52 protein-coding genes (2 of these 52 only partly in view) are annotated in these 56942 nt (G+C 63.4%); 25 read left to right on the plus strand and 27 right to left on the minus strand.

Annotated elements, in window-relative coordinates; all coding sequences use genetic code 11:
• The 6 genes from kdpB to JKL46_RS01100 all read right to left on the minus strand — a co-directional run.
• A protein-coding gene (kdpB, locus tag JKL46_RS01080) for a potassium-transporting ATPase subunit KdpB (protein WP_201829395.1) crosses the window boundary here: on the minus strand, nt 1-2062 show its 5' portion. It extends 50 nt beyond the left edge of the window; only the first 2062 of its 2112 coding nucleotides appear in the window; it begins with the start codon at nt 2060-2062; the stop codon falls past the left edge of the window.
• A 38-nt stretch (nt 2063-2100) separates the two neighbouring features.
• Complete coding sequence (locus JKL46_RS36220; RefSeq protein ID WP_281399818.1) at nt 2101-2235, minus strand: hypothetical protein; 135 nt, start codon at nt 2233-2235, stop codon at nt 2101-2103.
• A 1-nt stretch (nt 2236) separates the two neighbouring features.
• Nucleotides 2237-3952 carry a potassium-transporting ATPase subunit KdpA gene (kdpA, locus tag JKL46_RS01085; protein WP_201829397.1) on the minus strand — a complete coding sequence of 572 codons (1716 nt, stop codon included), beginning with the start codon at nt 3950-3952 and terminating at the stop codon, nt 2237-2239.
• A gap of 14 nt (nt 3953-3966) precedes the next feature.
• Entirely contained in the window at nt 3967-4056 is a 90-nt protein-coding gene (locus JKL46_RS01090; RefSeq protein WP_201829399.1) for a K(+)-transporting ATPase subunit F, read from the minus strand.
• Between the two features lie 431 nt (nt 4057-4487).
• A complete protein-coding gene (locus JKL46_RS01095; protein WP_201829402.1) occupies nt 4488-6917 on the minus strand; it encodes a penicillin acylase family protein in 2430 nt (809 codons plus the stop codon).
• 223 nt (nt 6918-7140) lie between these two features.
• A complete protein-coding gene (locus JKL46_RS01100) occupies nt 7141-7998 on the minus strand; it encodes a LysR family transcriptional regulator (RefSeq protein ID WP_201829404.1) in 858 nt (285 codons plus the stop codon).
• 330 nt (nt 7999-8328) lie between these two features.
• Between JKL46_RS01100 and JKL46_RS01105 the strand changes: the two genes are divergently transcribed.
• Nucleotides 8329-9642 carry an amidohydrolase family protein gene (locus tag JKL46_RS01105; protein WP_246529079.1) on the plus strand — a complete coding sequence of 438 codons (1314 nt, stop codon included), beginning with the start codon at nt 8329-8331 and terminating at the stop codon, nt 9640-9642.
• A gap of 99 nt (nt 9643-9741) precedes the next feature.
• Nucleotides 9742-10419, plus strand: a complete 678-nt coding sequence (locus JKL46_RS01110; RefSeq protein WP_201829409.1) for an ankyrin repeat domain-containing protein — start codon at nt 9742-9744, stop codon at nt 10417-10419.
• A 70-nt stretch (nt 10420-10489) separates the two neighbouring features.
• Here the strand turns inward: JKL46_RS01110 and JKL46_RS01115 are convergent, their stop codons facing one another.
• Nucleotides 10490-11743: a peptidoglycan-binding protein gene (locus tag JKL46_RS01115; RefSeq protein ID WP_201829411.1), complete on the minus strand. Its 1254-nt coding sequence runs from the start codon at nt 11741-11743 to the stop codon at nt 10490-10492.
• 174 nt (nt 11744-11917) lie between these two features.
• On the opposite strand from JKL46_RS01115, the gene JKL46_RS01120 reads away from it, so the two are divergent.
• The 3 genes from JKL46_RS01120 to JKL46_RS01130 all read left to right on the plus strand — a co-directional run bounded on the left by JKL46_RS01120 (nt 11918) and on the right by JKL46_RS01130 (nt 15331).
• Nucleotides 11918-12790 carry a c-type heme family protein gene (locus JKL46_RS01120; protein ID WP_201829414.1) on the plus strand — a complete coding sequence of 291 codons (873 nt, stop codon included), beginning with the start codon at nt 11918-11920 and terminating at the stop codon, nt 12788-12790.
• Between the two features lie 119 nt (nt 12791-12909).
• Entirely contained in the window at nt 12910-14280 is a 1371-nt protein-coding gene (locus JKL46_RS01125) for a serine/threonine-protein kinase (RefSeq protein ID WP_201829416.1), read from the plus strand.
• Nucleotides 14281-14305: 25 nt separating this feature from the next.
• Entirely contained in the window at nt 14306-15331 is a 1026-nt protein-coding gene (locus JKL46_RS01130; RefSeq protein WP_201829418.1) for an adenylate/guanylate cyclase domain-containing protein, read from the plus strand.
• Between the two features lie 4 nt (nt 15332-15335).
• Here the strand turns inward: JKL46_RS01130 and JKL46_RS01135 are convergent, their stop codons facing one another.
• Nucleotides 15336-16061: a Crp/Fnr family transcriptional regulator gene (locus JKL46_RS01135; protein ID WP_201829420.1), complete on the minus strand. Its 726-nt coding sequence runs from the start codon at nt 16059-16061 to the stop codon at nt 15336-15338.
• A 231-nt stretch (nt 16062-16292) separates the two neighbouring features.
• Here JKL46_RS01135 and JKL46_RS01140 point away from each other — a divergent pair, with 231 nt between their 5' ends.
• The 6 genes from JKL46_RS01140 (at nt 16293) to JKL46_RS01165 (ending at nt 23220) form a co-directional block, all read left to right on the plus strand.
• Nucleotides 16293-16790, plus strand: coding sequence for a hypothetical protein (locus tag JKL46_RS01140; protein WP_201829422.1), 498 nt, complete (start codon nt 16293-16295; stop codon nt 16788-16790).
• 262 nt (nt 16791-17052) lie between these two features.
• Nucleotides 17053-17364 carry a hypothetical protein gene (locus JKL46_RS01145; RefSeq protein ID WP_201829424.1) on the plus strand — a complete coding sequence of 104 codons (312 nt, stop codon included), beginning with the start codon at nt 17053-17055 and terminating at the stop codon, nt 17362-17364.
• A 310-nt stretch (nt 17365-17674) separates the two neighbouring features.
• Entirely contained in the window at nt 17675-19564 is a 1890-nt protein-coding gene (locus tag JKL46_RS01150; RefSeq protein WP_201829426.1) for a type I secretion system permease/ATPase, read from the plus strand.
• A 151-nt stretch (nt 19565-19715) separates the two neighbouring features.
• A complete protein-coding gene (locus JKL46_RS01155; protein ID WP_201829428.1) occupies nt 19716-21032 on the plus strand; it encodes an HlyD family type I secretion periplasmic adaptor subunit in 1317 nt (438 codons plus the stop codon).
• Nucleotides 21033-21331: 299 nt separating this feature from the next.
• On the plus strand, nt 21332-22396 hold the full coding sequence (locus JKL46_RS01160; protein ID WP_201829430.1) for a patatin-like phospholipase family protein: 1065 nt from the start codon (nt 21332-21334) through the stop codon (nt 22394-22396).
• Nucleotides 22397-22623: 227 nt separating this feature from the next.
• Nucleotides 22624-23220, plus strand: a complete 597-nt coding sequence (locus JKL46_RS01165) for a transglutaminase-like cysteine peptidase (RefSeq protein WP_343073996.1) — start codon at nt 22624-22626, stop codon at nt 23218-23220.
• Between the two features lie 85 nt (nt 23221-23305).
• On the opposite strand, the gene JKL46_RS01170 is transcribed toward JKL46_RS01165, so the two are convergent.
• The 3 genes from JKL46_RS01170 to JKL46_RS01175 form a co-directional block, all read right to left on the minus strand.
• On the minus strand, nt 23306-24016 hold the full coding sequence (locus tag JKL46_RS01170; RefSeq protein ID WP_201829432.1) for a Crp/Fnr family transcriptional regulator: 711 nt from the start codon (nt 24014-24016) through the stop codon (nt 23306-23308).
• A gap of 342 nt (nt 24017-24358) precedes the next feature.
• The gene (locus tag JKL46_RS36225) at nt 24359-24487 is read right to left on the minus strand and encodes a hypothetical protein (RefSeq protein WP_281399820.1); all 129 of its coding nucleotides are present in this window, start codon (nt 24485-24487) and stop codon (nt 24359-24361) included.
• A 79-nt stretch (nt 24488-24566) separates the two neighbouring features.
• On the minus strand, nt 24567-24719 hold the full coding sequence (locus JKL46_RS01175) for a hypothetical protein (RefSeq protein WP_157934255.1): 153 nt from the start codon (nt 24717-24719) through the stop codon (nt 24567-24569).
• Between the two features lie 116 nt (nt 24720-24835).
• Between JKL46_RS01175 and JKL46_RS01180 the strand changes: the two genes are divergently transcribed.
• Together JKL46_RS01180 and JKL46_RS01185 are read left to right on the plus strand one after the other, a co-directional pair.
• Nucleotides 24836-25072 (plus strand): DUF6894 family protein, encoded by a 237-nt coding sequence (locus tag JKL46_RS01180; protein ID WP_201829434.1) that lies wholly within the window; start codon nt 24836-24838, stop codon nt 25070-25072.
• 884 nt (nt 25073-25956) lie between these two features.
• The gene (locus JKL46_RS01185; protein ID WP_201829436.1) at nt 25957-26214 is read left to right on the plus strand and encodes a hypothetical protein; all 258 of its coding nucleotides are present in this window, start codon (nt 25957-25959) and stop codon (nt 26212-26214) included.
• A 701-nt stretch (nt 26215-26915) separates the two neighbouring features.
• On the opposite strand, the gene JKL46_RS01190 is transcribed toward JKL46_RS01185, so the two are convergent.
• Together JKL46_RS01190 and JKL46_RS01195 are read right to left on the minus strand one after the other, a co-directional pair.
• A complete protein-coding gene (locus JKL46_RS01190) occupies nt 26916-27089 on the minus strand; it encodes a hypothetical protein (RefSeq protein ID WP_201829438.1) in 174 nt (57 codons plus the stop codon).
• 265 nt (nt 27090-27354) lie between these two features.
• Nucleotides 27355-27510, minus strand: a complete 156-nt coding sequence (locus JKL46_RS01195; protein ID WP_201829440.1) for a hypothetical protein — start codon at nt 27508-27510, stop codon at nt 27355-27357.
• Nucleotides 27511-27713: 203 nt separating this feature from the next.
• Between JKL46_RS01195 and JKL46_RS01200 the strand changes: the two genes are divergently transcribed.
• Nucleotides 27714-28067: a RidA family protein gene (locus JKL46_RS01200; RefSeq protein ID WP_425493228.1), complete on the plus strand. Its 354-nt coding sequence runs from the start codon at nt 27714-27716 to the stop codon at nt 28065-28067.
• Nucleotides 28068-28070: 3 nt separating this feature from the next.
• On the opposite strand, the gene JKL46_RS01205 is transcribed toward JKL46_RS01200, so the two are convergent.
• From JKL46_RS01205 to JKL46_RS01215, 3 genes are all read right to left on the minus strand, one after another.
• A complete protein-coding gene (locus JKL46_RS01205; protein ID WP_201829444.1) occupies nt 28071-28886 on the minus strand; it encodes a glycosyltransferase family 2 protein in 816 nt (271 codons plus the stop codon).
• 164 nt (nt 28887-29050) lie between these two features.
• Nucleotides 29051-29665, minus strand: a complete 615-nt coding sequence (gene gstA / locus JKL46_RS01210) for a glutathione transferase GstA (RefSeq protein WP_201829747.1) — start codon at nt 29663-29665, stop codon at nt 29051-29053.
• Nucleotides 29666-29800: 135 nt separating this feature from the next.
• A complete protein-coding gene (locus JKL46_RS01215; RefSeq protein WP_201829446.1) occupies nt 29801-30610 on the minus strand; it encodes an endonuclease/exonuclease/phosphatase family protein in 810 nt (269 codons plus the stop codon).
• 1233 nt (nt 30611-31843) lie between these two features.
• Between JKL46_RS01215 and JKL46_RS01220 the strand changes: the two genes are divergently transcribed.
• Together JKL46_RS01220 and cueR are read left to right on the plus strand one after the other, a co-directional pair.
• Nucleotides 31844-34342: a heavy metal translocating P-type ATPase gene (locus tag JKL46_RS01220; protein WP_201829448.1), complete on the plus strand. Its 2499-nt coding sequence runs from the start codon at nt 31844-31846 to the stop codon at nt 34340-34342.
• Nucleotides 34339-34785 carry a Cu(I)-responsive transcriptional regulator gene (gene cueR / locus JKL46_RS01225; protein ID WP_201829450.1) on the plus strand — a complete coding sequence of 149 codons (447 nt, stop codon included), beginning with the start codon at nt 34339-34341 and terminating at the stop codon, nt 34783-34785. Before JKL46_RS01220 ends, cueR begins: the two co-directional genes overlap by 4 nt.
• A gap of 279 nt (nt 34786-35064) precedes the next feature.
• Here the strand turns inward: cueR and JKL46_RS01230 are convergent, their stop codons facing one another.
• Nucleotides 35065-35637 carry a tyrosine phosphatase family protein gene (locus tag JKL46_RS01230; protein WP_201829452.1) on the minus strand — a complete coding sequence of 191 codons (573 nt, stop codon included), beginning with the start codon at nt 35635-35637 and terminating at the stop codon, nt 35065-35067.
• A 257-nt stretch (nt 35638-35894) separates the two neighbouring features.
• Here JKL46_RS01230 and JKL46_RS01235 point away from each other — a divergent pair, with 257 nt between their 5' ends.
• Together JKL46_RS01235 and JKL46_RS01240 are read left to right on the plus strand one after the other, a co-directional pair.
• Nucleotides 35895-36626 (plus strand): L,D-transpeptidase, encoded by a 732-nt coding sequence (locus tag JKL46_RS01235; protein ID WP_201829454.1) that lies wholly within the window; start codon nt 35895-35897, stop codon nt 36624-36626.
• Between the two features lie 130 nt (nt 36627-36756).
• Complete coding sequence (locus JKL46_RS01240) at nt 36757-37143, plus strand: DUF1622 domain-containing protein (protein WP_201829456.1); 387 nt, start codon at nt 36757-36759, stop codon at nt 37141-37143.
• On the opposite strand, the gene JKL46_RS01245 is transcribed toward JKL46_RS01240, so the two are convergent.
• The 6 genes from JKL46_RS01245 to galE form a co-directional block, all read right to left on the minus strand.
• Nucleotides 37126-38085, minus strand: a complete 960-nt coding sequence (locus JKL46_RS01245; RefSeq protein ID WP_201829458.1) for a homocysteine S-methyltransferase family protein — start codon at nt 38083-38085, stop codon at nt 37126-37128. The two genes, JKL46_RS01240 and JKL46_RS01245, sit on opposite strands and share 18 nt — an antisense overlap.
• Nucleotides 38086-38395: 310 nt before the next feature.
• Nucleotides 38396-39655 (minus strand): tyrosine--tRNA ligase, encoded by a 1260-nt coding sequence (gene tyrS / locus JKL46_RS01250; protein WP_201829460.1) that lies wholly within the window; start codon nt 39653-39655, stop codon nt 38396-38398.
• A 462-nt stretch (nt 39656-40117) separates the two neighbouring features.
• Nucleotides 40118-41092, minus strand: a complete 975-nt coding sequence (locus JKL46_RS01255; protein WP_201829462.1) for a phosphoribosylaminoimidazolesuccinocarboxamide synthase — start codon at nt 41090-41092, stop codon at nt 40118-40120.
• Nucleotides 41093-41340: 248 nt separating this feature from the next.
• The gene (locus JKL46_RS01260) at nt 41341-42438 is read right to left on the minus strand and encodes a LolA family protein (protein WP_201829464.1); all 1098 of its coding nucleotides are present in this window, start codon (nt 42436-42438) and stop codon (nt 41341-41343) included.
• Nucleotides 42439-42548: 110 nt separating this feature from the next.
• A complete protein-coding gene (locus tag JKL46_RS01265) occupies nt 42549-43097 on the minus strand; it encodes a DoxX family protein (protein ID WP_201829466.1) in 549 nt (182 codons plus the stop codon).
• Nucleotides 43098-43210: 113 nt separating this feature from the next.
• Complete coding sequence (gene galE / locus JKL46_RS01270; RefSeq protein WP_201829468.1) at nt 43211-44203, minus strand: UDP-glucose 4-epimerase GalE; 993 nt, start codon at nt 44201-44203, stop codon at nt 43211-43213.
• A 121-nt stretch (nt 44204-44324) separates the two neighbouring features.
• On the opposite strand from galE, the gene JKL46_RS01275 reads away from it, so the two are divergent.
• Nucleotides 44325-44633: a hypothetical protein gene (locus JKL46_RS01275; protein WP_201829470.1), complete on the plus strand. Its 309-nt coding sequence runs from the start codon at nt 44325-44327 to the stop codon at nt 44631-44633.
• Between the two features lie 257 nt (nt 44634-44890).
• Here the strand turns inward: JKL46_RS01275 and JKL46_RS01280 are convergent, their stop codons facing one another.
• Both JKL46_RS01280 and msuE read right to left on the minus strand, forming a co-directional pair.
• Nucleotides 44891-46303: an LLM class flavin-dependent oxidoreductase gene (locus JKL46_RS01280; RefSeq protein WP_201829472.1), complete on the minus strand. Its 1413-nt coding sequence runs from the start codon at nt 46301-46303 to the stop codon at nt 44891-44893.
• Between the two features lie 38 nt (nt 46304-46341).
• Nucleotides 46342-46926 (minus strand): FMN reductase, encoded by a 585-nt coding sequence (msuE, locus tag JKL46_RS01285; RefSeq protein ID WP_201829474.1) that lies wholly within the window; start codon nt 46924-46926, stop codon nt 46342-46344.
• Between the two features lie 431 nt (nt 46927-47357).
• Between msuE and JKL46_RS01290 the strand changes: the two genes are divergently transcribed.
• Both JKL46_RS01290 and JKL46_RS01295 read left to right on the plus strand, forming a co-directional pair.
• Complete coding sequence (locus JKL46_RS01290) at nt 47358-48734, plus strand: pyridoxal-phosphate dependent enzyme (protein WP_201829476.1); 1377 nt, start codon at nt 47358-47360, stop codon at nt 48732-48734.
• Nucleotides 48731-49891 carry a cystathionine gamma-synthase gene (locus JKL46_RS01295; protein ID WP_201829478.1) on the plus strand — a complete coding sequence of 387 codons (1161 nt, stop codon included), beginning with the start codon at nt 48731-48733 and terminating at the stop codon, nt 49889-49891. The genes JKL46_RS01290 and JKL46_RS01295 overlap by 4 nt, the downstream gene beginning before the upstream one ends.
• 280 nt (nt 49892-50171) lie before the next feature.
• On the opposite strand, the gene hutC is transcribed toward JKL46_RS01295, so the two are convergent.
• On the minus strand, nt 50172-50876 hold the full coding sequence (gene hutC, locus JKL46_RS01300; protein ID WP_201829480.1) for a histidine utilization transcriptional repressor HutC: 705 nt from the start codon (nt 50874-50876) through the stop codon (nt 50172-50174).
• A gap of 14 nt (nt 50877-50890) precedes the next feature.
• Nucleotides 50891-52249, minus strand: coding sequence for a formimidoylglutamate deiminase (locus tag JKL46_RS01305; protein WP_201829482.1), 1359 nt, complete (start codon nt 52247-52249; stop codon nt 50891-50893).
• Between the two features lie 154 nt (nt 52250-52403).
• On the opposite strand from JKL46_RS01305, the gene hutI reads away from it, so the two are divergent.
• The 4 genes in view from hutI to hutU are tightly spaced (at most 11 nt apart) and all read left to right on the plus strand, a layout consistent with a single transcriptional unit that may run on beyond the window.
• On the plus strand, nt 52404-53606 hold the full coding sequence (gene hutI, locus JKL46_RS01310) for an imidazolonepropionase (protein ID WP_201829484.1): 1203 nt from the start codon (nt 52404-52406) through the stop codon (nt 53604-53606).
• Nucleotides 53603-55153 (plus strand): histidine ammonia-lyase, encoded by a 1551-nt coding sequence (gene hutH, locus JKL46_RS01315; protein ID WP_201829486.1) that lies wholly within the window; start codon nt 53603-53605, stop codon nt 55151-55153. The genes hutI and hutH overlap by 4 nt, the downstream gene beginning before the upstream one ends.
• A complete protein-coding gene (gene hutG, locus JKL46_RS01320) occupies nt 55150-55983 on the plus strand; it encodes an N-formylglutamate deformylase (protein WP_201829488.1) in 834 nt (277 codons plus the stop codon). The genes hutH and hutG overlap by 4 nt, the downstream gene beginning before the upstream one ends.
• 11 nt (nt 55984-55994) lie before the next feature.
• On the plus strand, nt 55995-56942 hold the 5' portion of the coding sequence (hutU, locus tag JKL46_RS01325; protein ID WP_201829490.1) for a urocanate hydratase. Its footprint extends 717 nt past the window's final position; only the first 948 of its 1665 coding nucleotides appear in the window; it begins with the start codon at nt 55995-55997; the stop codon falls past the right edge of the window.

Raw genomic sequence — 56942 nt, forward strand, 5'->3', positions numbered from 1 at the left:
TGAACGGGATGACGATGCCGCCGAGGCCGTAGACGAGTAGGTTGCGGCGCAGGAGCGGCCCTGCGCCGACGGCGCGGTATTTGACGCCCTTCAATGCGAGCGGGATCAACGCGATGATGATGAGCGCGTTGAAGATGATGGCCGACAGGATCGCGCTTTCAGGCGTCGCGAGGCCCATGATGTTGAGCGCGCCGAGCTGCGGATAGATGCCGGCGAAGATGGCCGGAATGATCGCGAAATACTTGGCGACGTCGTTGGCGATTGAGAACGTCGTCAGCGAGCCGCGCGTCATCAGGAGCTGCTTGCCGATCTCGACGATCTCGATGAGCTTGGTGGGATCGCTGTCGAGATCGACCATGTTGCCGGCCTCTCGGGCTGCCACGGTGCCGGTGTTCATGGCGACACCGACATCGGCCTGCGCGAGGGCCGGCGCGTCGTTGGTGCCGTCGCCGCACATGGCCACGAGCTTGCCCTGCGCCTGTTCGGAGCGGATGAGCTCGAGCTTGTCCTCCGGTGTCGCCTGGGCGAGGAAGTCGTCGACGCCGGCCTCCGCCGCGATGGCTGCCGCCGTCATGGGATTGTCGCCGGTGATCATCACGGTGCGGATGCCCATGCGCCGCAACTCGGCGAAGCGTTCGCGGATGCCGCCTTTGACGATGTCCTTGAGCTGGACCACGCCGAGCAGACGCCCGTCCCGTGACACGGCGAGCGGCGTTCCACCGGCCTTCGCGATCTCGTCGGCGATGGCCTGGATCTCGCGCATGGGCTCCGAACTCACTGCGGGCCTGAGTGCCTGAACCGCCCCGCCGCGAGTAACTGGGGCCACGGCATTCACGGAAGCGAGGATCGAGTCGACAGCGCCCTTGCGGATCGCGCTGCCGCCGATATCGACGCCGCTCATGCGAGTCTGCGCCGTAAACGGCACGAAGGTGGCATGGAGCTCGCTCATGTCCCGGGCACGGATGCCGTACTTTTCCTTGGCGAGCACCACGATCGAACGGCCCTCGGGTGTCTCGTCCGCAAGAGATGCCAGTTGCGCCGCATCGGCCAGTTCCTGCTCGCTCACGCCGCGGACCGGCCGGAAGGCCGTCGCCTGACGGTTGCCGAGGGTGATCGTGCCGGTCTTGTCGAGGAGCAGCGTATCGACGTCGCCGGCAGCCTCGACGGCGCGTCCGGACATGGCGAGCACGTTGAAGCGCACGAGACGATCCATGCCGGCGATGCCGATCGCCGACAGAAGCGCACCGATCGTGGTTGGAATGAGCGTCACGAAGAGCGCCACCAGCGCGATGATCGGGATGGCGCCGCCCGCGTAAGCCGCGAAGCTCGGGATCGTCGCGACCGCGATGACGAAGATGAGCGTCAGGCCGGCGAGCAGGATGTTGAGGGCGATCTCGTTCGGCGTCTTCTGGCGCGAGGCTCCCTCCACCAGCGCGATCATGCGGTCGATGAAGGTCGAGCCCGGCGCTGCCGTGATGCGCACGCGGATCCAGTCGGACAGCACCTGCGTGCCGCCCGTCACCGCCGAGCGGTCGCCGCCCGACTCGCGGATGACCGGCGCGGACTCGCCTGTGATGGCGGCCTCGTTCACCGATGCCACGCCCTCGATCACCTCGCCGTCGCTCGGGATGATGTCGCCCGCTTCGACGAAGACGAGATCACCGACCTTGAGCTGCGCGCCGGGAATGAGCTTGTAGTCGCGCCCGGATGCACCTGAGAGCAGCTTGGCCTGCGTTTCCGTCCGTGTCTTACGCAAGGACGCGGCCTGTGCCTTACCCCGGCCCTCGGCCACCGCCTCGGCGAAGTTGGCGAAGAGCAGGGTGAACCAGAGCCAGAGGATGATCTGGAACGAAAAGCCGAGGCTCGCCCCACCCGTTGCAAGATCCTTGAGGAACAGCGCGGTCGTCAGCGCCGCGACTGTCTCGACGACGAACATGACCGGATTGCGGATCATGATCCGCGGATCGAGCTTGGTGAAGGCCGCCCCCAAGGCAGGAACGACGATCTTTGAGTCCACGAGCGAAGCTTGCGAGGCTCCGCCACGGGATTGAGCGGTGTTCATGGATGAACTCCTGATAGAACGATGAGCCGGCCGGCCTGTCAGGCGGTGGCGACGCGGATGATGAAGTGGAAAAGGCCAACCAGGGCCATCATCCCGACGGTCATCGTCAGGACGACGGCAATCGGACTCCAGGCTTTGGTCTGCGGGCGGAAGCGAAGAGCCGGCTTGGCCATGCTAGCCTCCGACCGAAAAGGTCTGCCCGGCGATCAGCGAGAGGTGCTCGACGATGGGGCCGAGAGCGAGCGCGGGGAAGAATGTCAGTCCGCCGACGATCAGGATGACGCCGACGAGCAAGCCGACGAACAGGCCGCCATGGGTGGGGAAAGTACCAGCCGAGACCGGAACGGTCTTCTTGGCCGCCATGGATCCGGCGATCGCCATGGCCGGGACGATGACGAAGAAGCGTCCCATGAGCATCGCAGCGCCGATGGTCAGGTTGTACCACAGGGTGTTGCCCGAGAGGCTGCCGAAGGCGGAACCGTTGTTCGCGGCTCCCGAGACATAGGCATAGAGCACCTCCGAGAAACCGTGCGGGCCGGGATTGCCGATCGAGGCAAGGCCGGTGGGCAGAACGACAGCCAGAGCCGTGAAGCCCAGCATGGCCAGCGGCAGGCACAGGATGGCGAGGATGGCCATCTTGACTTCCTTGGCCTCGATCTTCTTGCCGAGATATTCGGGAGTGCGTCCGACCATCAGGCCCGCGACGAACATGGTCAGCACGACGAAGAGCAGCATGCCGTAGAGACCGGCGCCGACGCCGCCGACGACGATCTCGCCGAGCTCCATGTTGATGAGCGGGATCAGGCCGCCGAGCGGCATGAAGCTCGAATGCATGGCATTGACCGCGCCGCAGCTCGCTGCCGTTGTGATCACGGCGAACAACGCCGACATAGCCGTGCCGAAGCGGACCTCCTTGCCTTCCATGTTGCCGCCCTCGACGCCGAGCGCGTGCACCAGCGGGTTGCCTGCGGCCTCCGCCCAGTATGCGACGGCGACGCCGACGATGAAGATCACTCCCATGGCGCCGAGGATGGCCCAGCCCTGGCGCTGGTCGCCGACCATGCGGCCGAAGACGTTGGTCAGTGCCGCGCCGATGGCAAAGATCGACACCATCTGGATCAGGTTGACGAAGGCGTCCGGATTCTCGAAGGGATGCGCGGAATTGGCGTTGAAGAATCCGCCGCCGTTGGTGCCGAGCATCTTGATCGCGAGCTGCGAAGCGACAGGTCCGACGGAGATCGTCTGCCTGGCGCCTTCCAGCGTCGTCGCATCGATATAGGCGGACAGGGTCTGGGGCACGCCCCGTGCGACGTAGACAAGCGTCAGCATCACGCAGAGCGGGAGCAGCACGTAGAGCGTCGCGCGCGTCATGTCGGCCCAGAAGTTACCGATACTCTTCGCCGATGCCCGCGAGAAGCCGCGGATCAGGGCCACCGCCAGCGCGATACCGGTCGCCGCCGACACGAAATTCTGAACGGTCAGGCCTGCCATCTGAACCAGATACGACATCGTGCTCTCGCCGCCGTAGTTCTGCCAGTTCGTGTTGGTCATGAAGCTGGCGGCGGTGTTGAACGCGAGATCGAGCGCGACCGCGCCCATGCCCATCGGGTTGTAGGGCAGCACGGCCTGGATGCGCTGGAGCGCGTAGAGAGCAAGAAATCCGAGCAGGTTGAAGGTCAGCATGGCGAGCGTGTAGGTCAGCCAGTGCTGCTCCTCGCGCTCGCTTGTGCCTGAAAGCTTGTAGAGCACAGTCTCGACAGGGTGCAGGACAGGGGAAAGGAATGTGCGCTCACCGTTGAACACGCGCGCCATGTACCAGCCCAAGGGCTTCACGAGCGCGACGACGATGGCGCAGAAAACGAGGATCTGGATCCAGCCGTTGATGGTCATAACTGCCGCCTTGGTCAGAACCGCTCAGGCCGAACGAGAGCGTAGGTGAGGTAGACGAGAAGGCCGACGGTCACGAGGCCGGCCAATGTGTAGTCGAGGGTCATGACAGGATCCTCAGAGCCGGTCGCAGGCGGCGGTATAGGCGACGGTGAGGCCGAAGAAGCCAAGCCCGAGCGCGAGCATCAGGATGTCCATGGGTGCATGCTCCATGCATGAGGCGCGCCGCCGAAGCGCGGCACGCCGGTGCTGAAGACATGTCGAAAGCCGTATAAAGATTCGAGAGAGCTGCCCGACGGCCGGTATAAAATTGTTATAAAGATCAGGCCGTGCGAAGGCTCGGGCGGAGCCGGCATTCATTGGACCGGCAGGGCTCCGGCGAGCGTGAGATGACCGGGGAACGACGCCGGCGTGTATTCCTATCGGATCAGGCGCGTGATGGATGCCTTGATCGCGGCCTGTCATTCAGGTCGAATGCGTCTGCGCAAACGAAAAGGATCGGCCTGCGGCCGATCCTTCCTCGCACGATAGAGCCTGCTCAGCTCTTGGGCGACAGCTGGAAGCGCTCGCTCGCAGCTCGCTCCACGGCTTCGCGGGAATAGAGCAGCGGAACGTAGTCTCCGGTCGCCCAAAGTGGCGCCAGATCGCGATAGTGCGGGCTATAAGGATTGCCGGATTGACCGGGCGTGTTGATCGCGCGGCTGTTATCCCAGCTGCCGACATCCAGCACCATCCGGAACGACGCTCCTGACGTCACCTTGAAGGTGGACGTGCTGTAGCCCGCGGCATGAGGCACGTTGTTGCCGCCGCCCATCACGAGCGGGCCTACGGTCATCTGCGCCTGCGTGGCCTTGTCGGCGAGAGGCTTCAGGGCATGGCTGAACTCGGCCTGATGGAGATTGCCCCACTTCCATTGCGCCATGTCGTCGCCCAAAAGCTTGCCGACTTCATCGGCGGCGGCGGCAAGGCTCTGAAGCAGGATCTTGTCCCGCGCGGCGGCCTGATCGGGGCCGAGAGCCTGATCGGGCTTTTCGAGATAATCGACAACAGCGGAGAGACTGCCATTGCCGACGATGGCGCGCGCAGCCTCCGGCGCCGTTGCGGCGACGGTGGCACGCCCGAGATGCTTGCTCGTCCACACTTCGAAGAGCGCCGCCCCGGCACTGTCGGCCGTCTCGCGCGCATCCCAGCTCTGCATCAGCTCGAGCGCCGCCCCTTGCCGCGGGTCCTCCGAACGCAGGGGCTTGAGCAGGGCAAGGAGCCTTCGCCCGAGCATGCTCGTGTCGTCATTCTGCAGATCCATCGCATCGGCCAGGGTGAATTTCGGCTTTGCCCGAAGAACCTCCTCGATGCGCTGGAATCTTGCAGGATCGGCCCATTGATCGAACCCGATCCTGCGTTCGTTGATCGGATAACCGGGAGGAAGATTGTTCTGGTTCGCGGTTGCGAAGAAGCCCTGCGAGGGATTGTATGCTTCCGGCAGGTCGGACATGGGGATGAACCCCTCCCATTCGTAGCGCCCGTCGCCGGGTACGGGCATCAGGCCGTCGTAGCTGACGCGCTTGGGCGTGAGACCGCCGGGAATCCAGCCTATATTGCCGTCGGTATCGGCATAGACCTGATTTTCGGACGGCGCTCCCCAGCGATTCATCGCCTCCAGAAAGCCGCTCCAGTTCTGGGCGGTCATGTAGTCCGACGAGCCGAAATAGGCGGACGTGCCGGGATCGAACCAGACGGAGCGCATGGCGAAGGCCCGCTGCTTGGCATCGTCCTTCGCCAGCACCGGCCCATGGCGGGTGAAGAGCAGATCGACGGTGCGGGGCTGCCCGCCTTTGACCTCGATCGTCTCACGCACGACCTTCATGTCCTCCCAGCCGTCGCGGAACTTGTACTGGCTGGAATTGGCAGGGTTCAGCTCGTAGGCATAGAGGTCCTCCTGATCGATCGCAAAGATCGTCAGGCCGAACGCGATCTTCCCATTGTGCCCGATGGAGATGCCCGGCAGGGCCGGCTCGCCGGCTCCGATCACCGACATGCCGGGCGCGTTCAGATGCACGATGTAGCGCAGAGACGGAACGCCGTGAGCGCGGTGCGGATCGTTTGCCAGGATCGGCCTCCCCGTCGCGGTCCGTGAGCCCGAGACAACCCAGTTGTTCGAGCCGATCCGGTCGACGTTGGCCATCGTCTCATTGAGAAACTCCTCGTGCGCATCCAACGAGGCCTTTTTCTGTGGCGCCGAGAAAGTGACATCCTTGGTGCCGAGTTCGTAGTCCTTCAGGACATCCTTCGGGATCGAGCACGGGTCGAGGCCCGCAGGGACGGAGGTCTGCCAGTCGGGCTCGAATTTCGTGCGCAGGCGATCGGCATCGAGGCCGGCGGCGCAGGCAACCTGCGCCCGCCTGACCTCAGATACGACGTTGCGCGTCAGGCCATGGCTGCGGATGCGGACGACATCCTCCGGCTTCCACAGATCGGGCTGCGTCCCGGCGATTCTGAATTCCACCGGAGCGGGCTGAGTTCCGTCGCGAACCTCCTGCGCGAAAGCGTTGACGCCTTCGACGAAAGCTTCGGTGTAGGTCTTGGCATTCGGCCCGTAGGCAGCCCATTCCTTGGCCATGTCCCCGCGATAGAGGAACAGGCGCGCGGCACGATCCTGCTCGACGTAATCGGGCCCGAAATCCTTTGCCAGCAGCCCGAGACCGCGCTTGCGCCAGAGATCGATCTGCCAGAGCCGGTCGCGTGCCGCGTTATATCCCTGCATGAAGAACGCATCGTGCTGGTTCGCAGTGTAGATGTGCGGGATGCCCCAATGGTCGACGATGATTTCAGCCGGAGCCTGCAGCCCCTTCACCTGCTGCGATGCAGATCGCACCGCGCTCGACATGTCGGCATAAGCGGGAATGGCCGTGCTTGCGAGAAGTGCGCCCACATAGGGCATCAGGCATGCGGTTCTGGTCAAAGCTCTCATCGAGTTTTCCTCCCTGAGCGAAATCGATCGTCCCCTTTTTCTCCAGGGCTGGAGCGGCGTTTAGGGAATCAATCACATCCGATGCTCGGTCCAATGTCGGGCAACAGACAATTGCAATCCGAGAAGGTCTGGTATCGGATCGATGACGCTTTCCGTCGGAGACATCTGCACTAGGTCTGCGCACTCGCGACGCAAGCACGTGATCGGTCCGCGGCAGGTATGATCACACCGTGCTGGAACCGCCGCTGCGTTCGGACAGCGCGGCGCCGATCTGCGCGACCAGTTCCGCGATGAGCCCCGTGCTCTCCCAGGCGTAGATGGAAACCATGATCGCGGCTTCGTCGCTGAACGGCATGTAAGGCCTCACGTGGCGCCCGAGGGTTGCGGCGACCGGGAGCAGCGTTATGCCGAGACCGCCCTCGACCGCGACGAGCACATTGTTGAGGCTGCTGCCTGAAAAGGCGATGTACCAATGGCGGCGCTCGCGCTCGATGCGCTCGAACATGGTCTCGCGGTAAAGGCCGCCGGGAGGGAAGGTCACGAGGGGCATGGGGTCGGGCCAGGCATCCGGAGCGTCCCTGCTCTCGAACCAGCCCGTGGACTCGCTGAAGCTTGCCCGGCAATCGTTGCTGGGTGCCGGCTCCTTGACGACGACGATGTCGAACTCGCCGCCTCGGTAGCGCCGGGTCAGGTCGCGGCTCAGCCCGGCGCTGACATCCAGACGGATCTCCTGGTGGCGCTTGGAGAACTCGCCGAAAAGCCGGGCCATGGGGCGGCTGAAGACATCTTCCGGCAACCCGATGTGAATGGGCGTCGTGCCGGCCGGATTGCTCAGGGCCGCCGTCGCCTCCTGTTGAAGCGTCACGATCCTGCGGGCATATCCGAGAAGGCGCTCTCCCGCGGCGGAGGGCCGGATGGGACGGGCGTCCCGGTCCACCAGAATCTGCCCGACCGCCTCCTCGAGCCGGGCCAGCTGCTGGCTCAGGGTCGATTGCGTCATATGCAGACGCTCAGCCGCCCTGGTGAAGCCACCGGCTTCAACGATTGCAATGAAGGCTCGCAATAGGCGTGGATCCAGCATCTGCCCCTCGTCGGCACGCGGCACTTGTCATTCAATAAATCAATAATTGCGATCTGAACATTTAATTTCCAGATGATGCAGGGAGGCGCTATCGTCCTGACATTGCAGCAAAGAATTTTGGCGGCCTGAGCGAGCTCCTGGAGTGGGAGCGCCGATCGGCAGTCTTGTAACGGCCAAGCCGGGACTGGGCAGCTGACGCCGGCTCGAATGCCGCCGACCATCTCGACGACAAGCAGAGAGGAACGCCCCGTGCAAAGTGCAAACCACCAAAGCCGCAGAGCCTTTCTTCGCCATTCCGGTGGATTGGCAGCCGCGTCCACGATATTGGGCTTGAGCGGCGCGCAGACCGGAGCCGCCGAGGCCATCGCCAACACGGACAAGTCCCGTCAGCAGATCATGACCCTTACCGACAGCCATTACTATCTGACTGATGTGCGTCTCGAGGAAGGCTTCGAGTATGACGGCGAAGTGGTCGTCGGCACCCGGACCGGGATCCGCACCCTGGAAATTCAGAACGGTCGCATCAAGGCGGTGCACGGCGCGGATGCCGCATTGAATGCAGCCCTGCCGCGCTACAAGGCGCAGAGCAACCTGCTTCTGCCCGCGTTCCGGGACATGCATATCCACCTGGACAAGACATTCTATGGCGGCCCTTGGCAGGCTCCCCTGCCCCGTCAGGGCAAGACCATCATGGACATGATCGCGCGGGAGGAGGTGCTGCTTCCAAAACTCCTGCCGACCTCTCAGGCGCGTGCGGAAAAGCTGATCGACCTCCTCCTCTCACAGGGCAGCACGGTGGCGCGCAGCCACTGCAACATCGATCCGGTAAGCGGATTGAAAAGCCTGGAGCATCTGCAGCTTGCACTGGCCAACTATCGCGACAGCTTCGAATGCGAGATCGTCGCCTTCCCGCAGCACGGGCTGCTGCATTCCAAGGTCGACGGGCTGATGCGCGAGGCCATGAAGATGGGCGCTCATTATGTCGGCGGTCTGGATCCCACCAACGTCGACGGCGCCATGGAAGCATCGCTGGATGCCATGTTCAAGATCGCGCTCGACCACGACAAGGGCGTGGACATCCATATCCATGAAACCAACCCCGCCGGCGTCGCCGCTCTCAAGTACATGGTCGAGACCGTCGAGAAGACGCCGGCTCTGCGCAACCGGCTCACGCTCAGCCACGCTTTCGCCCTTTCCACCCTGCGCCCCGAGGAGCTCAACGAAATGGCCGAGCGCATGGCCGCGCAGGGCGTGACCGTGGTGTCGACGGTGCCGATCGGACAGCGGGTGATGCCGCTGCCGCAGCTGCGGGCGAAGGGCGTCAAGATCATGACCGGCACCGACAGCGTGATCGATCACTGGTCCCCGTTCGGTAGCGGCGACATGCTGGAGAAGGCCAATCTGTGCGCGCAGCTTTACGGCGGCAGCGACGAGTTCCGCCTCTCGCGCGCTCTCGCGATTGCCACCGGCGACGTGCTGCCGCTGAGCGACGACGGAGCGGTGGCGTGGCCGAAGCCCGGCGACGCGGCCGAATTCGTTCTGGTCGATGCGAGCTGCTCGGCAGAGGCTGTTGCGCGACGCTCGCCAAGGCGTGCAACCTTCCATAAGGGGCGGTTGGTCTATGGCGCTGTAGAAAGTGTCTGAGGCATCGATTGTCGGCCGAGACGTTTGGAGCGTCGGATCCACTTTTGGGTCCGACGCTCCACGCATTGAAGAGCGCATCGTTCCCGCAGAGGGTTGATCATGCATGGACGTCTCGCCATCTCGCTATTCGTTGCACTCGGAATGATGGGCCATTCGATGACAGCTGTTGGACAATCGACCGGCGGAAAGGACCTGTTGAACGCCGTCACGAGCAAGGACGTCGATGCAGCGCAGGTTCAACGCCTTCTGGCGCGGGGTGTCGACATCGATGCCCGGGACGAGTCCGGGCGTACCGCCCTGCTCATCGCGACCCACGGCAACAGGATCGAGATCGCGCGGGCCCTGATCGAGGCTGGGGCCGATGTCAATGCGAAGGATCGGATCGACGACAGCCCCTATCTGTATGCCGGCGCACGTGGCCATCTCGAAATCCTGAAGATGACGCTCGCGCACGGTGCGGACCTCAAGAGCACCAACCGCTATGGCGGCACGGCCCTCATCCCGGCATCGGAGCGAGGCCATGTGGACACCGTCCGGACCCTGATCGACGCAGGAGTGAACGTCGACCACGTCAACAATCTCGGTTGGACCGCTTTGCTGGAGGCGATCATCCTCGGGGATGGAGGCGAACGCCACCGGCAGATCGTCGAACTGCTGGTCAAGGCAGGTGCCGACGTCAACCTGGCCGACCGGGATGGCGTGAGGCCGCTGCAGCATGCGCGCAGCCGCGGCTACAAGGGGATCGAGACAATTCTGGTGTCTGCCGGCGCCCGATGATCGAAGGCGCCGATCCATCCCAGCTTAGGGCTCTTCGGCAAGGATCTACGTTACCGCTTACCCTGCCCCTTTACTGCGTCGACTCACCCGGCAGGAGCGCATCGAATTGCTCGGCCGTCAGGTAGCCCGTGACCGCGGCGCTGCGGCTTCTCTGATAGCCCATGATCGCTTCCCGGGTCAGAGGCCCCATGATTGCATCGATCGGGCCGGTATAGAGCCCCATTTCGCGGAGCCGCTGCTGAATCAGGCGACGCTGCTTTTGCCCGAGTTGTGAATCCTCGATCGCCGCCGCCGCAACGGGCGCGTGCCGCAGGCTTTCCGCCTGGGCGGCCGCAATCTGTGCCTGGGCCTCCACGCGCTTGGCTTCCTGCTTTGCCTTCTCGGCATCCGCCTGCGCCCGCTCGACATCCGCCTGGGCCTTCTTGGCATCGGCCTGCGCTTTCAGGACCTCCGCCTGTGCCCGTTCCGCCCTGAGCTGCTCATCGCGGGCACGGCTTTCGGCCTGTTCGCGTGCGCGACGCTCAGTTTCGAGCTTGCCTTCGATTTCATCCGATTTCTGAACCGATGGTGCCGGCGTCGGAGATATTGCGGCAACGGTCGGGGCAGCGGGCGCGGGAGCCGGTTTTGCGAGACTGATTTCGTCGACACGCCCGAACACGGCTCCCTGGCCGCCATTCGAGGCGATCTTGACTGCCTCGTTGAGCGACGGGCTCGGCTGTTGGAGCAGCTTGGCCAATGCTTCAGCGGCCTGCTCACCCGCAGCGTCGATGCGCGATACGGGGATGCGAGCCGAGCTGGAGAATATGGTGACCGCATTCTTCGGAGGATCGCTGGTGAACTGGGGCCTGGCATCCAATCCCTCGATGGCGCTCTCGAAGGTCGGCGACGTCATGAAGAAGAACACGCCACCGGTCTGCGCTCGCCCGACGATCTGCGCGATGTTGGTGGCGGAGAGTGCGCGGGAGAGAAGATCGCTCGCTCGTCCGAGTTCGGTATTGGTCGTCAGGAAAAATGTCTGGCCACCCCATGCTACGCCGTGACCGATCAGGACGACGAAGGCGAGATCGGCCCCTTCCGCCTTCGCTGCGAAGTCGCGCAGATTGGCTCTGGCGGTCGCATTGGTCGGATTGGGACTGACGATCACATCGAAACCGCGCGCCTTGAGAGCGTCCGCGATTTCGCCCCCCCGCTTCGTGCCGATGCTGGATTTCGGAAGCTTTTGATAATCTTCCGCCGTCAGGACGATTGCGACTCTTCCGGAAGCATGAGCAGTACTAAAGCTCAGCAGCAGCAAAGAAACCGCAAAGACGACAAATAAACCCAAAGTCAGTATCGGATGCGGCGGACTAAACTCTCCCGATGTGCTTTTGCGCACAGAGGATCGGCCTGCAAATCCACCTGCTTGACCGAAATGCATGGCACGTCTCCAAGACTTGCATTATCATGAAATCCGGTAGTTGTTACGCGCACTAACCTCTCGAGCCGTTGGAGATATCCAGTGGGATTACGGCTGAAATTCAATATCATTCTCGCCGTCTGCTATCTGCTCGGACTCAGCTTATCGATTTATCCATTTTATCAAATATCCAGGCGGGAAGCCATGGAACAGCTGCAGTCGCAGATCGATGTTCTGCGAGCGCAGGCGCTGTCCATACGCCGTTATACCTCGGAAGAGATTCAGCCACTGCTGGCCGAACACTCAAGCATCCAGTTCCTGCCGCAGACCGTCCCCTCGTTCTCGGCTCAAACGGCATTCCGCAATTTTCGAGGATTCTACCCCCAGTTCTTCTACAAGGAAGCCGCACTCAATCCGACCAATCCCGCCGATCTTGCGCGCGATTGGGAACGGGAGCTCATCGAGAAACTCCGGGCCAATCCCGAATTGACCAAGGATGTCAGCTTTCAGACGATCAACAACCGCTCTCATTACACAGCGACCTATCCGCTGGTCATCAGAGACGAGTCCTGCCTGACCTGCCATTCGACGCCTGACAGGGCCCCTACCTCGATGGTTGCGCTTTATGGCAACAAGAACGGCTTCGGCTGGAAGCTGAACGAGACGATCGGCGCGCAGATCATTTCCGTGCCCATGGACATCGCAGAAGGATCGATCTGGCGGAACCTAGGATTATTTGTCGGCACATCGAGCCTGATCTTTCTGGTCCTGCTGGTTCTGCTCAACGTCCTGCTGAACAGGTACGTGATCAGCCCGGTCACGCGAATGGCGAAGACGGCTGAGGCCGTCAGCATGGGCGATGCCTCCGTAGCAGAGTTTGAGTATCCGGGTTCGGACGAGATCGCGTCGCTGTCACGTTCCTTCAACCGCATGCGCAGGAGCTTGGATAGCGCATTGAAGATGCTCGAAAAGTGACCAGTGTGATTGATCCCTGGCCTAACAGAACCAGATTACCGCTCGTCAGGGAATTTTCTCCGATGACCGCAGACAAGGATCTGAGGACAGGCAGTGGCCAAGGCGAGGTAGGCGGCGGCATGCCCACCAGAGTCGGCAAGTATCGCCTTGACCAAGTGATCGGCCGCGGTGCCATCGGTGTCGTTTATAAGGGCTACGACGAGCAGATCGATCGGCCCTTGGCGATCAAGACGCTTCGTCCTGAAATTCTGGAGAACCTGAGCGAGAACGACGAGCTCCTTCGTCGCTTCGCCACCGAAGCGCGCTCCGCAGCACGGTGTCTGCATCCGAACATCGTTACGGTCTTCGACTTCGTCGAGCAGGATGGCGCGCCCTACATCATCATGGAATACGTCAATGCGGGAACGCTGGAGAATGTGATCCGGCGGGGCACGCTGCTGCCGATCAGACAGGTGGGCGAGATTATGGCCCAGCTGCTGTTCGCACTCGGCTACGCGCATTCCAAAGGTGTCATCCACCGGGACGTCAAGCCCGCCAACATCCTCTGCCCTTCCGCAGCCTCGATCAAAGTCTCGGATTTCGGCGTGGCGCATGTGGAAGCGCTCGACCTGACGAAGCCCGGCGGCATCCCGATCGGAACCCCCAACTACATGGCACCGGAGCGTTTCCTCGGGCGTGCTGCGGATGTGCGTGCGGATCTCTTCTCTGCAGGGGTCATCCTCTTTCAGATGCTGACCGGCGCGAAACCCTTCATCGCGACCGATCTGCCCGAGCTGATGCGCAAGCTGATGAACGAGCAGCCGCCATCGATCAGGACCTATCGTCCCGAGCTCTGGCCGGAAATCGATGCCGTCGTGCAGCGTGCTCTGGCTCGAAACCCCGAAGATCGCTTCCAGACGGCGGACGAGTTCGTCGTTTCACTCAACACGTCGATCGAGATGCGCCCGAGCGCCGACCTGCCGCCGCTCGATCTGACCGAACTCTCCCATATGCCTGGGAAGGAGCAGCCGTCGACACCGGCAAAGGAAAACCTCAATCAAACCATGGCGGAGGTGCTCACTCCCACTACGATCGACGCCTTGGGGCGGTCTCTCGCGCATTCGCTCGGGCCGATCGGTCACCTCCTGGTGAAGCAGGCATCGCACGAGACGATGGACATCGATACGTTCCTGGAGTTTCTCGTCGGAAAGATCAGAACCGAAGCCGAGGCGACCACCTTCCGCAGGACGGCTCAGCAGATGCTGCGTGACGACAAGGGCTTCAAGATCGCACAGATGGAGGCTGTCATCTCGCAAGCCGAGATTCGGGAGGTGACCGAGGTGCTTCTGCCGCTCATCGGCCCCGTCGCTCCAATGCTGGTCGCGCGGCAGGCCGAGAAAGCCGTCGGTCGTGACGATTTCTACCGCCGCCTTTCAGACTTCATTCCTAGCGAGCGGGACCGCGCGAGCTTTCTCAAGATTCGTGGTAAACTCAGTGAGACTAAACAGTGACACGTAGGTTCTCGATGAAAGAGTGATGGACAATCTGGCGCCCGATGTACCGAATCCCTCCGCCAAGCGCATTCGCCGTCTTCGAGCAGTCTTCGCAGCGGATATGGCCAATTTCGGCGGTTTGGTTTCCGTCGACGAGACCAACACCCTCGATGCCTTGTGGGCGACCCGGCGCATTGCGCGCGAGGAGCTTGCGACCCATGGCGGGTGGCTCTTCGGAATGCCGGGAGACGGTATCTTCGCCCTCTTCGAGAGCGCCGTCGATGCCGTTCGCTGCGCACTCGAGACGCAGGCCCGCCTCGCGGCCATGACGAAGTTCGATGCGGTCCGCCTACGGGTCGGCATCCATCTCGGCGACGTTCTGTTCCAGGACGATCTTCCTTTTGGCGAGACCCTCGTCATTGCGGCGCGTCTTGAAAGCCTCGCGGACCCGGGAGGCATTCTCGTATCGGCGGCCGTCATGGAAGCGGTGGCGCCCCGCATTTCGGCGACCTTCGGCGAACGCGGCGTGTTCGACCTCAAGCACAGTCCACGGCGGATCACGACATTCAGCGTGGAAATGTCGCCATCCGGGGCTGACATGAACGCAACCGCAAGTCTGGTCGAACCTCTCGACAGAACCGTGCTCTCCGTACCTCGATCAGAATTCGGAACGCCAGCGAGAGCGGAAGCGAGCGTGGCTCCGCCATTTCCGTCTCCCCCCAGCCCCGAGCCCCAGACCATATCGCTTCCAAAGGCGGTTCCGCTCGTCGTACCCGTTCACGCCGCGGATCCGGCTCCGCTCCCTGGCGATGACGCGATGCCGGAGAACCCTCCTGCCCCCGCTGCTCCAGGCGACTCAGCAGCGCTTCAAGCCTGCCTCGTCGAACTGACACATGCCCTGACCATCTATCTCGGGCCCGTTGCCAGCTTGCTGGTCAAGCGCCATGCCGCGAACCTGACGGATCTGACGGAGCTTGCCGAGGATCTCGCCCGCGAGATTCCTGCGAAGGACGAGCGCATGCAATTCCTCACGCGTGCCCAGCAGATCGTGGTGCGCAAGCGCCATTGACGGCCTACTCGCCGAACTCGGCGATCTCATCGATCCGTTCGAGATCGTGCACGATCAGCCCGCCCCGATCCTGAGTGAGGAGCCGCTCTTCGGCCCAGCGGTTCAAAACCTTGTTCAGCCCCTCCCGCGACATCGCCGTCCATTGAGCCATCTCGCTTTGGGTCAGCTTGAGAACGACTTCGATCCCTTTCGGCGTGGTCTTGCCATGGTCCCGGGCAAGATGTCCGAGGATCCGCGCGAGACGCTGAGGTGCCTGGCGCAGAGCGGCATCTTCCATCCGCGCACTGGTCCACCTGAGACGCCGGCACAGCAGATCGATCACGTTGCGGACGAGTTGCGGGTCCCGATCCAGGGCCTCGTAGAAGGTTCGGCGTGCAATGCTCATAAGGCGCGTCTTAAGCATGGCGGAGGAGCCAGCGGTGCGCACATCACCGTCGAGCATCCCGATCTCGCCGAAAACGGCGCCGTTCGTCAGAACGTTCAGGGTGACCTCCGCTCCCGCGGCGGAGACCGTCCAGATGCGAACCCGCCCTTCGGCGATCACGTAGAGTGCGTCCGACGTGTCACCGACATTGAACAGCAGCTCGCCCTTCTCGAGCGTTCGATTCTGAGCCTTGCGGACGATCAGCTCAACGGTCGAAGGGTCGATAGCCTTGAAGATGTCCAGCGCTTCGAGCTTGACCGCGTGATTTGCGCCGGCCGTCGTACTGGACGGTTGAACCTCAGCCATGGTCGAGTTCCCACAAAGGCGGAGCACAAGGCCGTCAAGGATAGCGACGGGCGAGACGGCATGCAAAGGCTGTCTGCTGACGAAAGCCGGCCGGTCGCCAAGAACGCGAAAGGTGTGTGACGCAGTTCACTGCCTCCGCCCACAGGGGGTGATACACCCGGGACACCGCGCCCGATTTCAGCTGGGCGATCCCTGTGATCGACCGATCGGGACGCAATCGAGGAGAGCCCGATGCCCAATTACTACCCCGCCAGCCCGGATGACGGCTTTCAAGAGCGCCTTCGCGGCGGGCGAAACGACGTTCATGAAAATGGGGATCGAGGCTATTCTCCGGACCCCTATTTCAGCGGCCGCCAGGGCGACCACGGGGGCAGCCATGGAGATGCTCCTGTCAGCCCCATGCAGCCGCATGATGGCGGGAATCTTGGCTGGGGCGATTCCGCCTGGAACGATGCCGGTGGATTCGAATCCGTGCTTTTCGGTCATACGCCCGATGGCGGGGCCACCGCCGGAGGCTTCGCACCGGTCATCGTCTTCGATATCGAAAATATCGATATCGACTTCAACACGCTGATCCAGACCACGCAGATCCAGAACACGCTCGCCCTTCTGGATGCATCCAATGGCGGCACAATCGATGTCGGAGGCAACGTCACCGCGCTCGGTCTTCAGTCGGCATCGACCGAGAATTCCGCCGGCTTCATGAACTTTCTGGACCTCTTCTCCTGAACGACGGCGACGCTCTCCATTCTGCGCCAAAGGCCCCGTTCTCGGGGCCTTTTTTATTCCAGCATAGTCCTTCAGGCATTCCAGCATGCCACCCCGATCGATCGAGAAGATCTTCAAAAAAATCTTCGAAAATCGAAAAAATCTATCGGTGTGATGCAGTTCACAGTCCCTGCCTGCGAAGTGGTGCAAAGTCCATTCATCGCCAACGGAGATCGAACTGAGGCGGTACCGGACGCAACACTTAACAGAGATAGGATAGCTCATGGACCTCAACGTGAATGCCAGCCCGATCACTCAAGCTGCTTCCACCACCGCTGTCGGCGGCGCCGGCGTCCTCGGCAACGGTGGCGATGCCATCGCCGTGACGAACCAGGAAGCCACCAGCACCAACATGCAGTTCGGCGATCACGACCACTTCCCGTGGGGTGGTGGCCCCGACCTCAACGTGAATGCCAGCCCGATCCTTCAGGTGGCAGAAACCACGGCGGTCGGCGGCCCCGGCATCCTCGGCGACGGCGGCGACGCTCTCGCCTTCACCAACCAGGACGCAGACCTCTTCAACCTCCAGGGCTAAGTCTTATCCTTCCCGGAGCGCCATCGGCCAACCGCCGATGGCGCTCTTTCCGTTTGTGATCGCGAAGCCTCACCCTATCCGGGCGAGTTGGCTATCGGACCGACATGGTCGCAGCGATGCTTGAGAATGCCGCCCTTCGCCCTGGCGCAGGACCAGAACTCCAATCTGAAAACATTGTGAAACACGTCACAGCGTTCGGCGAGGGGATCGTCCATGATCATGCCAGTTAAGCCAATGGCTCTCCACCTTGCCTGGCGGATTTCAGTTCGCGTGGATGACTCGTAAAAGGACAATCGCGATGAAGAATGGAATGAGGAACAGCGCTGAAACCCAGCTCCGTACCGCTCTTCGCACGCTCAAGAAGCCGCTGATCGGCATCAGCGCCATCAGCTGTATCGGGAATGTCCTGATGCTCACCAGCCCCATGTTCATGATGCTGGTCTACAACAAGGTCCTGTCGAGCAAGAGCCTTCCCACATTGGCGGCGCTCACCTTCCTCGCCCTGCTGCTCTACGCGTTCTATGGCTTGCTGGAGGGCTTACGCGGCAAGCTGATGGCCCGTGTCGGCATCACCTTCGACCACCGCCTCGCTCCGACCCTGTTCGAAGCGACGCTGAAACTGCCGCTCCATTTCGGGCCGCATGCCCGCAACCACGATCCGCTTCAAGATCTGGCGGCCATCCGAAACTATCTGATGGGTCCGGGCCCGGTCGCTCTCCTCGATCTTCCGTGGATGCCGATCTACTTCGCGATCCTGTTCTTCGTGAACCCGATTCTGTTCCTCGCGGCTGCAGGTGGCGCTCTGCTTCTTGTGATCCTGAGCCTGGTCAACGAATTCGTCATGAAAGGCACGATGAAGTCGGCATCCCAGGTGCACGCCGCGACGATGACCATTCTCATGGACGCAAGGCGCAACTCCGAGGCCGCCGCCGCCATGAGCATGGGAGACGACCTGTGCAAGCGCTGGGGCAGCGGATACGTGAACACGATCTCCCACGCACGCGATCTCGCGGATCATGCCAGCGTCTTCGGCGCCATTTCCAAGACGGTTCGCCAGGTCCTGCAGTCGGCAATGCTTGCGCTCGGAGCCTTTCTGGTCATCGAGGGACAGATGTCGCCGGGTGCGATGATCGCGAGCTCGCTCATCCTCGCACGGGCTCTCACGCCGATCGACCAGGTCATCGGTCATTGGCGCAGCACGTCGGCCGCCTGGCATGCTCTCAGCCGCCTGCGCTCCCTCACCTCCAAGCTTCCGAAGGCCACCCAGCAGCAGCACGGCATGCCGCGCCCCAACCATTCCCTGTCGGCGCGGGATGTGGCGATCGTGCCGCCGGGTGCAGCGGTCGCGACCGTCTCCGGCGTGTCGTTCGAGATCGAGGCGGGCGATGCCCTCGGCATCATCGGCCCGAGCGGCTGCGGCAAGTCCACGCTCGTCCGCGCCCTTGTCGGCGCCTGGCCGACAGCCCGCGGCGAGGTGCGCTTCGACAATGCACTGATCGGCCAGTATTCGCCGGATGCGCTCGCCGATGCGATCGGCCACCTTCCCCAGAGCATCGAACTGTTCGACGGAACGATCGCCGAGAACATCGCACGTTTTCGCAAGGGTACGACCTCCGAACAGGTGATCGAAGCCGCGAAGATGGCGGGCGTGCACGACATGGTCCTCGCCTTCCCTCTGGGATACGATACGCCCGTCGGCGAAGGGGGCACCACGCTGTCGGGCGGCCAGCGCCAGCGCATCGGCCTCGCCCGCGCCCTGTTCGGCAATCCGTTCCTGGTGGTGCTCGACGAGCCGAACTCCAATCTCGATCCGCTCGGCGAGCAGTCCTTGAACGATGCCATCCACCAGATGCGCCAGGCCGGCAAGATCGTCGTCATCGTCGCCCATCGGCCGAGCGCGATCTTCGCGGCCAACAAGATCCTGTCGGTCCGCAGCGGCCGCGCCGAGATGTTCGGCCCGAAGGAACAGGTCCTCGCCGCCCTGTTCCCCCGCATCGGACAGCCGCACAAGCCATCCCAGATGCCCGGCCAGCAGTCAGGAAACACGCCCGTCGTTCAATCTGGATTGGCCGTCGCCTCCTCGAACGAAAGTGAAGCGCCGGTCGCGGGTCAGACGGTTCGGCTGGACAATTCCGCCACGGCGACCGTCACCAGCCTGGATGCAACAAGGGCGCAGCGAGCCAATGCCCATGTGAGCTGAAAACTGTGAACCGGATCACAGCGCTGGAAAGTGTGGTGTGCGAGCCTGCATGCAGGAACGAGCATAGGGCTCTCGGAAGACGTGCGAGAAGCAGGAGCCGGCTCGACCTGTCGCCGTTCAAGCGGCGGTAACCCATGCAGCGGAGCGCACCATGACCGAGTTCGAAGCTGACCTCGTCGCCAATTCCTCCTCCATGCGCCGGCTGATGCGCTGGTTCATATTCAGCTCCTTCATCGTGTTCTTCGGCATCGGCGGCTGGGCGGTGGCGGCCAAGGTCGACAGCGCGGTCGTCACGGCGGGCACCTTCGCGGTGGAGTCGAGTGCCCAGACGGTTCAGCATCTGGAGGGCGGTGTCATCGGAGCGATCCTCGTCAAGGATGGCGATCTCGTGCAGGAGGGACAGGTGCTCGTCCGGCTCGATGCTGCCAAGGTTACGGCCGATGCGAGCATCTTCGAGCGCAAGCTGATCGATCTGACCGCTCAGAAGGCACGTCTCGAGGCGGAGAACCTGGACCGCACGACGATCGAGCGGCCGAATGTTTCGATGCCCTCCAGACAGGCCGAGAGCGCCTTGAAGGCTGCTCTCGCTGCCGAGGAAAGCCTGATGAACGAGCGGCGCTTCACGCGGTTGAACCAGCTTTCGCAGCAGCAGGAGCGAAAGCATCAGGTCGAGCGGCAGATCGATGGATTCGGCGAGAGATACCGGGCGCTCAAGGAAGAGCTCGCCCAGGTGACAGCCGAGCTTGCCGACCAGCGCATGCTTGACAGCAAGGGCCTGATCCGACGCCCCGTTCTGCGCCAGACCGAGCGCGAGGTGAGCCGCCTGAAGGGCGAGATGGGCGATAACGAAGCCCGCGTTGCAGGCGCTCGTTCCCAGCTCACCGAAATCGAGTTCAAGATTGCCGAGCTGACCCGCAACGCCCGCTCGGAGGTCCTGAGGCAGCTTCAGACCGTCACGGCGGGTCTTGCCGAGACCGACGAGCAGCTCTCTGCCGCCCGGGATCGCCTGCAGCGGCTTGACATCCGGGCGCCACGGACGGGACTGGTCCACGAGCTCACGGTGCATACGATCGGCGGCATCGTCGGCCCTGGCCAGAAGCTGATGTCGATCATCCCGAGCGCGGAGCCGCTGATCGTGAATGCGAAGATCCGGCCCGATGAGATCAACCAGGTGCATCTCGACCAGCCGGCGACCATCCGCATCAGCGCATTCAAGCTTCCCACGCCCTTGGAGCTGGAGGGGGTCGTCACCAACGTCTCTCCGGACCAGGTCGTCAGTGGCCAATCCGGACAGGCCTATTTTACCGTCAAGATTGCCATCGCAGCGGGAGAGCGGCGCAAGCTCGAGGGCAAGGAACTGACGCCGGGCCTTCCGGCAGAGGTTCTGATCCGCGGTGACACACGGCGTATCATCACCTATCTGACGCAGCCCCTCACCGACAAGATCGGCATTGCGTTCCGTGAATAGCAGTTCGGCGCGCTGCTGAACTCAGAGCCGGTTCCACTTGCGTGGAACCGGCTCTCTTCATTGCTTTGCCGCATTTTTTACGGCGAACCGGATCCACTTCGCCGAAAATGCTCTAGCCTCTCGGCGACGGCACGGGAACCCTGTGCCGTCGCAAGCGCGAATCGGCGTGGCTGCGGCCTATCTTCAAATCGGCTTCGGTCGAGATCGCCTACCCAGTTCGCACCCTCGTCATGGCGGAGAGAAATCTTATAAGATCCGCCGGGTCAGGACGCCGATTATCCCGACATCGAGAGGCGACCATGAACAGGGCGGAGCGAAGCTTTTCGCGCCGAAGCCGTTCCGGGCGGGGACGGCAGGTTAAATCGGTCAATCTTGCGCTCCAGGGCGGGGGAGCCCATGGAGCCTTCGCATGGGGCGTGCTCGATCGCCTGCTGGAAGAGGAAGCCATCGCCTTCGACGGCATCAGCGCGACCAGCGCGGGGGCCGTGAACGCCGTCGTTTGCGCCTATGGGCTGATCGAGGGAGGACGCGAAGGCGCGCGCCGGGCATTGCAGGAGTTCTGGCAACGGATCTCGTGCACCGCGCGGCTGAGCCCCCTTCAACCGTCCTTCCTCGATCGCTTCACAGGCAATCGCAGCCTGGATCACTCGCCTGCCTTCCTTTTCTTTCACATGCTGACGCAGGTCGTCTCGCCGTACGAGCTCAATCCGTTCAACTACAACCCGCTGATCGAGGTGCTTGACCAGGTGGTCGATTTCGAGCTCTTGCGGCGCAATCCCCAGGTCGATCTGTTTCTCTCTGCCACCAATGTCCGCTCGGGCAAGATACGGGTGTTCGAGAACCACGAGATGAGCGCCGAGGTGGTTCTCGCATCGACCTGCCTGCCCTTCATATTTCAGGCCGTCAAAATCGACGAGGAGTACTACTGGGACGGAGGGTATATGGGAAACCCCGCTCTCTTCCCCCTGATCTACCGCTGCGAGTCCTCCGACATCGTGGTCGTTCACATCAATCCCATCAGCCGGCCGAGCGTTCCGACGACGGCCGCCGAGATTCTCAACCGGATCAATGAAATCAGCTTCAACTCGTCTCTGATGAGAGAGGTGCGGGCGGTCGAATTCCTGAACAGACTTGTCGACGAGGGGCGTGTCCTGACCCCCGATATCAGGCAGGTGCGCCTGCATGCGATCGAAGCGGATGAAGTCATGCAGCACCTCGGCGCGGCTTCGAAACTGAATGCCGATTGGGATTTCCTCACCGAACTGCATGCCATCGGCCGCGAGAAGGCGAACGCATGGCTGCAGGGCGACTTCGCGAAAGTCGGCAACCAATCATCCATCGATATCCGCGATAAATATCTGTAGGCGCGCGATAGCGGACTAAAGCATCGGACCCAAAAGTGGACTTGCACTTTTGGGATGCTTCCGATGCTTTCTCCTTGAATGAGATCATCGATCCGGCACAAGCGGATATTTGTGACCGCGTGCACAGAAGAGGGAAACGGAAAAGGTCAGTCTGATCCCATGAGCGATCGAGCCAACGGGGATGTCCCCCCTCAACCCGATCGCACCATCTCCCGAGGGAGGCTGAAGTGGGAAGACGCCTTTGGATCGCTCTGGCCTCGCTCTTGCTGGCAATGAATGCGGCGGCTGCCGGCCCGCGTCTCTATCGGGACAACGAAGCGCCTCCCCTCGCGGGCTGGGTGGAGTTCTGCAGCGGCAACCCGGAGGAATGCATCGTCGATCGGCGCGAGGCCGAAATTCTGCCCTTCACGGAAACCCTTGCCGCCCTCCTCTCCTCCGTGAATCTTTCCGTGAACCGCGCCCTGATACCCGTGACCGATCAGAACCATTGGGGCATCGTCGAGCGGTGGAGCTATCCAACGGACGGAATGGGCGATTGCGAGGATTATCAGCTTCTGAAGCGCAGGATGCTGCGCGAAGCCGGTCTGCCGCAGCGCGCCCTGAGAATGACCGTCGTGATCGATGAAAACGGTGAAGGGCACGCGGTTCTGACTGTCCGCACCGATCGCGGCGACCTCATCCTCGACAACAAGACCGACGAGGTTCTGGAGTGGTTCAAGACGAACTACCGCTACATCAAGCGGGAAAGCTCCGAGGCGACAGGTTGGGTCTATCTCACACTCGAACCTGCCGGGACCGCCCTTACATCGTCTAACGAGAAATAGCCTTTCACCCCCTTGTTCAATCGCTTCGAGGTCTGATGCTGTCGGCCACCGACAGCATCGCCCTATCGACGATCATCCCGATGAGTCAGTTTGCGTCTGGGTCGCGCTCGGCGGCCTCTTCCTGCAGCCGCGGCGTATCGACGATCCTCACGCGGGCTCGGCCCAGCTCCACGACCCCGAGCTTCCGCCACTTCTGCAGCTGCCGGTTGACCGTTTCGCGGCCCGCACCGACAAGAACGCTGAGTTCTTCCTGAGTGATGTCGATCTCTTCCCCAAAATCCTCGACGAGCTTCAACAGGCGTCGCGCCAGCCGGGACTTGAGCGACAGAAGGGAGGCCTCCTCAAGTCGCTCGCTCGAGAAGCGGAGGCGCTCGCAGAGCAGCTCGATGATCCTTGTCGTGATCTCCGGCTGCCGCTTGAGGAGCTCCTGAAAATCGCTTCGCCGGATCACGAAAAGCTCGGTTTGGCCCGAGGCCACGGCATCCGCGCTTCTGGGATGCCCGTCAAGCAACGCTATCTCGCCGAACACGTCGCCGGGGCCAAGAATGTTGAGCGTGAACTGCCGGCCGGTATCGGTCGTCGTCGTGATCACGATCTGCCCCCGCCTGACGCCGTAGAGAGCATCTCCGGGGTCGCCTTTCAGAAACAATGTTTCTCCATCGAGCACCTTCCGAGGCGTGCATAGACTCGCGATCTGTGCGATCGCGTCGGACCCGAGAGCAGAGAAAAACGAACTAACGGAGAGAGCCGAGAAAAACGGCGAATCCTTTTGGACCTGTTCTCCACCGAGACGCATCCTTGCGCCTCCCTCGAATGACTTCGCGAAGGGAACTCGCAATCCGAGCCGAAAGCCAGGCAATTATATATGAATAAGGGATTCTCTCAACCGGCGAGGACAAAGTTCAGCCTCGGGAGTCGACGAAGGATGGGCGCCGCCTGAGGGATTCTCGCGCTAAGAGGCTACCGACAGGATTTCGCATGATGAGACCAGCTGGAATTCAATCCTCTCCAGCACGCAAGCTTGACGGATCCGAGCGTCCTTGCACCGATCCGCTCCATTGTTACTGCTTCGCCGCGGTCAGTTCCTGCAGGACCCAGCGTCGTGCGCGCCGCATGGCGGAGAGTTTCGAGCGCTTCATCACGACCGCCTGGCGAACTGACGGAGATGGATGACGATTGCCGGCTCGGCCCTGTGGATGGCAGGCCGGATCGGAACGGAGACGATGAGCGGCTCGTCGGTCAGTCGATCCAAGACGATGAGAACCATGATTTCCTCCTGAGTTCCTCGCGATCTTCGCCTAACCCGGCATCTGCTTCTGTGACCGCGGTCACAGAGAGGGAATGGCTTAGGCAGCCAGCGAAACCTGCATACGGGTGAGCCTCGTCACATCCAGCACTTCCTTGCCCGACAGCACGACCGGTCGCGGCCCGCGGCCGTTCACGGCAATGGCGTCGGCAACGAACAGAAGAGCGAGGATGCAGAGGATGCGACGGGACATGATCGGGCTCCTTGTGAGTCCGACCATGCCACCAGGTGCTCCAGGCAACCGTGATCGCGGTCACAGAAGCCGGGAAGAGCATGTGCGAGAGTGTATCCATCGAAATGGAGGCACACATGTTCTATCTGTACTTTCACTGTGCAGGCCCCGGCGAAATCCTCATCGATCGCGAAGGCGCCGAAGTTCTGGACCTGATCGAGGCCCGCGACCGGGCTCGCGACCTGGCCCGTGTCTTCGTGGAAAAAGCCTATGGCACACGGGATTTCTCGGATTGGCATGTCTATGTCAGCGATGAGGACGACGAGGAAATGCTGCTGATCCCCTTCTCCGAGATCATGCCGACCATTCACTAGCGAGGGGCTCGGAGGACAGGAACCTCAGCCGCTCCATGGTGTGCTTGAACACGTCGGCTTTCGAGGCCTATGAATGAAGCCATCTCCTCCCGCGCATCGGCCGGCAGGAACTAAAACGGACCTGGGATTTCTCAGCTTCACACCGTCCAGCTTCGCGCTTGGCGTCTGAAACGCCCTCCGCAGACGCAACGCTTAATGCAAAGCTTCCATCGTTCGGAAATGAGCCTTCACGCTCGTTGAAAGAGCTCGGCTAGATTGAGCGCCTCGGAAGACGAGACCGGCGGGCGAGCCAGTCCGCCTGCTCTGCCAAGTGGCGCCATCGGCGTGCCATTGATCGCAATTCCGCACGCATCTGCGCACGCGAATACGGATCCTCCGCCGGACGATCCGCCTTGGCAGCTTTCTCGCTGTAGCGCCGACTGAGATTCATGCTCCGTCCGCCGTCCCGAAGCTCCAGGCGCGTGGTCAAACTCGTTCGAAGCGTGTGCGTTCGGTCCTGACGGGAGCCTTCGGGTTGTCGGGAACAGAAATGGTCACCTGCTGACCGGTCCGAGGATCGAGAATGGTGAGTGTCATCACAAGCTCCTTCAATTGAACCCATGATGATCTGGAACGTGTCCTCCTTCAGTGACGAAGGTCACACAATTTCGTCGTGTGATGCAGCACACAGTCAATCGGAAGAGACTGGGCTAAAGTCGATCCTGTTCCTCCCCTGTCAACTCAGCGCCCCGGTCCAACCTGGGCGCTTTTTCTTTTGCGGTCGTCATGCGATCGAGGCACCGCAGAACCAATCTCCCCCCATCTCTGTGACGAGCCTCACGGTGGCAAATCCTCTCTCTGAGTAAGGTCGGAAGGTGCAAAGGCCATTTCAGAGGAGTTGAAAAATGACGAAGTCTCACCGCGTTCGATTGCGTGCAGTGCTGCCCCTGCTTTTACTGGGTGGCATCACGGCCGCGGAGGCGTGCGATCCTCGGGTTACGACACGTCCCGGGGATCTCTGGGGCAGACCGGATTATGTGGTGCGGGATCACCGGCGACCGGTTGAGTCCTATCCCGGAGGCGTGGTCGTCACCACCACGTCCCGCGGCCCGATCGTGCGGGATCACCGCTCGCCCCCGATCATCCGCGATCATCGCCGGTAACGCTGCCCACAGGCAGCCCAGGCGCTCAAGCATCGAACCCGAAAGTGGATTCCACTTTCGGGTTCGATCCGATTCTCACTCCGTTAGGCAACGTGTCGTTCGGAGAAGCCCCAGATGGCCCGGCGGTCGCAACCTTCGACTGCCGGGCTTTTCCATTTGGCAGATATCTTCTGATAAGCGGTTCGGGAGCCGAACAGGAATCCGTATTGCTTCGCTTGGCTGGAAGCCCGATAGTCACATCCGATTGGCGGACGGCCGCATGCCGAGAGCTTGCAAGATCGGCTTCCGTCGATCGAGATCGATCATCGTTGCGCCAGCGGGACGCGCCGCCGCGCGAGCTCCCGCTCTTCCGCATCGAAATATCGCTGAAGCCAGATATAGGCCTCACGCACCAAGGCCCTTCGCTTCGCAGGATCTGTCGCCTTACGAGACAGTACCATCGTGTTCATGTAACGGGCCCAGTATCGCGTGCACTTGTCCATGGCATCCACTCCAGCGCGCCGAAAATCCGCATTGCACTTTCATGCCTCAAAGCGGGAGCGGCATCTGTAACCGGCATCACAGAGCCGGATGCTTCAGCAACTTATTTCGACCGGAACGGGCCTAATTCCGTGTGTGACGACGGGCACAGTACCAGGCCGATATTTCGTCAGTATGGATCTGTCCTTGAACGGGAGCACATCATGAAGCTCAATCGAAAGTCATTCGTTTCCATCCGCAAAAGCGACTGCAAGTCGGTCTTCGACTCGATCTATCTTCGCGAAGCCGTGTTCCGCAAAGCCGTGACGGCGGCGGAAGTCAAAGCCGGGATTCTGCCGCGAAAAAGCGATTGAAATGCTGCTGGCGATTGCGAACATGAGCAGGATCTGGATCATCAGGTCCTTCAGCCGAGAAGCCTCAACACCCGTCAATGAAGTCATCTGCGTGGCATTTACAAGCGGCAATGCGAATGCCGATCGTGACGGACCGGTTCCCAATCAAGCACATGCCCGGAAGATGATGCGGAAGTTCTGAAATTCCTGGCTCCTGCCAGGAGATTTCGGCTCAGGCGGAATATCCACGATAGCGTTTGGAATTACGCTTTGGGAGGCGCAACATCCATCATCTGGCTGTTGCCCGATCAGCCGCACTTGACGCCAATCAACTCACGCGCCGCCAGTAACCTTCGATCGGGATCAAAATTCCCTGACGCTCTTCGGTCGAGAAATGCGGATAATCGTTGCCCCGCGTCCAACCGCCGTTACCGCCGGGAACGAAGTGCAGATACGCGAACACGATATGAGAGATGACCCACATGCCGACCTCCTGATCTTCATCTATGGTATCGAGAGAGAGCGGCATGCTCTGAGGTGAAAGTCACACAAAGGGGCGCAAACGGTGCCTCGAGCCAGGAGGGATATTCGGCCGACTTGATTGCCACCTTTCCATTATTCTCGTTGTTGCCAATCCTAAGCTCATGATACGACGCTGGCGAACCTTTCGGGCGAATGGAGATCATCGTGACAGATATCCGGCGCATCGGCGTTGCCGCGCGGTACAGCGACCTCGTCATTCTCGGCGATACCGCACATTTTTCCGGCTATGTCCCGGAGAGCAGCGTAGGTCTCTCCGTTGCCGAGCAGACGCAAGATATCCTTGCGCAGATCGAACAGTCGCTCGTGGAGATCGGCAGCGACAAATCCAGGCTTCTGCGCGCGACGATCTGGCTGGCGGACATCGCCTCCTACGACGAGATGAACACGGTCTGGGACGCCTGGGTGCTGCCGGGGCAGGCTCCGGCGCGGGTCTGCGTCGAATCCCGGCTGGCCGATCCTGATTACGCGCTCGAGATCCAGGTCACCGCCGCGATCTGATTCTTAGCTTCCGATCGTTTCCTTGCGCTTGACCGCTCCGGAATCCGCCTTTGCGAGAGCGCTCAAGCGCTTGCGCTCGTAATGCTTGGCGAGGCGCAGGTGGCGCCAGGTGGCGTAGTTCATGGCGATCAGGAACCCATAGGTGCCGCGCAGAAAGTGCAGCCGCCCGAAATAGGCCTTCAGGAAGTTTGCCGGGAACTCGAAATAGACCCGCCATGTGGGGATCGAGACCCCCCTCACCTCGAGATCGACGGCCTGCTGGTCCGTATAGCTGTTGAGCTTCGCCAGCTGGTCGCCGAGGGAGCGCACGGAGCGATGGTGCACGAGGCCCTTCAGCTTGCCGGTCTTCGTTCCCGGCTTCAGGTCGACCCGGTCATGCACGAGGGAGGAGGAATACCGGCCGGCATCCCGGCGATACAGCCGGATGGGCGCGATCCTGTAGGCGAGAGGATGCGGCTCGCTCTCCCCGGGGAACGTCTCGGCGATGCGGATCCCATAGGCTTGGCGGGGCGGCTCCCCCTGGGCGAACAGGGCCTTGATCTCGGCGAGCAGCGTCGGGGACACCTCCTCGTCGGCGTCGAGGTTCAGGAGCCATTCGTGCCGGCACTGATCCTCGGCGAAGCGCTTCTGCAGGCCGTAGCCCGGCCAGGGATTGTAGATGACGCGGGCGCCGAGCTCTTCGGCCACCGCTTGTGTCCCGTCGGTCGAGCCGGAATCGACCACCACCAGATCGTCCGTCAGGCCGCGGACGGCGCGGATCGTCGCGCCGATCCGGTCGGCCTCGTTCTTGGCGATGATGAAGACGGAAACAGGAAGCATGGCAACGGGTGCCTAGCCGCCTTGCCGTTTCCTGGCAAGGGCTTTGGGGCTCCAGGTCGGCCTCTGCGCGCCCAGCGCCGTTTCCACTTGCGTGGAATCAGCGCTCTTCTTTGCTTGGCCGCATTTTTGGACGGCGAACCGGATCCACTTCGCCGAGAAATGCTCTAGGCCCGAGCGAGAAGCCCTTCCGCCGCCAGGGCCTGCTTCACCATCGGCCGAGCGGAGATACGGGCCATGTAGTCGACGATGGCCGAATGGGCCGAAAGGTCGACCCTGTGGAAGCGGGCCCAACTCAGCACCGTGAAACAATAGGCATCGGCAACGGTAAAATGCTGGCCTGCCAGAAAGGTGCGCCCTCGAAGGCTCTGGTTCAAATAGGTGAAACGCCGCTGGAGATGGTTGACGGCGAGTTGCCGCGCCTTGGCCGGCATGGGAGCGACCCAGAGGGGATCGAACCCCTTGTGAAGTTCGGCGCCGGTGAAATCGACCCATTCCTTGACCCTGTAGCGTTCGAGCGTTCCGAGCTTCGGCAGCAATCGGGCGCCGGGCGCCTGATCGGCGAGATATTCGAGGATGACGGGCACTTCGGCGAGGATGTCCCCGTTGTGAAGCGCAAGGGCGGGCACGTATCCTTTGGGATTGATCCTGATGTAGTCGCAGCCCGAGGCGGTCGTCTGCGTCTTGAGATTGACCTTGTCGTATTCGATCTCGAGGCCGGCCTCGCAGGCGATGATGCGGGGCGCGAGCGAACAGGCTCCAGGGGTATAATACAGCTTCATCACGCTCCTTCCTCCCGCGCCCCGGGATCTGAAATTTATAACGTAACATAGAGGCTGATTTCTACGTCACAGCGTGGCGGTTTCAAGGCGCCTTAGACTATTTGATACTTTGTTTCATTGGAGAGTTCGAAAGGCTTAGAGCAGCACACCCTCTTTCGCCTTGCCGCCCGCAGCGACGGCCGGCCTCTTCCGAACGCGCAGTTCAGCAAGGAGGGGAAAGTGGTCCGATGCCACCCGGGTCAGCGGGTTCCGCACCGGCCCGGCATCGACCACCTCGATCGATTTGGTGACGAAGACATGGTCGAGGCGCAAGACCGGCGCCCGTGTGTGGAAGGTCGGCTGCGGCTCGCCGAAGGAATTCGACAATTGCGCATCCTGCATGCGGTTGGCGATCATCCGGTAGGAGCGCGAATAAGGCGGCGCATTGAAATCGCCCAGCAGCACTGCCGGCTCGGCGCAATCCGGATGACCGATCCATTCTGGACCGATCAGGGCCGCGGCCTGCGTCCGCCGCTCGCCCGAGCGCAGGGAGAGGTGTGCGTTGACAACCTGGATCCTCTGGCCGTCGACCTCGACCTCGACCCAAAGGGCACTGCGTTTCTCGAAGGAGGGTCGCGTCGACTGGGTCGGCAGGCGCCCGCACCTGACGATCTTGGAGGAGTGGCGGGTGAGAACTGCGATCCCGTATTGCTCGCCGAGAATGCGGATCGTGGGCTGGAAATGCAGATCCATGCCGAGAGCAGACGCCACCGCGGCCGCCTGATCGATCTCGCCCGGATGGACGCGTCCGACGCGGACCTCCTGCAGGGCCACGATGTCGGGATTGCACGAGGCGATGACATCCGTAATCCGGTTCGGTGAGATCTGCCTGTCCGTGCCAAGCCAGCGATGGACGTTATAGGTCAGGATTCGAAGGGTTCGCCCCTGTTTGTCGCTATGCTTCAAAGGTCAGCACCGGCTCGATCATTCATGAAAGCTAAAAGCACCGAAGCATCCGGCACAAGCGGGAAATCGCCCCGCCCGCCTAATCGCCGAACGTGTCGGATCAATGACCTAGCCGTGAGACTGGTTCCTGCCAGGCGATGCAGGGGCCTGTTCACCTGCAAGACGGAGATGGCATTTGTACGGACCAGCCCGGTTGGATCCCGCCCCGTCATCACATCCTCCCTCGTCATCCCCGGGCTTGTCCCGGGGACCCACGTCTTATGCAGCGTGGCGGTTCTCGAAGGCGTGGGTGGCCGCACCGAGTGCGGCCATGACGCGAGGGTGTCATACCAGGCGGCCGCAGGCCGGGAATGACACGACCCCTCATGGCACCCTCTCCGTCAAGCGACCCTCTGCTGTCACCCATCCTCTCCCGTCATCCCCATCCCCTCGGCGTCATGCCCGGGCTTGTCCCGGGCACCCACGTCTTTGCAACGGGGTGGTTCTCGAAGACGTGGGTGGCCGCACCAAGTGCGGCCATGACGTGAGAGGGGTGGGGATGGGCAGTGAGAGCGTGATGTTATGTTCTCACTTTGTTCTTGACATCATTCCCAATCTTGGCTATATCGTTGCCTCAAGACCTGCCTCTGACGAGGGGCGCGCTCGCGAGGCGTCGCAGTGTGGAGGCAGGCACGGTCCCATGGCAGGCCTCGCACGCCTGTCGATGGGAGGCCCAGGATGCGGGCCGGTGGTCGGAATCGGTTCAAGGCCCCCGTCGAGCAGACGGATCCCGCCTTAAACGGTCACCGGGCCGGCCTCTCCTGTCCGCCTGAAGAAGCCGTGCGCGAAGAGGCATCTCGGCTCATCGCATTTCCATCCATCATCGAGCCGGGCTGCCATTCGCGCCACCCTCGATCCACCCAAAAGGCTCGCAGCTCACGCTGCGGGCCCCACGGTGCTGGCTCTTTGACATCGCCTTATCGATCCACCCGCCCCTCATCCCCTCGCCGTCATGGCCGGGCTTGTCCCGGCCACCCACGTCTTGAGGATCCGCCACGCTGCAGAAGACGTGGGTCCCCGGATCAAGTCCGGGGATGACGGCAGAGGATGGGGATGACGGCAGAGGGAACGGGATGACGGCGTGCAGGGCCGATGAGGCTCAAGCGGATCCGCCGCCCCTTCACGACCGCGCTTGACCTTCCCATCATTGGAAGGATTACACCTTGCTCCCATATGAGGATCAGGAGATTCACCATGGCCGCCGGCAAGCTTGCCCCAATCGATTCCATCGACATTCCGATCCAGGGGATGAGTTGTGCTTCCTGCGTCGGTCGCGTGGAGAAGGCGATCCGGTCCGTTGCGGGCGTGACCGCCGCCAATGTCAACCTGGCGACCGAAAGGGCGCATGTGGAGTTCGCCCCCGCCACGGCAGACCCGGCCGCGGTCGCCGAGGCGATCCGGGCGGCGGGCTATGAGCCCTCCGCCCAGTCGCTCGACCTGACGATCGAGGGCATGACCTGTGCCTCTTGCGTCAACAGGGTCGAGACCGCGCTCAAGCGGGTTCCGGGCGTGCTCGAGGCGAATGTCAATCTCGCCACGGAGCGGGCCACGATCCGCTATCTCGGCGGCTCGGACATGGTCGGGCGGCTGATCGCTGCCGTCGAGCAGACGGGCTACCGGGCCTCGGCACGCGGGGATGACGCCGTCCCAGACAGGGAGCGGGCAGCCCGGGAGGCCGAGATTGCCGGCCTCCGGCGCGCCCTGCTCTTCGCGGCGATTCTCACTCTCCCCGTCTTCGTGCTCGAAATGGGCTCGCACTTCATCCCGGCGATTCACGACTGGGTGATGGGCACGCTCGGGCACCGCACGAGCTGGTATCTGCAATTCGCCCTGACCACCCTGGTCCTGTTCGGGCCCGGCCTGCGCTTTTTCCAGAAGGGCGTTCCCGCGCTCCTGCGGCGCTCGCCCGAAATGAACTCGCTCGTCGCGCTCGGCACGAGCGCGGCTTATGCCTATTCGGTGGTGGCCACCTTCCTGCCGGGCGCCCTCCCCGCCGGGATGGACAACGTCTATTACGAAGCCGCCGCGGTGATCGTGACTCTCATCCTGCTCGGGCGCTATCTCGAAGCCAAGGCGAAGGGCCGGACTTCGGAAGCGATCAAGCGCCTGATGGGCCTGCAGGCGAAGACCGCCCGCGTCCTGCGCGACGGCGTTGCCCGCGAGATTTCCCTCGACCAGGTGCTCGCCGGCGACCTCGTCCAGGTCCGTCCGGGAGAGAAGATCCCGGTCGATGGCGAAGTCGTGGAAGGTTCTTCCTTCGTCGATGAATCCATGATCACGGGCGAGCCGGTTCCAGTGCAGAAATCCGAAGGCAAGGAAGTGGTAGGCGGCACCATCAACAAGACCGGCAGCTTCACCTTCCGTGCCACCCGCATCGGTGCCGATACGGTTCTGTCCCAGATCGTCCGGATGGTCGAGCAGGCGCAGGGCTCGAAGCTGCCGATCCAGGCCCTGGTCGACCGGGTGACCGCCTGGTTCGTCCCGGCCGTGATGGCGGCGGCCGCCCTCACCTTCCTCGTCTGGCTGATCTTCGGACCCGAGCCGGCCATGACCTTCGCGCTGGTGAACGCGGTCGCCGTCCTGATCATCGCCTGCCCCTGCGCCATGGGGCTTGCTACACCGACCTCGATCATGGTCGGCACCGGCCGCGCCGCGGAACTCGGCGTGCTTTTCCGCCAGGGCGAGGCCCTCCAGAGCCTGAAGGAAACCGCAATCGTCGCTCTCGACAAGACCGGCACTCTGACGTTGGGGCGTCCGGAACTGACGGATTTCGTCACCGCCGAGGGTTTTGCGGAAGCCGATGCCCTGCGGCTTGTCGCGGCCGTGGAGAGTCGCTCCGAGCACCCGATCGCGCAGGCCATCGCTGCGGCGGCCGGGAAGCGCAGCTTGTTGCTCCCTTCGACGAAGGACTTCGAGGCCATACCCGGCTTCGGCGTCTCGGCCCGGGTGGAAGGCCGCAAGGTCGATGTGGGGGCGGACCGCTTCATGACGAAGCTCGGGGTCGACGTCTTCGCCTTGTCGGAGACGGCGTCCCGTCTCGGGGCCGAGGGCAAGAGCCCGCTCTATGCCGCCATCGACGGCAGGCTTGCGGCCATCATTGCAGTCGCCGATCCGATCAAGCCCTCGACGCCGGAGGCGATTGCCTCGCTCCATGCGCTCGGTCTCAAGGTTGCGATGATCACCGGCGACAACCGCCGGACCGCGGAGGCGATCGCAAAGCGCCTCGGGATCGACGACGTGATCGCAGAGGTTCTGCCCGACGGCAAGGTTGGCGCCGTGAAGCGGCTGCGACAGGCCCACGGACACATCGCCTTCGTCGGCGACGGCATCAACGATGCGCCTGCGCTTGCCGAAGCCGATATCGGCATCGCCATCGGCACCGGGACCGACATCGCCATCGAAAGCGCCGATGTGGTGCTCATGTCGGGCGACGTGCGCGGCGTGGTGAACGCCATCGCCCTGTCGAAGGCGACGATCCGCAACATCCGGCAGAACCTGTTCTGGGCCTTTGCCTATAACGTGCTGCTGATCCCGGTCGCCGCCGGCGTGCTCTACCCGCTCGATGGAACGCTCCTCTCGCCGATCTTCGCGGCCGGCGCGATGGCGCTCTCCAGCGTCTTCGTTCTCGGCAACGCCCTGCGCCTGCGCCGCTTCACGGCGCCGGTCACCCAAACCGCCGGAGGAATTGAATGAACATCGGACAGGCAGCGAACGCTTCAGGCGTCTCGGCCAAGATGATCCGCTATTACGAATCCATTGGGCTCATCCCGAAGATCGTACGCACGGAATCGGGCTATCGGGTCTATGGGGATCACGACGTGCACACTCTGCGCTTCATCCGCCGCGCGCGCGATCTCGGCTTCTCGGTCGAGCAGATCGCGGACCTCGTCTCGCTCTGGCAGGACCGGGAGCGTGCGAGCAAGGATGTGAAGGCGATCGCGCTCGAACATGTGGGTGTGCTCGAACGCAAGATCAAAGAGCTGCAGGAAATGTCATCGACCCTGAAGCACCTCGCCAGAACCTGTCACGGCGACGGGCGTCCGCAATGCCCGATCATCGAGGAACTGGCGAACGACGATGCGGTGCTTGCCTCCGCAAAGCCCGATGCGAAATTCGGAGCGTTGGGCAAGCCGTGAGCGCCACGCTGGTCCATTTTAGCGCCGATGTTGCCGCAGACATCACCTCTCCCCGGTGGGGAGAGGTCGAGCGCAGCGAGGGTGAGGGGGTACAGGTCCATCCGGACAGGGCGTAACCCCTCACCCGGACCTGAAGGTCCGACCTCTCCCTCTGGGAGAGGTGAACAGCGCATTACCTTTATAGGCTACCGCTCACTCCCACTCTTAATCCCTCCCCACAAGGGGGCGGGAGAATGCCGTCACAGCTTTATGAATCAGCACAGCATGGAAGTCGGCCGCTCACGCCGCCATATCCACCTCGCGGCCGCGGCCGAGATCGCGCATCACCTGCGTGTAATTGGGCAGGCGCTCGAGCTGACGGCCATAATGGCGGCGCAGGGCGGCGGTCAGGCGGCCGTTGCGCGACAGAAGCTCGTCGGCGAACCCGATCATCAGCGAGTTGGGCCAGGCCTGCGGCCTGATCTCGGCCAGACGCTCGAAGAGGCGGTCTTCGCTTTCCTCCGGGTTGGACTGGGCGAGCAGCGTCAGCATCGCCGCGGTCGAACGGGAGATGCCCATATGGCAATGGACGAGCAGGTGGCCTTCCGCTCCATGCCCTTCCGCCACTTCGTCGCCGAAGCGCAGAATAGCCTCCACGTGATCCGGTGCAGGCAGGATCATGCCGGGGAGCGGGGTGATGATGTCGTGGAAGCGCAGGATCGTCCTGTGGTGACGCTCGTAAGCGCCGAAAGCCTCCGGATCGGGATGATCGGGATCGAGGATCGAGAGAACGTGGGTCACGGACCGCTCGCGCGGGTCCGACAGTTCCGAGATGCCGCAGATCGTGAGCATCTGAATGGGAGGGGATTGCATCAATTCTCTCGCTCGAAGGCTGTCATGGGGCCGGAACCTTACCGAATCTTGCCGGGAAGTTAACTCCCCGTATGCAGGTTGGATCGGGCCGTTCAAAATACTGTGTCTTGCAAACCACAGCGTGGCCTTGCCACATTTCCGCCACGCGAGATCCACCTTGTCGTCACCGCCGAGGCTATGTCTCTTCAGGAGTAATGCCGCGCCTTCCAAGGGGCCGCGGATGAAGCAAAAACCAGAAAATGCAGGTTACCCAACTGATGTTTGCCTTGCCGGTCCCAAGCCCGTCTTCGTTACGGACGATCCTTCGCTTCGCCACACTTCTGCTTCCGATGGCGCTCGCCGCCTGCGTCTCCACCCAGCAGGTTCCGCAACAGGCCATGCGCCGCATCGACCCCGCCTACATGGCGATGTACGGAGCGCGCCCCGACGAGCCGCATCCGCTGCCGGCGACCGACATCACCGAGGTCGACCCGCGCTTCCTGCGCCGCGAAGTCGCCTATTACGGCCGCGAGGAGCCCGGCACCATCGTCGTCGACACCGCCTCCCGCTATCTCTACCTCGTGCGCGAGGGCGGCCGTGCGATCCGCTACGGCATCGGCGTCGGCAAGGAAGGGCTCGCCTGGGCCGGCCGCGCCCGGATCGGCCGCAAGGCCGCCTGGCCGCGCTGGACGCCGACCGCCGCCATGATCAAACGCGAGCCCGAGCGCAATGCGCGCTGGGCCGGCGGCATGGAGGGCGGCCTGAGCAACCCGCTCGGCGCACGCGCGCTCTATCTCTATGACAACGGCGGCGACACGATGTACCGGCTCCACGGCACGACCGAGCCCTGGTCCATCGGCCAATCCGTATCGAGCGGCTGCATTCGCCTGTTCAACCAGGACATCATCGATCTCTACAGCCGCGTGCCCGTCGGCTCGCCGGTGGTCGTGCTGAACGGACAGCGCCTGTTCGACGTGGAGGACGAGACGCGGGTCTCCGCGATCCGCTGACAGCATCACGATAGATTTGCAAGGGCCGGCCCTCTCGCCGGCCCTTTTGCTTTGGCGCCGGAAGCGTGAATCCACTTTTCCGTTTGGCGCCCTAAGAATCTATGTCCATGATGCATGCGAAGGATCGCTCATGGACGATTGGTTTCTTCCGGCGCTGAAACTGATGACGCGCGCAATCGAGGTCGGCGGGATTGCCGTCATCGTCCTCGGGATTCTCGGCGCGAGCCTTGCCGTCCTCTGGCAGGTTCTGCACGGCCACCCCGGATCGGACGCCTTCACGCTCTATCGCGCGAATGTGGGGCGCGCCATCCTGCTCGGGCTCGAATTCCTGGTGGCGGCCGACATCATCAACACCGTAGCGATCGAGCCGACGCTCGAAAGCCTTCTCATTCTCGGCGGCATCGTCCTCATCCGGACTTTCCTCAGCTTCTCCCTCGAAATCGAGATCGAAGGGCGCTGGCCTTGGGCGCGGAATCGGGACGATACCGGGCAGCAGCCGTCACGCGGCCCAGCCTGACGTCGGAAGGCAGGCCTCGCAGATCGCATCGATGTGCCGGTGGTCCGTGCCGCAGCAACCGCCGAGCACGGAAAGCTGTTTCATCTGCTGACGCAGGCTCCTGTAGCGCTGGGCAAGATCGGCCGGATCGCCGGGATCGAGCTCGGTCGATTCATCGAGCTCCGCATGGCTCTTCGCAGAAGCGTTGGCGCGCAGGCCGCGGATGCGCCGCGTCCATTCCTCTTTCGCCGAAAGAATACCGTCGAAATGCGTCGGATGGGCGCAGTTGATCATGTAGTACACCGGGATGTGGCCTGTTTCCTGATCGGTGCGTTCAATGGCGGATTGGAGCGTTTCGCCGGAAGCGAGCTTTCCGTCAGTCTCGACGGTGAAGGAGATCACCACCGGCATGCCGAGTGCCTCGGCCGCACGAGCGATGCCAATGGCCTCCTCCGCGTAGTTCATGGTGACGGCGCTCACCATATCGGCATCCGCCTCACGGAAGGCTTCGATCTGCGGCGCGTGATACGCTTGCGCCTCTTCCGACGACATCTGCGCATCGGCGCGGTAGCCGTCTCCGCGTGGTCCGATCGCACCATTGATCAGGATGCGCTCGCTCTGGTCGGCAAGCCTTTCGCGGAGCGAGGCCGCCCAGCGCACGGCATCCTGATTCACATCCGCCAGCGCCTCGGGCGTAACGTTCAGCTTCGCGGCCCAATCGGGATTGGCGCGCCACGTGGGCGTATCGAGGATGAAGCCGACATCGCGCTCGATGGCTGTGCGGATATAGGGCCTGAAGTAGTTTTCGAGCCGTATGCGCCCCTCCTCGCTTTGCAGCAGAGGAAAGGCGGCGAAGCATGGCAGATCGACGCCATCGAGGAAGACGAGCGTGGTCTCGAGGCCGCCATCGGTGAGAAAGATCGCATCGCGGGATGGTGGAAAGGCAAATCGATTGCCGGACATGAGAGCGCCTCCCGCATCGTGCGGAGCCTCGCCCCCTGAGGTCCTTCTACGCCATTTCGGCACCGGTGACCGTGTCCCGGCACACATCGGGAACAGATGAATCCATCGGCGGGAGGTGAGCGCTGCGCTGACTGTGTTCAACGCAGAGGCTGCCGCAGGCGCCACCGCTCCCCGGTGGGGAGAGGTCGAGCGAAAGCGAGGGTGAGGGGGTACCGCCCTTTCCGGATAAACCTGTAACCCCTCACCCGCGCCTCCGGCGCGACCTCTCCCTCACCTCTACCTCAAGGAGACGTGAACCCTCGCCACACCTTCACAGGCTATCACTCACATGAACGAGCACGTGCCGCTTCTTGCCCGCCGTCAGCTTCAAGGATCCGTCGGCGAGATCCGCGATTCCGACCTGCACGTCTGCGTCCTGCACGAGCGATCCGTTGAGCCTCGCCCCGTTGTTGAGAACGAGACGGCGCGCTTCGCTCTTCGACGACGAAAGGCCTGCGCGAACGAGAAGCTGCGCGACCGTGACGCCGGTCGCGAGCTCGGCCTGGGACAGCGCGACGCTGGGAAGGCCAGAGGCATTCTCGCCATCCTCGAAGGCGCGCCGCGCGGTATCGGCGGCATCACGCGCGGCCTCCTCGCCATGGGCAAGCCTCGTCGCCTCCGTCGCGAGAACGCGCTTCGCCTCGTTGATCTCCGCCCCTTTCAACTCTCCGAGGCGATGCACCTCGTCGAGCGGCAGCTCGGTGAAGAGGCGCAGGAAGCGTGCCACGTCATCGTCCTCGGTGTTGCGCCAGAACTGCCAGAACTCGTAGGGGCTGAGCTTCTCCGCATTGAGCCACACCGCACCGCTCGCCGTCTTGCCCATCTTAGCTCCAGCGGTGGTGGTCAGCAGCGGCGTCGTCAGCCCGAAGAGCTGGCGCTGATCGATGCGGCGCGCAAGCTCGATGCCGTTGACGATGTTGCCCCACTGGTCCGAGCCGCCCATCTGCAGCACGCAGGAATGGTGGCGCGACAGTTCCAGGAAGTCGAAGGCTTGGAGCACCATGTAGTTGAACTCGAGCAGGGTGAGCGGCTGCTCGCGTTCGAGCCGCTGGCGCACGCTGTCGAAGCTCAGCATCCGGTTGATGGTGAAATGGGTGCCGAAATCGCGCAGGAAAGGGAGGTAGCGCAGGGGATCGAGCCAGACGGCGTTGTCCACCATCACCGCATCTGTCGGCCCGTCGCCGAAGGTGAGGTAGCGGGAGAAGACCTGCTTCAGGCCTTCGGCATTCCTGGCGATCTGCTCGTCGTCGAGCAGCGGCCTGCTCGCATCGCGAAAACTCGGATCGCCGATCTGCGTGGTGCCGCCGCCGATGAGCACGACCGGCTTGTGGCCGCATTTTTGGAGCCAGCGCAGGGTCATGATCTGAACGAGGCTGCCCACATGCAGGCTGTCCGCGGTCGCATCGAAGCCGATGTAAGCGGCCACAGGCCCGGCCGAGAGCTGCTCGTCGAGCGCCTCGAGATCGGTGCATTGATGAATGAAGCCGCGTTCGATAAGCGTCTTCAGGAAGTCTGATTTCGGAATAGTCATCTCATGTCTCCTGGGGATTGGCGGGAGCCGCTGCCCGGAGACCTGATCACCACATGAAGATGCCGCCGGAGAGCGGCGGCATCGAACGTCTGGTCGCAACCGAACGGAGCCGCCCTATGGGGACGGCGTAAAATAGTTCGTGAAAGTGGTGCGGCCGGTGATCATGGGGCGCAAAATACGGAGGCGGGGCGGAAACGTCAACAGGGTTCTGTCATCACCTCGCGTCATAGCCGCACTCGTTGCGGCCACCCACGCCTTTGAACTACTCCGCTGCAGAAGACGTGGATACCCGGGACAAGCCCGGGCATGACGTGTGGGTGGGATGACACCGCCGTCATGGCCGCACCTGTTGCGGCCACCCACGTCTTGGGAACCGCAACGTTGCAAAGACGTGGGTCCCCGGGACAAGCCCGGGGATGACGGTGGAGGGTGGGATGCCTGAAAAACCAAACCGAGCGCTGCCTAGAAATACCTCTTCAAATTCCCCCGCACCCGCTCCAGCACCGGCACATTCGGATCCGGAAATGCGAAGCTCTGGCCGGTGATGCGCTCGAAGGCGTCGATATAGACCCGCGAGGTTTCCAGCACCACATCCTGCGGGATTTCTGGGATCTCGTCCTTGTAGGGATCGCAGCGGGCGACGACCCAGGTGCGGACGAAATCCTTGTCGAAGCTCTCGGGCCGCTCGCCGGCCTCGAAAAGCTGCTGGTAGCTCTCCGCGAACCAGTAGCGGCTCGAGTCCGGCGTGTGGATCTCGTCGGCGATCATGATCGTGCCGCTCTCGTCGATGCCGAATTCGTATTTCGTGTCGACGAGGATGAGGCCGCGCTCGCGGGCCATCTCCCTCCCCTTCGCGAAGAGCGCGAGGGCATAGTCGGACACCGTCTTCCACTGCTCCGCACTGAGCAGGCTCTGCTCGACGATCTCGGCGGGCGTCAGCGGCTCGTCATGGCCGCCGTGGAAGGCCTTGCTCGTCGGCGTGATGATGGTCTCGGGCAGCTTCTCGTTGTCGCGCATGCCGTCGGCGAGGCGGATGCCGTACATCTCGCGCTGGCCCGCCTTGTAGAGGGAGAGGATCGAGGTGCCGGTGGTGCCGGCGAGGTAATCGCGCACCACGATCTCCACCGGCAGGATGGTGAGCCTGCGGCCGACCAGCACGTTCGGATCTGGGTATTCGATCACGTGGTTGGGGCAGATATCGGCCGTGGCCTCGAACCAGAATTTTGCCGTCTGCGTGAGCACCTGACCTTTGAGCGGAATGGCCGCAAGGTTGCGGTCGAAGGCGCTCAGACGATCCGAGGCGATGATGATGCGGCGTCCGTCGGGCAGGTCGTAGTTGTCGCGCACCTTGCCGCGATAATGGTTCGGCAGCTCCGGGATGGTCGCGTCATCGAGAACGTAACCGGCATAGGCTCCAAGGGCTGCTTTATCGACCATGCTCACCTGCCAAGGATTTCGGGCGCCGCACGTCAGGCGGCTGGCGGTGTTCTAGACCGAATTCCGCGGCATGCCAGCCCATTTCGGGAAAAAAGCGGCCCGAGGGCTTCGGCCGGTGAGCGCCGAGTCCCACCGCTACGTCATCCGTGGGCTTGTCCCGGGGACCCACGTCTATCCACGATTGCGGATCCCAAGACGTGGGTGGCCGGGACAAGCCCGGCCATGACGAGAATGGAGAGCGGCGCCCCCTACTGCGTTGCCTTGGCGTCCCGGCGGTAGGTGGCATTGAGGCCCGACAGGGTGACGGTGGTCTCGTAGCCCTGGGCGTCGATGATGGTCCATTGCTTGAGCGCATTGGCCCGGCTGTCGAAGCGCAGGGTGATCTTGGAGGTGCCGCCGAGCGTCGCGCTGTCGTCGAAGCGGACGGTGACGATCCCGTCGCGGCCCACCTGGACGTCGCGCACCTTGGTGTCGCGCGACAGGTCGATATTGTCCTGCACCAGGAATTTCAGCGGTGTCTGGCCGACCGGGTAGACATCGTTGGTGCCGAGCTTCTTGTCGCGGATCGCCACGTTGCGCCCGTCGGAGATCACTTCAAGCGTGCTCGGCGGGGCATAGGCGAAATGGAACTGGCCCGGTCGGCGCATGGAGAGCGTGCCCTCCGCCTGCTGGCCGTTCGGATTCTTCTGCACGAAATAGGCCGACATCACGTCGAGGCTGTTGAAATAGGCATTGACGCGGTCGAGCGCCTCCTCGGGCGATTTCGGCCCGGGCGGCGAGGTCGGCGTCGGGGGGGAAGCGGGGGCAGCGACGGCGGTCGGTGCCGGAACCGGAGCGGCGGGAGTCGCCCGTGCGGGCTTCGGCGGCTCGGCTACCTTGGCCGGGGGCGGAGCGACGGGCTTTTGCTGCTCAGCCGTCTCGGCCGGCGGCGGGGTCGCAGGTTTCTGGGGCTCGGGCGCGGCCGGCTTCACCTCGACCTTCTGAGCCGGGGCGGGAGTCTGAGGCTCGGGCTTCGCGGCGGTCTGGGGTGTCGATTGGGGCTGCGGTTGCGGCTTGGGTTGCGCCGCCCGCTGCTGGGGTGGAGTCTGCGGCTTCTGCGCGGCCGCAGCCGGTGCAGCCGGTTTCGGGGCTGCTGCCGGGCGAGCCTGAGGAGCCGGCGCGGCGGGCGCGGCGGGCTGTGCCGGTGGTGTCGCTTGGGGAGCGGCAGCAGGGGCCGCAGGCTTCTTGAAGATGCCGTCGAGGAACCGCGTCAGCGGGTCGGATTGCTGCTGCTGGGCGGCAACGGGAGAAATGCACGCAAGGGCGGCAGCCAGACCGAGAATGCAACGCGAAGACGAATTGAGCATGACGCCAGAACTAACCTGAAAAATCATCCATGCCGGTGCGCAAAAGCACGGCCCTGCAAGGCTTTATGGCCGGGATAAGCGGCTGAATGAAGGCGGCGCCGGACCATGGATCAGGCCGCATCCGCCATCTCGTCCTCATCCTCCACCGGCGGCCGGGCCGGCGCGGGTCGCGGACGGGGCGCCGCACGGGGACGGCTCGGCTGCTTCCGCTTGCCCTTCGCGGGCTTGGCCTTTCCGGTGCCGAGTCCACGCCACCAGGCCTGCCAGCTCCAGGCGCCGGGGCCGGTGATGGCATAGAAGAGGAGCCCCGCGAGAACGCCGAGATGGGACAGGAAGAGCGCCTGCTCGGCCTGCCGGTTCAGCCCGCCATAATCCCAGAAGCGATGCAGGGTGCCCGTCGTGATCACCAGCGCCCCGATGAGAACGGAGGCGCTCAGCCGCGGCGCGAGGCCGAAGATCAGGGCCAGGGGACCGAAGATTTCGGCCAGCACGATCAGGGTTGCCACCACGTCGCCATAGGGAATGCCCTTCATGGTCAGCGTGGCGGCGAAGCCGGAAATGTTCGTGACCCGCCCGATCGCCGCCGGCAGGAAGCAGCCCGCGAGCAGCAGCCGGTTCAAGAGCAGAATTCCGTTGATGCCTGCCCTGCCCTCAAACATGCTCGAACCTCCACCTTGCCAATCCCGGGCGGCCGGAATCGCCGGTCGCACGAGAAGCATTTGAGGCAGAGGTTCTTAACCCGGCCTTACGGTCGCGAGCGGATTCACCGCAATCAGAGCTTGAGATTCCGCTCCCGGAGCATGGTCTCCCAGCGCAGGGAATGCTCGACGATGGTGGAAAGATCGTCGAGGCGCGGCTCCCAGCCCAGGCGCGTGCGGATCTTGGTCGAATCCGCCACGATGGTGACCGGATCGCCGGCCCGCCGCGGGCCGATCTTGGCCTCCACCGGCTTGCCCGAGACCTGCCGCACGGTCTCGATCACCTCGGACACGGTATAGCCGTGGCCGTAGCCGCAATTCATCACCAGGCTCTCCCCACCCCGGCCGAGATGGTCGAGCGCCTGCACGTGAGCCGCGATCAGGTCGCTCACATGGATGTAGTCGCGGATGCAGGTGCCGTCCTTCGTCGGATAATCCGTGCCGAAGATCTCCATATGCGAGCGCATACCGAGCGCGGTCTGGATCGCGACCTTGATCAGGTGGGTGGCGTTGGCCGTCGACTGCCCGTGGCGCATGGCCGGGTCGCAGCCGGCGACGTTGAAGTAGCGTAGCACCACGTAGCGCATATTGTGGGCGGCAGCCACGTCGCGCAGCATCACCTCGGTCAGCTGCTTCGAGCTGCCATAGGGCGAGAGAGGTGCGAGCGGCGTATCCTCGTCGATCGGCTTGTCGGAGGTGTTGCCGTAGACCGCGGCCGTCGAGGAGAAGACGAACTTGTCGATTCCGGCAGCAACCGCAGCCGCCATGAGCGAGCGGCTCTTCACCGTGTTGTTGAGATAATAGCCGAGCGGATCGGAAACCGATTCCGGCACGACCAGCTTGGCGGCGAAATGGGCGATGGCGTCGATGCGGTGGGTCTGCAGGGTGCGCAGCACCAGCTCGTAGTCGCCGACATCGCCGACGACGAGCGGGACGCCCTCCGGCACCGACCACCGGAAGCCGGTCGAAAGGTTGTCGAAAACGACAGGGCGATGGCCCGCATCGAGCAGGGCCAGAACCATATGGCCCCCGATATATCCCGCACCGCCGGTCACTAAAACGTTCATGAAATCCCCTGAAAGGCCTGCAAAAAACTTCTGTCACCCTGACCGAATTGGCTCTGGATTTCCAGACCAAGATGCCCCCAATACCCGTGAGAGTTGCCTCCGATTTTTGGAAGAGTGCCGGATGGACGATCGCAAGGAATACTGGTGGGTTAGCTACAATGCCACGGTTCAGCCGGCCGAAGTCGGCTTCGTGGGCGGGATTCCCGTGCGCTTCAGGTTCATTGGAATGGAGGGCAGCATCCCGGCCGAGACGGCGGAGCTGATCGAGCGTCTGCCGGCTCCCCCGGCGCCGATCATCCGGCCCCCGACAAGGGACTTTGCGGGTCCCCAGCCCAGGCGGCGCAGCGGATCCTGGCTGTGGTTCTTCGGCATCATTCTCCTGATCATCGTCGCCCAGTGCTCGGGCGGGCTTTACGACATGATCAAGTGAAGAGTGGTAGTTCCCCGGTGGTCTCCTCGGAGGCCGGCTCACCAATCTCTGTCCTCATCCTGAGGAGCCACGAAGTGGCGTCTCGAAGGAGGATCCAGAGAGCACTGGAAACGCCCTCGTCCTTCTAGACGGCCTGACGGCCTCCTCAGGATGAGGGCTGGGGGCGGAAGCCCTTTTCGAGCCAGACTTTAAGGGCATCGATAGCGGCTTGGAGTGACTTCAACTCATTCGAGGTATCTGCACTCTCTCACGCTCCGTCACTCGGCGGCCGGCGCGATATCCTGCAGGCCGTTCGAACGCGTTTGGCCGAGCGACCGGTACGAGGCCGCAGGATGGCTTTTCGCGAGTCGCGCCCGGCCGGAACCGAACAGCTTTTCGCGCAGGGTGCCGTCTTCGTAGTCGCGCTTGTAGACGCCACGCTCCTGCAGAATCGGCACGACGAGGTCGACGAAATCCTCGAGACCTTCGGGCGTGACGACGCGGCTGAGATTGAACCCGTCGATATCCGTATCCTCGACCCAGCTCTGCAATTCGTCCGCGATCTCCTCCGCCGAGCCCACGAGAGGCGCGTTGCGGCTGCCGAGGCCCTTGCGGCCGAAGATCTTGCGCAGGGTCCATGTCTCGCTGCTGTCGATCGTGAAGTCACGCAGCACCGAGTTCATCGCGTCGTTTTCCTCGTAGCGCAGCGGTTCGTCGGGGTCGTAGCGGGAGAAATCGATGCCGGTCGAACTCGAGAAGTGCGCCAGCGCGCCCTCGATGCTCGCATAGCGGTGATATTCCTCGTATTTCTCCTCGGCCTCCTTGCGGGTTCGCCCGACGACGGCCGCGCGCCCGAGGAACACCACGATATCGGAAGGATCACGTCCCTGCTCCGCCGCGCGCCGGCGGAGATCGGCCACGGTGGCGCGGGTGCTCTCCTTGTTCGGCCCGGCGAGGAAGATGCATTCGGCATGCTTTGCGCCGAAATCCTTGCCGCGGGCGGAGGCGCCGGCCTGGTAGAGCACCGGCGTACGCTGCGGCGAGGGCTCCGCGAGGTGCAGAGCATCCACGCGATAATGCTTTCCCTCGTGCCGGACCCGATGCACCTTGCTCGGATCGGCATAGAGGCCGCGCGCGCGGTCGCGCAGAACGGCGTCGTCCTCCCAGCTGCCTTCCCAGAGCTTGTACACGACCTCCATGTATTCTTCCGCCGCGTCGTAGCGCTCGTCATGCTTGATCTGCTTCGTCAAACCCATCCCGCGCGCCGCGCTGTCGAGATAGCCGGTGACGATGTTCCAGCCGATGCGTCCGCGGGTGAGATGGTCGAGCGTCGACATGCGGCGGGCGAAGAGATACGGCGGCTCGTAGGTGAGGTTGGAGGTCACGCCGAAGCCGATATGCTTCGTCACCGCCGCCATCGCCGGGATCAGGAGCAGCGGATCGTTCACCGGCACCTGGACAGCATGGGCGACGGACGGATCGGGGCTGTCCTTGTAGACGTCGTAGACGCCGACGATATCGGCGAGGAAGATGCCGTCGAACTTTCCCCGCTCCGCAATGCGCGCCAGATCCTGCCAGTATTCCAGCGTGTTGTAGGCCATCGAGCGGTCGCGGGGATGCGCCCACATGCCGTGCTGGATATGGCCGACGCAATTCATGTCGAAGGCGTTGAGCCGGATCTGCTTCGTCATGATGTCTCTGATCTCTCGATGAATGCTGTGTCTGATCTTCAGCGGGCCGCGGCGAGGCGGACAGGTGCCGTGCTCGGCGCCCGTTCGGCGCGCTGGCCGAGCACGGACGCAAGCTGTGCTGCGGCTGCCGAAGCGCGTGCACGGACGGCTGAATCGACCAGCGTGCCGTCGATGAAGTTGCTCTCGCTGGCATAAACCGCGGTTGGAATCGTGAAGGCCTCGAAGAAGCCGAAGAGCGGGCGCAGATGATGCTCGACGACGAGGGCATGGCGTAAGCCCCCGCCGGTGGCGGTCAGCAGCACCGGCACGTCGCGCAGGGCATCGGGGTCGACGAGATCGAAGAGATGCTTGAACAGGCCGGTATAGGAGCCCTTGAAGACGGGCGTTCCGACGATCAGCGCATCGGCGGTCTCGATGTCGCGCAGAACGCGCGCGGCATCGGGCGTCAGCTGCGTGCGGGAAAAGGCCCCGCCGAGCCCCTGCCCGATCTCCACCAGGTCATGAACGACGAAATCGATGGGCGTCGCCCGCCCGACCTCCGCTCCGATGGATTCGACCAGGGAGCGGGTCTTGGAGGGACGGCGAAAGCTGCCGGCGATGCCGACGATGCGGGGGTATGTCATGAAGAAATCCACCGGCCGACCGGCCGTTCCTCTCTCGAACCACGAGGCGGAGGACGCTTCGCGGCATCTTAGCGTTTGATTACGCGGCGCAAGTTGCTCACCAAATCACCGCGGCATCGACAGGCCCGGGAAGCCCGCGTGCGAAGGCAGGGTTGTCCCCGCGATCCGGCCTGTCAATACAATTGTTCTTTTTGACGAACAAAAAGAAGATTTTTCTCTTTTCCGGATTTTTGAGGGAACGCCTCTCGGTGGGCGTCCATTCGCCTTGAGACGCGGCGGAAATCGGCGATCCGCAGGCGGAGCGAAGCCGTTGGATCGAATTTTAGTGATCGATGCGGCAGGTGACAATTCACATTCATAAGTGTACTGACGGCCACGTTTCACATAGAAAAGAAACAAATAAACTATTTAACATCTGAAAGATGCAAAATATGCCGGCCCATGGTGCCCTGGATCTGATCGGGCGAACTCCTCTCGTCGAGGTGACAGGTCTCGATACCGGTCCCTGCAGCCTTTTCCTTAAACTGGAAAGCGCCAATCCCAGCGGGTCGATCAAGGATCGGCCGGCCCGCGCCATGATCGAGGCGGCGGAGGCCGACGGCCGGCTGAAGCCCGGCGGCACCATCGTCGAGGCGACGGCAGGCAACACGGGCGTCGGACTCGCGCTGGTCGGCGCCAGCAAGGGCTATCGCACCCTGCTCGTGGTGCCGGACAAGATGTCCCGCGAGAAGGTGCTTCATGCCAAGGCCCTAGGCGCCGAGGTCGTCATCACCCGCTCCGACGTGGGCAAGGGCCATCCGGATTATTACCAGGACCTCGCCCAGGCCATCACCGCCAGGACTCCCGGCGCCGTCTACATCAACCAGTTCGAGAACCCCGCAAACCCCGCCGCCCACGAGGCGAGCACCGGCCCCGAGATCCTGGAGGGAATGGATGGCGACGTGGATGCGGTCGTGGTCGGCGTCGGCTCCGGCGGCACGCTCTCCGGCGTCGGGCGCTATCTCAAGAAGGCCTCGCCGAAGACCGTGATGGTGCTGGCCGATCCCGAAGGCTCGATCCTCGCGCCTCTCGTCGAGACGGGGAAGATGACGGAAGCCGGGTCCTGGGCCGTCGAAGGCATCGGCGAGGATTTCGTGCCGCCGAACTGCGATCTCTCGCTGGTGAAGAAGGCCTATTCCATCGGCGACAAGGAGAGCTTTTCCACCGCGCGCGAATTGCTGCGCAAGGAGGGCATCCTGGCCGGCTCCTCGACCGGCACGCTGCTTGCCGCGGCTTTGCGCTACTGTCGCGAACAGACCGAGCCGAAGCGGGTCGTCACTCTCGTTTGCGACACTGGCGCCAAATATCTGTCGAAGGTGTTCAACGATGCCTTCATCGCGCAGGAAGGCTGGCTCGACCGCAAGGCGACGGGCACCGCGCGCGACGTGGTCATCAACCCCTTCGGCGAAGGCGCCACCATCTTCGTGTCGCCGAGCGAGACCCTGCGCTCGGCGTTTGCCCGCATGCGCTCCTCCGACATCTCGCAGCTGCCGGTGATCGAGGACGGCGGCGTCATCGGCCTGATCGACGAGAGCGACATCCTCGACGCGCTGGTCGCCAACGAGCACGCGCCGCAGAGCGTGTTCGACAAGTCCGTGCGCGACGTGATGGTGACGCGCCTCAAGACCATTTCCGCCGACGCTCCCGTCAAGGAGCTTCTGCCGCTCTTCGCCGCCGGCCTCGTGCCGGTGATCATGGACGGCGACGCCTTCGTGGGCCTCGCCACCCGCATCGACCTCATCAACTACTTCCGGATCCAGGCCCAATGACCGCCCGCAACCAGCTCGATTTCGCCACCCGCTGCATCCATGCAGGCCAGTCGCCGGATCCCACCACGGGTGCGGTGATGATGCCGATCTACGCCACCTCGACCTATGCGCAGGAGAGCCCCGGCGTCCACAAGGGCTACGACTACGCCCGCTCGCAGAACCCGACCCGCATGGCTTTCGAGCGCTGCATCGCCGATCTCGAGGGCGGCACGGCGGGCTTCGCCTTCTCGTCCGGTCTCGCCGCGAGCGCGACCGTGCTCGACATGCTCGAGCAGGGATCGCACATGATCGCCTCGGACGATCTCTATGGCGGCACGCGCCGTCTCTTCGAGCGCGTGCGCAAGAAGTCGGCCGGTCTCGAGATCACTTACGTCAATCTCGGCGACGTCGATGCGGTGAAGGCGGCGCTTCGTCCCAACACCAAGCTCGTCTGGGTCGAGACGCCGACGAACCCGCTTCTGAAGCTCGCCGATCTCGAAGCCATCGCCGCCGCCACGCGCGGGCACGGCACATGGCTCGTCGCCGACAACACCTTCGCCAGTCCTTACGTGCAGCGGCCGCTCGAATTCGGCTTCGACATCGTGGTGCATTCGACCACGAAGTATCTCAACGGCCATTCCGACATGGTCGGCGGTACGGTGGTGGTCGGGAGCAATGACGAGGTGCGCGAAAAAATCGCGTTCCTGCAGAACGCCGTCGGCTCGGTCTCCAGCCCCTTCGACAGCTTCCTCGCTCTGCGCGGCCTCAAGACCCTGTCGCTGCGCATGGAGCGGCATTGCACCTCGGCGCTCAGGATCGCCCAGTTCCTCGAAAGCCATCCGGGCGTCGACGGCGTGATCTATCCCGGCCTCGCCTCGCATCCCCAGCACGAGCTCGCCAAGCGCCAGATGCGCGGCTTCGGCGGCATCGTCACCGCCCGCATCAAGGGTGGGTTAGAGGGCGCGACGCGCTTCCTGGAGCGCTGCCAGCTCTTCACGCTGGCCGAGAGCTTAGGCGGCGTCGAAAGCCTGATCGAGCATCCGGGCATTATGACTCATGCCTCGGTGCCGGGAGACATTCGGGCCGAACTCGGCATCGACGACGGCCTCGTGCGCCTGTCGGTCGGCATCGAGGACGCGGACGATCTGATCCAGGACCTGCGCTCGGCTTTGGCTTAATTGTCCCACGTCATCACCTCCCCGGACTTGATCCGGTGATCGGTGCCGGTGATTTCGATTAATTGAAGCGCGTCGCTATTCCTTATCGAGATGGCCGGGACAAGCCCGGCCATGACGGGAAGAGACACACACCACTGTCATTCCGGGGCCGCGCAGCGGAGCCCGGAATCCATAGCCACGACATTGCAGGAAGTGGCGAGCGGCTCTGCGCTTTGTTCTGCATCGTTAGCGGTTATGGATTCCGGGCTCGGCCTTTGGCCGCCCCGGAATGACGGCTTACTCAAGCTACCGGCGAGAACCGTCCCACGAGCTGATGCCGATCGCCCGGATAAGTAATCCGCGCCTCCGTGACGAAGGCGCCGGCCTGCCAGGTGCGCCGCTCGAGCACGAGGCATGCCGTTCCTGTTTGAATCTGCAGCCGCTTCGCCATCACGCCGTCGGCACTGACGGCGCGAACGATATGCTCCGCATCAGTCCACGGCACGCGCCGCAGCAGCCATGTGCCTGGCGGATCGTCATCGAAAGGTTCATCCTTCGCTTCGGGTACCGTGGCGAGGTTGATCAGGCGCTGCTCGAAGGCCTGCGGTACGTCGTCCATCACGTGAAGCGTGGACACGCAGAGCATCTTCATGCCCGCCGGCTGCCCCGTACGCTGCGCGGCCGCCGCGTCGATCGGCTCGACGGCGCGGTGCAGGATCTTGAAGCGGTACTCGATGCCGGCGCGCGCCGCCTCCAGCGCGAAATCCTGGATCTGCAGCACGGCCTGCTGGCTGCTCGGCTCCGCCACCACGGAGCCCGCCCGGCGCCGGCGCGTGATGAGGCCGTTGGCGGCAAGCGTCGAGAGCACCTTGTTCACCGTCATGCGCGAGCAGCCGTATTCGGCCATCAGCTCGTGCTCGAACGGAATGCGATAGCCTGGCGCCCATTCGCCGGACATGATCCGGGCTTCGATATCGTCGCGGATGCGCTGGTGCAGATGTTTCATGCTGCCTTCAGCCTTCATGCCAGGATGCGCGCCATGGCGCGTTCATAGCGGGCGCGGATCGCCTCGCGATGGACATGCCGGCCGCTCCTTACCACAGGCTTGCCCGCCACGAACACCGTGTCGATGGCGGCCTTGCCGGATACGAACACGTAAGAATCGATCCAACGGTCGCTGGAGACGGCGCAAAGATCCGGGTGGCTGGCGTCGAGCACCACGAGATCGGCGCGCTGCCCCACGTCGATCCCACCGACCTTGCGTCCGAGCGCCTTTGCCCCGCCGGACAGCGCCTTCTCGTAGAGGCTGCGCCCGGTCGACTGACCCTCGTGTTCGGCGAGCACGTTGCGGGCACGATGCTTGAGGCGCTGGCTGTACTCGAAAAGCTTGAGCTCTCCGGGCGCCGAAATCTCGATGTTGGAATCGGACCCGACGCCGAAGCGGCCGCCGGCACGGAGATAGTCGACGCCATCAAAAATGCCGTCGCCGAGATTGGCCTCGGTGATCGGGCACAGGCCCGCCACCGCATTGCTATCGGCGATGCCTCTGACCTCGCGCCCGTCGAGATGGGTCGCGTGGATCAGGCACCAGCGCCGATCGACGGGCGCGTGGTCGAGCAGCCAGGTGACGGGACGCTGGCCCGACCAGGCGAGGCAATCCTCGACCTCCTTCACCTGCTCCGCGATGTGAATGTGGATCGGCCCTTCGCCCGCCATCGCGACGACGTCGCGAAACGACTCGGGCGTCACCGCGCGCAGGCTGTGCGGCGCGATGCCGACCACCGCATCGTCGAGACCCGCGACGGCCTTGCGAGCGCCTTCGACCAAGCGCGCGTAGCTTTCCACATCGTTGATGAACCGCCGCTGTCCCTCCGTCGGCGCAACACCGCCGAAACCGCCCTGGGCATAGAAGACCGGCAGCAGCGTCAGGCCCATGCCTGTCTCCTGCGCCGCGGCCGCAATGCGATGGGAGAGCTCCGCGATGTCGGCATAGGGACGGCCGTCGGCATCGTGGTGCAAGTAGTGGAACTCGGCGAGCGACGTGAAGCCGCCCTCCAGCATTTCCATCATGGTGAATGCGGCGATAGCCTCCACATCGTCCGGTGTGAGGGAGCCGAGGAAGCGGTACATCACCTGCCGCCAGGTCCAGAAGCTGTCGCCTTCCGGCCCGCGCGTCTCGGCAAGCCCCGCCATGCCGCGCTGGAAGGTGTGGCTGTGCAGGTTCGGCAGGCCCGGCAACGCAATGCCGACAACGCGCTCGCGTCCCTCGGCAGCGGCCTCAGGACGCACCGCGACAATCGTGCCGTCCTCAACGTCGAGACCGACATTCCGGGCCCATCCGTGGGCAAGGAGGGCGTGATCGAGAATGAGCCTGCGCATCGCTGTCACCTTTGCTGCGGATCGGCCCGGGTCCCGGAAGCCGCCAAAAAGCCATTCCGACGCCCGATCATCAAAACCGATCGAATAAGTATAGACAATACCGATCTTTTGCGATTATGTATAGACATTATCGCGGATGCACCGGAGCAGAAACATGCGCTTCGATCGGGTCTGGCTCAACGCTCGCCTTGCTACGCTTGCCGGCGACGGTCTCGGGATCGTCGAAAGCGGGATTGTTGCCTCAAAGGATGGCCGAATCGCCTTTGCAGGGCAGGCCAGGGACCTGCCCACGGGTTGGGATGCGGGTGAACGAATCGACTGCGAGGGTCGCTGGGTCACCCCCGGGCTCGTGGATTGCCACACCCATCTGGTCTATGGCGGCGACCGTGCGCACGAGTTCGAGCTTCGCCTGAAAGGCGCAAGCTACGAGGAGATCGCCCGCGCCGGCGGCGGCATCGTCTCCACCGTGAAGGCGACCCGGGCGGCAAGCGAAGACGCGCTCGTGGCGAGCGCCCTGCCCCGTCTCGACCATCTCATCGCCGAGGGCTGCACCACCATCGAGATCAAGTCGGGCTACGGCCTCGACCTGGAAACGGAAGCCCGGTCCTTGCGCGCCGCACGCCGTCTCGCCGATGAGCGCTCTGTTTCCGTTATCACCACCTTCCTTGGCGCTCATGCCCTGCCGCCGGAGGCGAATGGCGACAAGGATGCCTTCATCGACAAAATCTGCACCGAGATGCTCCCCGCGCTCGCCCGCGAAGGATTGGCCGATGCGGTCGACGCCTTCTGCGAAGGCATTGCGTTCTCTCCCGAGCAGACCGCCCGCGTGTTCGATGCAGCCAAGGCGCATGGCCTGCAAATCAAGCTTCATGCGGATCAGCTTTCGAACCTGCACGGCGCGAAGCTTGCCGCCGACTACGGCGCGCTTTCAGCCGATCATCTCGAATATACGGATGAAGACGGCGCCGCCGCCATGGCGAAGGCCGGCACCGTCGCCGTGCTGCTGCCGGGCGCCTTCTACATGCTGCGCGAAACGAAGCTGCCGCCGATTGCAGCCTTCCGCAAGGCCGGCACGCATATGGCGCTCGCGACCGACAGCAATCCCGGCACCTCGCCTATGACCTCGCTGCTGCTGACCATGAACATGGGGGCGACCCTGTTCCGCATGACTGTCGAGGAATGCATCGCCGGCGTCACCCGCGAGGCTGCGCGCGCCCTCGGAAAGCTTGGTGAGATCGGCACGCTGGAGGCCGGCAAATCCTGCGATCTCGCGATCTGGAATATCGAGCGCCCGGCGGAGCTCGTCTACCGCATTGGTTTCAACCCGCTTCACGCCCGCATCTGGAGGGGACAGTGACACAAAAAGTAACGCTTCATCCCGGTTCCGTTGCGCTGGCCGACTGGGCCCGTGTCTATCGCGGCGCAGAGGTCTTCCTCGATCAGGATTGCCGGTCTGCCATCGAGGCCGGCGCCCGGACCATCGAGGCCATCGTCGCCAAGGGCGAGCCGGTCTACGGCATCAACACGGGCTTTGGAAAGCTCGCCAGCGTGCGCATCGGCACCGCGGATCTCGCGACGCTCCAGCGCAACATCGTGCTCTCGCATGCGGCCGGCGTCGGCGAGCCACTGCCGCCGGCCGTCGTGCGGCTCGTGATGGCCCTCAAGCTCGCGAGCCTCGCGCAAGGCGCCTCGGGCGTGCGCTGGTCCACCATTGAGCATCTCAGCGCCTGCCTGAAAGCGAACCTGATCCCTGTCATTCCCGGTCAGGGCTCGGTCGGCGCGTCCGGCGATCTCGCTCCCCTCTCCCATATGACGGCAGCCCTGATGGGCGTCGGCGAGTTTTTCGTCGACGGCGCGCGCGTGCCGGCGGAAGCCGCACTCGCAGAAGCCGGCCTCACGCCGCTCGTTCTCGGTCCCAAGGAAGGCCTGGCCCTTCTCAACGGCACTCAAGTGTCGACGGCGCTGGCGCTGGCAGGATTGTTCGAGGCCGAGCGCGTCTTCCAGGCGGCCCTCGTCACCGGAGCGCTCGCGACCGATGCCGCCAAGGGCTCCGACGGCCCCTTCGACGCGCGCATCCAGAAGCTCAGGCGGCATCGCGGGCAGATCGAGGTAGCCGCGTCCTTACGCACCCTGATGCAGGGCAGCGCCATCCGCGCATCGCACCTCACCAACGACGACCGCGTGCAGGATCCCTATTGCCTGCGCTGCCAACCGCAGGTGATGGGCGCCGTGCTCGACCTGCTGCGGCAGGCTGGCGAGACCCTCGGCACGGAGGCGAACGGCGTCTCCGACAACCCGCTCGTGTTCTCGGACACCGGCGAGGTCATCTCAGGCGGCAACTTCCATGCCGAGCCCGTGGCTTTCGCCGCCGACATGATCGCCATGGCCCTGTGCGAGATCGGCTCGCTCGCCGAGCGCCGCATCGCCATGCTGGTCGATCCCGCTCTCTCAGGTCTTCCCGCCTTCCTCACGCCGAAGGCGGGCCTCAATTCCGGCTTCATGATTCCGCAGGTGACAGCAGCGGCTCTCGTCTCCGAGAACAAGCAGCGCGCCTATCCGGCGAGCGTCGACTCGATCCCGACTTCCGCCAACCAGGAGGACCACGTCTCCATGGCGACCCATGGCGCGCGCAGGCTCATCCCGATGGCCGCGAACACCGCCAACGTGATCGGCATCGAGCTTTTGGCCGCCGTACAGGGCTGCGACTTCCACGCGCCGATGCAGTCGAGCGAGCGCCTGGAACGCGCCCGCGCTCAGCTGCGTGCAAAGGTGGCGCATCTCGACGACGACCGGCACATGGCGCCCGACATGGAGCAATCGACCGGGCTCGTTGCATCGGGCGCTTTGGCGGATGCCGCCGGTGGCGACGTGTTGCCGCGCGTGATGGATGAGGTGTCCGCATGAGCAGCGAGCATCCCGACTGGCTCACCATCGTCCGCGGCGGCGCACCCCTCATCGTGAGCCTGCCGCATACGGGTACGGACATCCCGGCCGAATACGAGAATGGCCTCGTCTCGCCGTGGCTCGCGCGCAAGGATGCGGATTGGTGGATCGAGCGGCTTTACGACTTCGCCGTCGGTCTCGGCGCGACTGTGATCCGCACGACGATTTCCCGCACGGTGATCGACGTGAACCGCGATCCGTCCGGGATCTCGCTCTATCCGGGCCAGGCGACGACTGAACTGTGCCCCACCACCACCTTCGACGGCGAGCCGCTCTATGTGCCGGGCGCAGAGCCGGATGCCGGGAACATCGCCGGGCGTCGCAGGCGCTACTTCGATCCCTATCACGCGGCGCTCGGAACGGAGATCGAGCGTCTGCGTGCTCAGCACGCCAACATCGTGGTCTACGACTGCCACTCGATCCGCTCGGTCATCCCGCGCCTGTTCGAGGGCAACCTGCCGCATTTCAACATCGGCACCAATGGCGGCACCAGCTGCGCCCCCGTGCTGAGCGATGCCATCGAGGAGATCTGCATCGGCAGCGGCTTCAGCCATGTGGTCAACGGCCGCTTCAAGGGCGGCTACATCACGCGCAGCCTTGGGCATCCCGTAGCCGGCGTCCACGCCGTCCAGATGGAGCTTGCCTGTCGCGGCTACATGAAGGAGCCGCTCGGCCCGGTCGCGGAAGACGAGTGGCCGACACGCTACGACGAGGATTATGCGGCGCCCATGCGCGCAGCTCTCACCCTCATTCTCCAGACCTGTCTTACCTTCGCCAATTCCAAAGCTTGAGGATCCGTCCCATGACCCGCATCGACAACGCCCGCGTGATCCGCGCCGCCCATGGCACCGAATTGTCGGCCAAAAGCTGGCTGACGGAAGCGCCCCTGCGCATGCTGATGAACAACCTGGACCCGGACGTTGCCGAGAGGCCCGGCGAGCTCGTCGTGTACGGCGGCATCGGCCGCGCCGCGCGCGACTGGGACAGCTTCGACCGGATCGTCGCCGCATTGAAGAACCTCAATGACGACGAGACGCTGCTCGTGCAGTCGGGCAAGCCCGTCGGCGTGTTCCGCACGCATGCCGATGCGCCGCGCGTGCTGATCGCCAATTCCAACCTCGTGCCGCACTGGGCGACCTGGGACAAGTTCCACGAGCTCGACCGCAAGGGGCTCATGATGTACGGCCAGATGACGGCCGGCTCCTGGATCTATATCGGCACGCAGGGAATCGTGCAGGGGACCTACGAGACCTTCGTGGAAGTGGGCCGCCAGCACTACAACGGCGATCTCTCCGGCCGCTGGATCCTCACCGCGGGTCTCGGCGGCATGGGCGGCGCGCAGCCGCTCGCCGCCACCATGGCAGGCGCCTCCTGCCTCGCCGTCGAATGCCAGCCGAGCCGCATCGAGTTTCGCCTGCGCACGGGCTATGTCGACCGGCGCGCCGACACGCTGGACGAGGCGCTCGCCATCATCGAACAATCCTGCCGCGACAAGAAACCGGTCTCCGTCGGCCTTCTCGGCAATGCCGCGGAAATCTTCCCCGAAATCTATCGCCGCGGCATCCGTCCCGATGCGGTGACGGACCAGACTTCCGCGCACGATCCGATCAACGGCTATCTGCCGAAAGGCTGGACGCTCGCTGAGTGGGAAGCCAAGCGCGAGACCGATCCCAAGGCCGTGGAGCATGCCGCGAAGCGATCCATGGCCGAGCACGTGCGCGCCATGCTCGCCTTCCACAAGGCCGGCGTG

Source organism: Microvirga zambiensis WSM3693, from assembly GCF_016735695.1.
Taxonomy (GTDB): Bacteria; Pseudomonadota; Alphaproteobacteria; order Rhizobiales; family Beijerinckiaceae; genus Microvirga; species Microvirga zambiensis.

What these genes read in the sequence shown, in the direction of transcription:
- JKL46_RS01260 (WP_201829464.1), bottom strand. Translation starts at nt 42,438, where the DNA reads ATGCTCAATTCGTCTTCGCGTTGCATTCTCGGTCTGGCTGCCGCCCTT.
- hutG (WP_201829488.1), top strand. Translation starts at nt 55,150, where the DNA reads ATGAGCAGCGAGCATCCCGACTGGCTCACCATCGTCCGCGGCGGCGCA.
- JKL46_RS01240 (WP_201829456.1), top strand. Translation starts at nt 36,757, where the DNA reads ATGGACGATTGGTTTCTTCCGGCGCTGAAACTGATGACGCGCGCAATC.
- JKL46_RS01155 (WP_201829428.1), top strand. Translation starts at nt 19,716, where the DNA reads ATGACCGAGTTCGAAGCTGACCTCGTCGCCAATTCCTCCTCCATGCGC.
- JKL46_RS01220 (WP_201829448.1), top strand. Translation starts at nt 31,844, where the DNA reads ATGGCCGCCGGCAAGCTTGCCCCAATCGATTCCATCGACATTCCGATC.
- JKL46_RS01090 (WP_201829399.1), bottom strand. Translation starts at nt 4,056, where the DNA reads ATGACCCTCGACTACACATTGGCCGGCCTCGTGACCGTCGGCCTTCTC.
- msuE (WP_201829474.1), bottom strand. Translation starts at nt 46,926, where the DNA reads ATGACATACCCCCGCATCGTCGGCATCGCCGGCAGCTTTCGCCGTCCC.
- gstA (WP_201829747.1), bottom strand. Translation starts at nt 29,665, where the DNA reads ATGAAGCTGTATTATACCCCTGGAGCCTGTTCGCTCGCGCCCCGCATC.
- JKL46_RS01195 (WP_201829440.1), bottom strand. Translation starts at nt 27,510, where the DNA reads ATGTGGGTCATCTCTCATATCGTGTTCGCGTATCTGCACTTCGTTCCC.
- JKL46_RS01205 (WP_201829444.1), bottom strand. Translation starts at nt 28,886, where the DNA reads ATGCTTCCTGTTTCCGTCTTCATCATCGCCAAGAACGAGGCCGACCGG.
- JKL46_RS01275 (WP_201829470.1), top strand. Translation starts at nt 44,325, where the DNA reads ATGGACGATCGCAAGGAATACTGGTGGGTTAGCTACAATGCCACGGTT.
- hutC (WP_201829480.1), bottom strand. Translation starts at nt 50,876, where the DNA reads ATGAAACATCTGCACCAGCGCATCCGCGACGATATCGAAGCCCGGATC.
- cueR (WP_201829450.1), top strand. Translation starts at nt 34,339, where the DNA reads ATGAACATCGGACAGGCAGCGAACGCTTCAGGCGTCTCGGCCAAGATG.
- JKL46_RS01255 (WP_201829462.1), bottom strand. Translation starts at nt 41,092, where the DNA reads ATGGTCGATAAAGCAGCCCTTGGAGCCTATGCCGGTTACGTTCTCGAT.
- JKL46_RS01295 (WP_201829478.1), top strand. Translation starts at nt 48,731, where the DNA reads ATGACCGCCCGCAACCAGCTCGATTTCGCCACCCGCTGCATCCATGCA.
- JKL46_RS01170 (WP_201829432.1), bottom strand. Translation starts at nt 24,016, where the DNA reads ATGCGTCTCGGTGGAGAACAGGTCCAAAAGGATTCGCCGTTTTTCTCG.
- JKL46_RS01160 (WP_201829430.1), top strand. Translation starts at nt 21,332, where the DNA reads ATGAACAGGGCGGAGCGAAGCTTTTCGCGCCGAAGCCGTTCCGGGCGG.
- JKL46_RS36220 (WP_281399818.1), bottom strand. Translation starts at nt 2,235, where the DNA reads ATGGCCAAGCCGGCTCTTCGCTTCCGCCCGCAGACCAAAGCCTGGAGT.
- JKL46_RS01150 (WP_201829426.1), top strand. Translation starts at nt 17,675, where the DNA reads ATGAGGAACAGCGCTGAAACCCAGCTCCGTACCGCTCTTCGCACGCTC.
- JKL46_RS01125 (WP_201829416.1), top strand. Translation starts at nt 12,910, where the DNA reads ATGCCCACCAGAGTCGGCAAGTATCGCCTTGACCAAGTGATCGGCCGC.
- JKL46_RS01095 (WP_201829402.1), bottom strand. Translation starts at nt 6,917, where the DNA reads ATGAGAGCTTTGACCAGAACCGCATGCCTGATGCCCTATGTGGGCGCA.
- JKL46_RS01190 (WP_201829438.1), bottom strand. Translation starts at nt 27,089, where the DNA reads ATGATCCAGATCCTGCTCATGTTCGCAATCGCCAGCAGCATTTCAATC.
- hutI (WP_201829484.1), top strand. Translation starts at nt 52,404, where the DNA reads ATGCGCTTCGATCGGGTCTGGCTCAACGCTCGCCTTGCTACGCTTGCC.
- JKL46_RS01230 (WP_201829452.1), bottom strand. Translation starts at nt 35,637, where the DNA reads ATGCAATCCCCTCCCATTCAGATGCTCACGATCTGCGGCATCTCGGAA.
- JKL46_RS01130 (WP_201829418.1), top strand. Translation starts at nt 14,306, where the DNA reads ATGGACAATCTGGCGCCCGATGTACCGAATCCCTCCGCCAAGCGCATT.
- JKL46_RS01280 (WP_201829472.1), bottom strand. Translation starts at nt 46,303, where the DNA reads ATGACGAAGCAGATCCGGCTCAACGCCTTCGACATGAATTGCGTCGGC.
- JKL46_RS01185 (WP_201829436.1), top strand. Translation starts at nt 25,957, where the DNA reads ATGACGAAGTCTCACCGCGTTCGATTGCGTGCAGTGCTGCCCCTGCTT.
- JKL46_RS01140 (WP_201829422.1), top strand. Translation starts at nt 16,293, where the DNA reads ATGCCCAATTACTACCCCGCCAGCCCGGATGACGGCTTTCAAGAGCGC.
- JKL46_RS01180 (WP_201829434.1), top strand. Translation starts at nt 24,836, where the DNA reads ATGTTCTATCTGTACTTTCACTGTGCAGGCCCCGGCGAAATCCTCATC.
- galE (WP_201829468.1), bottom strand. Translation starts at nt 44,203, where the DNA reads ATGAACGTTTTAGTGACCGGCGGTGCGGGATATATCGGGGGCCATATG.
- JKL46_RS01145 (WP_201829424.1), top strand. Translation starts at nt 17,053, where the DNA reads ATGGACCTCAACGTGAATGCCAGCCCGATCACTCAAGCTGCTTCCACC.
- JKL46_RS01265 (WP_201829466.1), bottom strand. Translation starts at nt 43,097, where the DNA reads ATGTTTGAGGGCAGGGCAGGCATCAACGGAATTCTGCTCTTGAACCGG.
- JKL46_RS01100 (WP_201829404.1), bottom strand. Translation starts at nt 7,998, where the DNA reads ATGCTGGATCCACGCCTATTGCGAGCCTTCATTGCAATCGTTGAAGCC.
- JKL46_RS01235 (WP_201829454.1), top strand. Translation starts at nt 35,895, where the DNA reads ATGTTTGCCTTGCCGGTCCCAAGCCCGTCTTCGTTACGGACGATCCTT.
- JKL46_RS36225 (WP_281399820.1), bottom strand. Translation starts at nt 24,487, where the DNA reads ATGGTTCTCATCGTCTTGGATCGACTGACCGACGAGCCGCTCATCGTC.
- JKL46_RS01175 (WP_157934255.1), bottom strand. Translation starts at nt 24,719, where the DNA reads ATGTCCCGTCGCATCCTCTGCATCCTCGCTCTTCTGTTCGTTGCCGAC.
- JKL46_RS01290 (WP_201829476.1), top strand. Translation starts at nt 47,358, where the DNA reads ATGCCGGCCCATGGTGCCCTGGATCTGATCGGGCGAACTCCTCTCGTC.
- kdpA (WP_201829397.1), bottom strand. Translation starts at nt 3,952, where the DNA reads ATGACCATCAACGGCTGGATCCAGATCCTCGTTTTCTGCGCCATCGTC.
- tyrS (WP_201829460.1), bottom strand. Translation starts at nt 39,655, where the DNA reads ATGACTATTCCGAAATCAGACTTCCTGAAGACGCTTATCGAACGCGGC.
- JKL46_RS01305 (WP_201829482.1), bottom strand. Translation starts at nt 52,249, where the DNA reads ATGCGCAGGCTCATTCTCGATCACGCCCTCCTTGCCCACGGATGGGCC.
- JKL46_RS01245 (WP_201829458.1), bottom strand. Translation starts at nt 38,085, where the DNA reads ATGTCCGGCAATCGATTTGCCTTTCCACCATCCCGCGATGCGATCTTT.
- JKL46_RS01135 (WP_201829420.1), bottom strand. Translation starts at nt 16,061, where the DNA reads ATGGCTGAGGTTCAACCGTCCAGTACGACGGCCGGCGCAAATCACGCG.
- JKL46_RS01110 (WP_201829409.1), top strand. Translation starts at nt 9,742, where the DNA reads ATGCATGGACGTCTCGCCATCTCGCTATTCGTTGCACTCGGAATGATG.